This is a genomic window from Plantactinospora sp. DSM 117369 (assembly GCF_053764795.1).
Window position 1 is genome coordinate 5,547,486 of the sequence record NZ_CM132446.1, and the last position, 56,553, is coordinate 5,604,038.

A 56,553-nucleotide genomic window follows, 5' to 3' on the forward strand; every position below is an offset into this window, starting at 1 on the left:
ACGACCGTCGGATCCGCCCCTTCCGGCCCGCCGCGGTGCCGGCCCGGAGACGTCGATGCCGGTCAGGTAGTACCAGGAGTGGCTGGTGGCGCCGCCGAACGCCTCGGCGCCGGGCTCCGTTCGCCGGTCGCCAGTGGCCCGGTAGGTGGTGGTGAGGCCGCCCTGGTGGAACGTGGCCGGCCCGGACCCCTCGGCGAAGTAGAAGGTGACGGCCAGCCGGTCCAGCGCCGCGACCCCGAAGCGGACCGGGTCGGATACCACCTCGGCCCCGACCGGGACGGTCACCGACGACCGGTACTGGAAGGTGAGTGGTCGCAGCGTGCCGGGCCGGACCGCGGCGCCACCGCCGGAACTGCCGACGGTCGCACCGGCCAGCCGCAGCGGCTGCGTGCCGTACCGGTTGGAGAGCCGCACCCGTAGTCGGGTGCCGCCGACGCTGACCCGCACCACCTGCCGTACCGACTCGCCGGTGAAGCCGTCGACCGACCAGTTGGGCCCGTCCCAGTCGTTGCCGGGCACCGGGTGGTGCACGCCGGTCGCCCAGGCCGCCGACCAGTCCGCGGCCCCGGCCGCCCCGGCGGCGCCGACCGGTACGGCCAGCGCGGCCGCCGTCACGATCGCGGCCGCTGCGAGGCCGCGTGCCGTTGAAGATTTCACGGTACTGTTCCCTCCTCCGATGGTCCGTCGATCCGGCGTCCGGTGCCGCCGGCCTCGACGCCAGCTACTCTGCGGGGCGGGCCTTACGGTTCACTTACGCCCCGACGGTCACCCGATGGTCGGTCCCGGCCGACCGGCTGGCCGAGTTTTGTTTACCGTCCGCCGAACGCCGCCGCCGTCGCACTGGGTAATCCAGGCCGGCTCCAGAAATTGCGGTACGCCGGTTGCTACCGTTTACCGGCCCGCCGGGAAAAAGGGGGTGACCAGGCGCATTGTCTCCACTCGACCACACCGTCGACCCGCAATTCGCGCGGGTGTCGGTCATCGTTCCGAACTACAACAAGGAGAAGACTCTCCGGGCCTGTCTCGCGGCGATCTACGCGCAGACCCGGCCGGCGGCCGAGGTGATCGTCGTCGACGACGCGAGCACCGACCGGTCCCGGCAGATCGCGGCCGAGTTTCCCTGCACCGTGCTGGCGTTTCCGGTGAACCGGGGCGTCTCCGCGGCCCGGAACGCCGGAGCCGCCCGGGCCGGCGGGGACCTGCTGTTCTTCGTCGACTCGGACATCGCGCTGGCACCCGACGCGCTGGCCGGGGCGGTGGCCGAGTTGCGGGCGCATCCCGGCTGCGGCGTGGTGCAGGGGATCTACGATCTGACCCCCCTGTTCCCGGACGGGCCGGTCGAGTCCTACAAGACGCTCTTCGAGCACTTCTGGCGGCGCCGCGACGTCGGGGTCACCGCGATCACCATGTTCGCGCTCACCGCCGTTCCCCGGGTGGTCTTCGAACTGGTCGGCGGCTTCGACGAACGGCTACGTGACGCCGAGGACGTCGAGTTCGGCACCCGCCTGCCGGCGTCGTACGAGATCCGCACCAGCGACCGGGTGCTGGGTCGGCACGACGACGTGGACCGGCTGGGGCCGTACCTGTCAGAGCACTTCCGCCGAGCCCGGACGTACGCCGGGGCGGTCGTCGCGGCGCGTTGGGCGCCCGGACCGGCGGCGTCCACCGTGCAGTCCGCCGACCGGCGGGCACCGCACCGGATCGACCTCGGCTCGGTGGTCGGGCTGCTGGGCAGCGCCCTCGCGGTGGCCGGGCTGGCGCTGGCCGTCTGGTCGCCGTGGCTGCTGCTGGTGCCGCTGGGCGGGGTGGTCGCCTTCCTCGGCGCGGACCGGGCGCTGCTCGGATTCGCGCTCCGGCAGCGTGGGGCGGGCTTCCTGCTCTTCGCCACCGCGATGCGGTTCCTGACCCACCTGACCGAGTTCGCCGGTCTGGCGCTCGGGCTGGGTCGGGCGCTGCTCCGGCGCCCCCGCCCTGGCCGGGTCGCCCCACTGGCCCCGGAGTCGACCCGGTGACCAGCTCGACCGGGCCCGCCGGCCCGCTGGGCTCGACCGGGCACACCGGCCCGCTGGGCTCGACCGGGCACACCGGCCCGCTGGGCTCGACCGGGCACACCGGCCCGCTGGGCTCGACCGGGCACACCGGCCCGCTGGGCTCGACCGGGCACACCGGCCCGCTGGGCTCGACCGGGCACGCCGGCCCGCTGGGCTCGACCGGCCCCGCTGGTGCGTCCGCAGCTACCGCCCCCGCCCGGGCGACCGGGCCCACCGGCCCGACCGACCCGACCGACCCCGTCGGTGCGACCGGAGCTACCGATCCCGCCGGCTCGACCGGTTCGACCGGCTCCGTGGGCGTGCTGGTCGAGGCGGTGCGGCGCGCGGTCGAGCGGCGGTCCGGTTGGTGGCGGCGGGTCAACCAACTGCTGGTCGTGGTCTTCGTGCTGGCCCTGACGGTCGGGCTGGTGCTGTTCCTGCGGGACCAGGACTGGACGCCGGTGCGCGCACTGGCGCAGCGGCTCGATCCGGTCCAGGTCGGACTGGTGCTCGGCGGCGCGCTGCTGATCAACTCGGTCGGGCTGCTCCTCGGGTACCACTCCTGGCAGGCGCTCTTCGTCGACCTCGGCGCGGCGGTGGACCGGTGGACCGCCGCGCGGCTGTTCTTCGTCGGGTTCCTCGCCAAGTTCGTCCCGGGCCGGTTCGTCGCGCTGCCGGTGCTGCTCCGGCTCGGCAAGGAGATCAACGTCGGGGCGGTCCGGCTGGCCGGCGTCTTCCTGCTGAGCTGGGTGGTGGTGGCGCTGACCGGGATGACCGTCGGCCTCGCGGCCGGACCGGCGGTGCTCGACCGGGCGGCCGGGTGGATGCTGCTCGCCGTACTCCCGCTGGTGGCGCTCTTCGTCCGCCCGGACCTGCTCAACCGGGGGCTCGCCGGGGCGGCGCGGCTGCTGCGGCGGCCACCTCCGCAGGTCAGCGCGTCCCGGGCCGGGATCCGGCGGGCGATCACCACGCAGTCGCTCTCCTGGGTGATCTCCGGGCACCATCTCTGGCTGCTGGCGGTGACCGCCGGCGCCCCGCCGCTGCGCTCCTACCTGGTCTGTGTGGCCGGCTTCGCCGCCGCGACCGTGGCCGGGTTGCTGGTGATGGTCGTCCCGGACGGGCTCGGCGTCCGGGAGGCGGTGCTGATGGTGGGGCTGGCCACCGTGATGCCGGTCTCGGTCGCCGCCCCGGTGGTGTTGACCAGCCGGCTGGTCTGCGCGGTCAGCGAGGTGGCGGTCGGCGCGGGCGGGCTGCTGCTCGCCCAGTACGTCCACCGGCGCCGGCTCGGCCTCCGCCGGGCTGTCGACCCCGCGCTGACCGGCTGACCCGACCTCCCTTCCGGCCGGTAGGCCGGCCAGGAACATCGATAGCGTCATTCCCGGAGCTTCCGGGATCCGTCCCACATCGAGAAATGTCGGTGACACCATGTCGAATGCGTTGGTCCGTGCGGTGGCGCGGCTGATCCGAGTTCCGGTACGGGTGCTGATCCGATCCAATCCAAGAATGAACAGGGCGTGGTGGAACGCGCAGTACGCGTTGGGGTTCTGGCGCTATCTCGACGACATGTCCGACGGGAACATGCCGCTGTCGCTGATCGAGACCTGGGCGCCCCGGCCGACGATCCTGGACCTGGGCTGCGGCACCAGTGCGAACCTGCCGCTGGCGCCGGGTCGCTACCGGCACTACCACGGTGTGGACCTCAGTTCCCGGGCGATCGAGGCGGCTCGGGCGCTGGACCGGCCGGACACGTCGTTCGAGGTGGCCGACATCCGCACCTTCGACACCGCGCGGCGGTACGACGCGATCCTGCTCCGTGAGGTCGTCTACTACCTGACCGGGGCCGAAGCCGCCGACCTGCTACGCCGGCTGCCCGCGATGCTGACGCCCCGGGGCCGGATCGTCGTGCAGATCTACGACGAAGCCCCTGCCGAGGAGTTCGCCCGGGTCGTCCGGGCCTGCGGCCTCTCCGTCGCCGAGGAGGTCCCCGCGCGCCTCGGGGACAGTCCTGCCGGTGCCTTCTTCGTCCTCACCGGTCCGGAGGCGATCGGACGGGCCGGTGGCTTTTCCAGGCGCGGCGGATCCGCCGGGTTGGATCCCGCCGAGCCGGACATCGAGCCGGGTCACGCCGAGCCGGGCCAGGCCCAAGCGGGCCGTGCCGAGCCCGTCTCCGGGGCTAGACCGGGACCCGCCGCTCCCACCACGGCCGCACCGTGACCGGTTCGCTGCGCAGCAGCCGCCGGTGCAGGTCCTGGAGCCGGTGCCCCGGCTCCACCCCGAGCCGGTCGGCCAGGGTGACCCGGGCGTCCTCGAAGGCGGTCAGCGCCTCGGCCCGCCGCGAGGTCTGGCCGAGCACGACCAGCAGCAGTTCCCAGAGCCGCTCCCGCATCGGCTGCTCGGCGAGCATGCAGCGCAGCTCGGAGACGAGGTTCTCCACGTCGCCGAGGAGCAGGCGTACCCCGGTGGCCTCCTCCACCGCGTCCTGACGCAGCTCGGTGAGGCGGATCCGCTCCGCCTCGGCCAGCGGCCCGGTCGCCTCCTGGAGTGCCAGGCCGGACCAGCGGGCCAGCGCCTGCTGGAAACAGCCGAGCGCCCGGGACAACTCGCCCTGGGCCCGGGCCGCCCGGGCCACCCTGACATCGTGCTCGAACCGGGTGACGTCGACCGCGACCGCCGGGATGTCGAGGGTGTATCCCGGCCGGGTGGAGCGGAGCACCCGGGCCAGTGCCGGCGGCCGGCCGGGATGCTCCAGCACCCGGCGCAGCCGACCGATGTAGGTGTGCACCATGTTCTCCACCGAGTCGGGCCGGCGCCCGTTCCAGACCGCGTCGACGATCTGCGGCACCGACATCACCATCCCGCAGCGCAGCGCCAGTACGGCGAGCACCTCCCGCTGCCGGGGAGTGCCCAGGTAGAGGTTGGTACCGCCCCGTTCGGCCCGGATCGGGCCGAGCAGCAGGATCTTCAGGTCGTCTTCCGACATCTTCGTTTCCCCCTAGACAGGCATCGCTGCTTCCCCCCGCACGGCCGGGCGGCATTGCCCGGCGTCGTCGTACGACAGAACGGCACGTCGTCACCTACCGGTCGGCACCGGGTACGACGAACCGCAGTCCCCGGTCGATCAGCCGGGGCAGTACGGTCTCCAGGGCCGCGACGGTCTGCGACCGGTCCCCGCCGCCATCGTGGCAGAGCAGGACGTGCCCGGGTCGGCTCCGGGACAGCCGCCGGACGATCCGGTCCACTCCCGGGCTGCGCCAGTCGCTCGGGTTGACCGTCCAGTCCACCGGCACCAGGCCGAGGTCGGCGCTGGTCCGCAGTACCGTCGGCGACCAGTTGCCGCCGGGCGCGCGGAACAGCCGGGGCGTGATGCCGACGGCGTCCTCGATCCGCCGCTGCGCCGCCACGATCTCGGTACGCAGCCGCTGCGCCGGCAGCGCCGCGAACGGCTGCGGATGCGACATCGAGTGGTTGCCGACCAGGTGGCCGGCCTCGCGGATCCGGCGGGCCAGCTCGGGGTGTTCGGCGACCCGGGCGCCGATCAGGAAGAACGTGGCCCGGACCCGATGCCGGTCGAGCAGGTCCAGCATCCGGGGCGTCCACTCGGGATGTGGCCCGTCGTCGATGGTCAGCGCCACGCTGTGCCCGGCCACCCCGAAGACCGGCCGGTGCCGGTCGCCGAGCATCGGCCGGCGGCACCGGAACTGCTGGGCCCGGAGCGCGAACAACAGATAGTGCAGCGCCTGGGCCGAGAGGTACGGCCAGGAGATCCGCCCGGTGCCCGGCTCCGCGGTCATCGCCGCCCCGCCTCGTCCGGGCCGAGGTTCCGCCGGACCGGGAGCCGCGCCCGCCCGGTGATCGACGACCCGTTCATCGCGGCGATTTCGCGGCGGCCACCCGGGCTGGGCCGAAGTCCCGGTCCACCAGGTGCCGCAGCCCGCCGACGACGGCACCGGCGACGACGGCCAACTGGACGAGTAGGTGCACCGCGTAGAAGAAGGTCGCGAAGCCGGGGCCGCGCCGGCGTACCACGAAGCGCAGCAGTCCCGGGTCGGCGGCGACGAAGAGCCCCAGCAGGGCGAACGGGACCGCCAGCAGTACCGGGGTGTGGAGGCCGAGCGGCAGGGTCAGCGGCACGAGGGCGGCGCTGAGCAGCCCGGCCGGGGTGTTGGCCCGGATCCCGGCCGGCCCGCGCTCGGCCCGGGCGACCGGGACGAGGAGCTGGGAGCGGCCGAACTGCTTGCGCAGCAGCCGGCCCAGGTGGCTGTCGTCGTCGTGCCGGCAGACCACCGTGTCGGTCAGCACGATGCCGTACCGGTCGCCCATCCGGTCGCCGATCTCGACGTCCTCGGAGGCGCGCAGCCGCTCGTCGAATCCGCCGACGTCGGTGAAGACCGCCCGGCGGATCAGGCAGACCGCGAAGAGTGTGGTGCGGACCCGGCCGACGTGGCGCAGCCGCCAGTAGTGGCCGTGCAGCAGCCGGTACGCCTCGACCGGGCCGTCGTCGAAGAGCGGTCGCAGCGCGTAGATGCCGTGTACGCAGGCGACGTCGGGCTGCTCGGTGAGGATCGCCAGGGCGTTGCCGAGGGCGTCGGGCTCGGGCGCGCAGTCGGAGTCGACGAAGAACAGCAGCTCGCCGGTGCTGGCCCGGATGCCCCGGTTCCGGGCGGCCGCCGGTCCGGTGTTGTGGTCGATGACCAGCAGCCGGCACGGGAACTCGGCGGCGATCTCCCGGGTGTCGTCGGTACTGGCGTCGTCGACGACGATGACCTCGGTGACCGGGTGCCGTTGCGCGTAGACGGCCGCCAGGCACGCGCGGAGAGTCTTCGAGCCGTTGTGTACGGGGATGATGACCGACACCGTCGGCGACATGTTCGCCCACCTCAGCGCAGATTGCGGGACAACCGTCAGGGACATTGACATTCCGAGATCTACTCTGTCGCGACCAAGCTATCCAGTCGGTTGTCGACTGGCAAGCGTTGCCTTACGTAGTCAAGGTTGCGTACAGCACCGGTCCAGAGAAGATCCCGTACTAATCGATAGCGTCACGACATGCCCAATCTGGTCAGCCTGTCCGACTGCGATCGACTCACCGTTCGCGAGGTGCACGACCTCTATCGTCGTTACGTCAACGCGAGCCAGGTCAGCCTGATGACCTCGTTCGGGTTCGGCCGGGAATTGGTCGACCACGCCGAAGGCGCGCACCTGGTGCTCCGCGACGGCCGCCGCGTCCTCGACCTCACCGGAGGCGTGGGTGTCCTCAACCACGGTCACAACCATCCGCGCATCCTGGCGGCCCGGCAACGGTTCGCGTCTCAGCGGCGGATGGAGGTGCACAAGACGTACTTCTCGCCGTACCTGGCGGCGCTCGGCCACAACCTGGCCCAACTCCTCCCCGGTGACCTGCAGATGTCGTTCCTGCCCAACTCGGGCGCGGAGGCGGTCGAGGGGGCGGTGAAGCTGGCGTACAAGTACCACGGCGGCCGGCGCGGCACCATCCTGCGGGCCGACTGCGGGTTCCACGGAAAGCTGCTCGCTTCAGGTGGGCTGACCGGACAGCCGTCGTTCAGCTTTCCCACCATTCCCGGCATAGTTCCATTTACCTATGGGAATCTGGACTCCGTCCGGGAGGCGGTCGAGGCGCATCCGGGGGATGTCTACGCTCTCATCGTCGAGCCGTTCAGCGCCTCCACCGTGACATGGTGCGATGAAGATTTCCTCCGTGGCATTCGGGAGATGTGCGACCGGCACGACATCGTGCTCATCTTCGACGAGATCTACACCGGTTGGGGTAAGACCGGCAGCCTCTTCTACTTCATGCGGTATCCGGGGCTGGTGCCGGACGTCCTTACCACATCCAAGTCATTCGGCGGTGGAAAGTCATCGATTTCTGCATTCGTCGCGCGGGAAAGGGTGTTCCGGAAGGCGTACGACAACCTCACCGACGCGCTACTGCAGAGCACCAGCACCACCTACTACGGGATGGGCGAGGAGTGCGTCACCGCGCTGGAGGCGATCAACATCGTGGTGGAGGACGACTATCCGGCCCGGGCCCGCGAGCTGGAGCGGGTGCTGGAGCCGGCGCTGAAGCGGCTGGCCAAGGAGTTTCCCGACGCGGTCGGCCGGGTCGCCGGGGCGGGCGCGCTCTGGGGCGTACAGATCGACGGCGGCCCGAAGATCCTCGACCTGGTCGCCCGGCTCGCCCCCGCCGGGATGGCCCGGGACCCGAGGTTCAAGGCGAAGCTGGTCACCTGCGCGGTGATCAACGCGCTCTACCGGGACCACGACATCTTCACCTACTACACCCTCAACGGCCGCAACCCGCTGATCCTCGGGCCGTCCCTGGTCACCGACCCGGCCGACGTGCAGCGCGCCACCGACGCGCTCGGCGAGGTACTGGAGCAGGGCCTGGCCAAGCTGGTCACCCGGTTCGTCGCGCAGAAGGTGGGGTCCACGCTGAACCCTTTTCAACCTGAACCACGCGGCGCTCACGCACAGCATTCGACCCTGCGGTCCGACGGACCGCAGGGGGAGGTTGAGAAGGGTTCACTGTGGTGATCACCGTGACCGGCGCGGCCGGGATGCTCGGCTCCCGGCTGGTCGAGCGGCTGACCGCCGACGGGCACCAGGTGTGCGGGGTGGACCTGCGCGCGGAACCCGGCGTCACCGTGGTCGGCGACATCCGCGATCCCCGAGTGATGGACCGGGCCACCGACGGCGCGACGGCGGTGCTGCACTGCGCGGCGGCGCTGCCGAGCTATCCGGCCGCCGAGATCCGCTCGATCATCGTGGACGGCACCGGGAACGTGCTGCGGGCCGCCCGCAAGGCCCGGGTGGACCGGGTCCTGCACGTCTCGTCGACCGCCGTGTACGGGCTGCCCCGGCAGGTGCCGACGTCGGAGGAGCATCCCCGGGAGCCGGTCGACACGTACAGCGCGGCGAAGGTGGCCGCCGAGGAGATCGCCGAACGGTACCGGGCCGGTGGCCTGCCGGTCGCGATCCTGCGGCCGAAGACCTTTCTCGGGCCGGGCCGGATGGGGCTGTTCGCGATGCTCTTCGAGTGGGCCGAGGAGGGCCGGAACTTCCCGGTGCTCGGCCGGGGCGACGTGCGGATCCAGATGTTCGCCGTCGACGACCTGGTCGACGCGGTGCTCACCGTACTGGCCGCGCCGGACGAGGTGGCCGACGACACCTACAACCTCGCCGCGGAGCGGTTCCGCACCCTGCGCGAGGACTTCCAGGCGGTGCTGGACGCTGCCGGGCACGGCAAGCGGGTCATCGGGGTGCCCGCCCGGCCGGCGCTGTTCACCCTGGAGCTGCTGGAACGCAGCCGGCTCTCCCCGGTCTACGGGCGGCTGCTGCACAAGCTCCGGCACGACTCCTACGTGAGCATCGACAAGGCCGCGCAGCGGCTCGGCTTCGCCCCGAAACTGTCCAACGAGGACGCGATCCTGCGTACCTACGAGTGGTGGCGCGCCGAACGCCACCTGGCGCGCCCGTCGCGGGACGGGCGGACCAGCCGCGACCCGTGGCGGCAGGGCGCGCTCTCCCTCGCGAAGATCTTCTTCTGATCGGAGTCGCAGGTGTCTTCTGCTGATCGGGGTCGAGGGTGACCGCCGTCGAGACCGTCGTCGAGACCGCCGTACCGGCCAGCCCGGGGCGCAGCCTCCGGGTCCCCCGGCTTGCCCGGCAACTCCTGGTGCTGACCCGGCCCGGCCACGCGGTCAAGAACCTGCTGGCCGTACCGCTGGCGCTGCTCGACACGCCACTGTGGACCGGATCGGCGGTGCTGCGTACCGGCTGGGCCGTGCTGGTGTTCACGGTGGCCGCATCGACGATCTACGTCGTCAACGACATCGTCGACCGCCGGCTGGACCGTACCCATCCGGTCAAGCGGAACCGTCCGGTCGCCGCCGGCCTGGTCCCGGTCCCGCTGGCCTGGCTGCTCGCGGTCGGGCTGGCCGGGCTGCTGCTGGGACTGGTGCTGGTCGGACCCGAACTGCCGTGGTGGCCGATGGTCGGCTACCTCTGCCTCAGCATCGCCTACAGCCGGTGGCTCAAGCACCTGCCGATGCTGGACATCTGCGTGGTCGCCGCCGGCTTCGTGCTGCGGGTCCTCCAGGGGTACGCGGCCACCGGGGCGGCGCCGTCCGGGCTGCTGCTCACCGCCGTCTTCGCCGGCTGCCTGGTGCTGATCCTCGGCAAGCGGCGGCACGAGCTGGCCGCCGCCGGTTCGGCGCACCGGCCGGCGCTGGCCGGCTACAACGTGCTGCTCGCCGACCACCTGCTCGGGCTGAACACCGCGCTGGCCAGCATCACCTTCCTGCTCTACCTGAACACCGACGCGCCACTCGGGCACTGGCGCCCGGTCACCCTCGCCGTGGTGGTGCCGCTCGGTCTGCTCGCCGCGTTCCGTTACCTCCAGGCCGTACTGGTCCAGCAGTCCGGTGGCGACCCGATCCGGGCCGTGCTGCGGGACCGGATGATCGTGGCCAGCGCCGTCCTGATCGGCGCCACGCTGACCCTGGCGGAACTCGGTGCCCGCTATCCCCACCTGGTGCACTGGCTGGACCTCTAACGCCATCCACAGTCGCGCCAGGACGCAATCGGACGGGGTACCCCACCGTCTCGCCCACACCCGGCAGCATCTCAGGCCCATCTGACAGTTCCGCCCCACACCGAGGAGTCGACACCATGCCGACAACCAACACCACGCCCGACCGCCCTCTCCTCCCCATGGCTAACGCCAGCGGTTTCTCGGGCGGCTCTTGATGACCACATCGCTCGTCTCGGTCATCGTGCCGAACTACAACTACGCCAGGGCACTCGGGCTGTGCCTCGGCGCGCTGCGGGCCCAGACCTATCCGCGGCTGGAACTGATCGTGGTCGACGACTGCAGTACCGACGACTCGGTCGCGGTCGCCGAGTCGTACGGGGCGCGTGTGCTGCGTACCCCGACGAACTCCGGACCGGCGGCGGCCCGCAACCTCGGCGCGGCGAACGCACGCGGTGAGATCCTGTTCTTCGTCGACTCGGACGTGGCCGCCAAGCCGGACGCGGTCGCGAATGCGGTCGAACTGCTCACCGCCGACCCGCGGATCGGGGCGATCTGCGGCAACTACGACCCGGTGCCGCTGGTCCGGGACAGCCTGCTGGAGGAGTACCGCTGCCTCCAGCAGTCGTACTGGCTGATCGCCGACGAGGGGCGGATCATGACCCTCTACACGGCACTGCTGGCGATCCCGGCCCGCGTCTTCGCCGAGATCGGGCCGTTCAACCCGAGGCTGCGGGAGACCGAGAACGCGGACTACGGGATGCGGCTCGCCCAGCGGTACCAGATCTGGCTCTCGCCCCGGGTGCGCGGCGTGCACGACCACGACGCCGACCTGGGCGTGCTGGTCCGCAAGGTCTTCACCCGCACCGCGCTGCACATCCCGATGTACGCCCGCAAGCCGGAGTTCCCCGGCGGCCTGAGCAGCGGGCCACGCGCCTGGGTCAGTGTCGCCGCCCTGCTGACCGTGCTGACGTGCGCGCTGCCGGTGCTGTTCGGCCCGGTGTTCCTGGCGGTGCCGCTGGCGACCCTCGCCGCCTGCCTCGCCGGTGACCTGCCGATGTACCGGTTCGTCCGCCGGGAACGCGGCGTGCTGTTCCTCGGCTACTTCGTCGCGATGCACTTCTTCCTGAACCTGGTGATCGCGGTCGCCGCGATCTCCGGGGTGGCCGCCTGGCTCGCCTCGGGCCGGTTCCGTGGGCTCTACGACCGGCCGGAGGTGGCCACCCGATGACGGTGAACGGTGCGCGGCCGGGCGGCGGCCCGCTCGTCTCGGTGATCGTGCCGAACTACAACTACGCCGAGTCGCTGGACCTCTGCCTTCGATCGATCCTGGACCAGACGTATCCGAACGTCGAGATCCTGATGGTCGACGACTGCTCGACGGACCAGTCGGTGGCGGTGGCCGAGGCGCTCGGCGTACGGGTGGTGAGCACCGGACGCAACGGCGGCTGCGGCCGGGCCCGCAACATCGGCGCCGCGCACACCAGCGGCGAGCTGATCTGCTACGTCGACTCCGACCTGGTGCTGGCCCCGGACGCGGTGACGAACGCGGTAGGGCTGATCCTCGGCGACAGGCGGATCGGCGCGGTCTGCGGGATCGAGGACCCCGAGCCGCTGCTGCACGACACGGCGGTGGCCCGGTACCGTGGCCTGCAGTATCACTACTGGTCGATCAGTTCGGAAGGTGACGTGTCGTTCCTCTTTCCGGCCGTCTGCATGCTGCGCCGGCACGTCTTCGAGGAGATCGGCCCGTTCAATCCGGGGCTGCGGCACACCGAGGAGGTCGACTACGGCTACCGGCTGAGCCGCCGCTACCGGCTAGTGCTCACCTCGCTGGTCAGGGGCCGGCACGACCACGACCACGAGCTGCGCGGGCTGCTGCGCAAGCTGTTTCACCGGGGGCGGCTGCGGATCCCGCTGTACGCCCGGGCCCGCCGGTTCGGGCAGGGCTTCGAGACCGCCGCCCGGGCCTGGGGCAGCCTGGCCGCGTTCGGCGTACTGCCCGCGCTGGTGGTGCCGCTGCTGCTCGGCCCGTGGGGGCTGGTCGTCCCGGCCGGGTTGCTCGCCGCCTCGCTGGCCTGCGACGCCGGCATGTACGGCTTCGTCCGCCGCCGGCACGGCGTGCCCTTCCTGGTCTTCTTCGCCGGGCTGCACTTCCTGGTCAACGTCACCATCACCGCCGGGGTCGCCACCGGCGCGGTGCAGTGGCTCGCCTCCGGCACGTTCCGCCGGCTCTACGACGCCTCGTTCCCGGTCGACCCGACCCCGCTGCGGGGTCCGGCGTGACGGTCGCCGTCCCGGGCAGCGACGGGCTACTGCCCGGGGGGCCGGCCACCGCCGGCACTCCGGGCACCGTCGACACACCGGAGTCCGGCATCACCCCAGCGGACAGCGGCACGGCCCCGCTCAGCGGCCCAGCATCGACCAGCGGGCCAGCATCGACCAGCGGCGCAGCATCGGCCGGTGCGGAACCGGCGGCCGGCGCGGAACCGGCGGCCGCCGGGGCACGGCCGGGCCGGGGCCGGCGCGGCTGGCGGTGGTGGCTCTACACCGGACTGGTCGCCGCCGGGGCGCTCTGGCTGGCCTTCACCGTCGCACACCTGGTGCTCAGCGGTCGGTGGTGGCTGTGGCTGGCGGTCGACGCGGTGCCGCCGCTGGCCTTCCTCGGCGTACCGCTGCTGTTGGCCGGGACCGCCGCGCCGTGCCGCCGGTCACGCCGGCCGGTGGCGCTGCTGGCCACCGCCGCGCTGCTGCTCGGCGGACCGCTGTCCGGGCTGAACCTGCGTGGGCTCGCCGGCGGTGACGGGCCGGCCCCGGCGGGCGCGGTCCGGGTCTTCAGTTGGAATACCGGGTACTGGGACGAGGGCGGCCAGACCGACGGGATGTACGCACTGCTCCGGGCCGCCGACGCCGACGTCTACCTGCTCCAGGAGTACTGGTACGAGCACTCCGCCGGACCGGGCGAGGTGGAGTTGGCCCGGCTGCGTGCCGAGTTCCCGGGCTTCCACGTCGCCGTCGCCGGCGAGTTGGTGACGCTGTCCCGCCATCCGATCCTGCGCCGGCTGCCGCTGGACGCCCCGGACATGCCGCCGCCGCTGTGGGGCACTACCGAGCAGTGGCGGTACAAGGTGCTGCGTACCGATCTCGACCTCGGGGCGGGGCGGGTGCTGTCGGTCTACAACCTGCACATGCCGGTGCAGTTGGTTCCGGACCACAGCCCGCTCGGCGGGGAGTTCTACCGGGTGATCCGGCAGCAACACGCGCAGCGCGAGCCGCAGTGGCGGGCGCTGGCCCGGGACGTGGCGGTCAATCCGCATCCGGTGCTGGTCGCCGGTGACCTCAACACCAGTCCGGCAATGGGAGACCTGGCCAAGCTGCCCGACCGGCTGCGGGACGCCAGCTACGCGTCCTCGGCGCGTTACCCGGCGACCTGGTCGGACGGGTCCGGCTGGCCGCGCTGGTGGCGGCTGGACTGGGCCTTCGTCTCGGCGGCGGTCCGGGTGCACTCGTACCGCTTCGGCGGGTCGACGAACGGCGCCTCCGACCACCGCGCGCAGCAACTGGTGGTCTCGCTGCGGTAGCGCACCGACCCCGGCTCGATCGTCGGCCGGGATCGGGCCCGCTGGGTGATGGTTCTACTGTTTGCCGACGGGGTCGCGCCAGGGGGTGACGAGTCGTTTCGCGGTGGTGGCCGCGAGATACCACACCGAACCCAGGACGGCGAGGGACACGATCAGCGCGAACAGGGTCGGCGCGTCCACCGAGTTCAGCCGGGCCAGGCATTCTCCTCCTCGTTCCCGGCGATGCAGCAGGTGTACTCCGCCGGGGTCCCCTGGGTGGCCTGGTCGGGGACGTGCGGGCGGAGCCGGACGCATTGATCTCGGTCAGCCGGATGGCCCGGCCGAGCGTCGCGTTCACCCGGAAGCCGGAACCGAAGATGTTGCCCCGGCTGTTGATGTCTCGAACCCTCTCCTGTACCTGGCTTGGTGTCGAGGACCACCTCGCGCACGCCGTATCCGCGCTTGAGTTGTTCGCCGACTTCCGGTAGCAGGACCGCCGCATTCGGCTTGGTATTGTTCAACAGACTGAGAGTACGGTCGCGCAATGCGCTCGGCCGGGGCCAGAGTGGTGTTCGAGGTGAGATCGCCGTTACCGGTCGGATCGGTCAGTGGTTCGAATGCCAGCGTGGTGACGATCCTCCCGGATTCCGTGATGCCGCCAGCCGCCCTGTCCTGTCAGGTAGAGAAAGCCGCCCTGTCCCGTCAGGTCGGGAAACCTGTCAGGTAGAAAATAGGGACGCCAGCGGGGCAGGTCGGAACGCACATGACGGGCCAGCCTGACCGGCCGGGACGGGTCCGGCTACGTCATTTGACGCATCCGGCCGCACCGACCCGACCCGAGGACCCGAATTCCCGGGTACGCCCCGGCGGACCGGCGGCTATCCGGCCGTGCCGGAGCGCAAGGTCCGGCCCGGGCCGGACCTTGCGCTCCGGCCGGATGCCAGGAACTCCATTCGGCGGTGACCTCCTCGGTGCGGCTCGGCCGCCCGTCCGGCCGGCCGCGGGAGTCCGCGGCCAGCCAGGCGGGGCGACCATGGGCTGGTCGGGGCGTGCGGTCCCGGACCGGTCAGGCCGGGCCGGTGGATCCGGCGCCGGTCGCGGCCGGGCCGGCACCGGTGGTCGGCGGGTCGCCCTGGTCGGTGGCGTCGACGTACCGGACGCCCAGCCGGTCCAGCAGCGGGCGGAGGTGGTACATGTCCAGCCCCAGCACGCCGTCGGCGAGCTGCCGGCGTTTCTCCTCCTCCTTGGCTTCGCGCTCGGCCCCGGCCGCGGCGACCTCCCCGGCCCGTTCGCGCGGCACCACCACCACTCCGTCGTCGTCGGCCACGATCACGTCGCCGGGGCGCACGTAGGCGCCGCCGAGCACGATCGGGACGTTCACCGAGCCCGGGCTCGCCTTCACGGTGCCCTGCGCGGAGACCGCCCGGGACCACACCGGGAAACCCAGCTCGGTGAGCGCGGCGACGTCGCGGCAGCCGGCATCGATGACGAGGCCGAGGACGCCCCGGGCCCGTAACGAGGTGGCCAGCAGTTCGCCGAAGGCACCGTCCGTGCTGGGCGAGGTGAAGCCGACCACGAGTACGTCGCCGGGCCGGGTCTGCTCGACCGCCGCGTGGATCATCAGATTGTCGCCCGGCTGGGCCGAGACGGTGACCGCCCGGCCGGCAATCCGGGCACCAGGGTAAATCGGCCGGAGCAGGTGCCCGAGCAGCCCGGTCCGGCCCTGGGCCTCGTGCACCGTCGACACGCCCTGCCGGGCGAGCTGGGCGACGGCGTCGGCCGGCGGTGCGGCGTCGGTACGGACGATGACGTGGCCCGTCACAGCAGCTCCCCTCCGACCACCGGGAAGACCCGCTGGTACGCCTCGGCGTGCGTGATCGACCGGTCGCCGCCGTTGCGGACCGCCTGCACCCCGCGCCGTACGCCGAGATCGGTGTAGTACGCGACCAGGTGCCCCTGAGCGCCCATGATTCGCATCGCCTCGACCTTGCGCTCGAAGACCGGGCTGATGTCCAGCAGCAGGTTCGGCACGAAGCCGCACTGCTCGGGCTGGTGCGGCTCGAACTGCATCACGTTCGGTGCGCCGATCGGCTGGCTGTCCCGGTCATGCCCGGCGGCCTGGGCCACCATCCGGGCTCGGAGCACGATCTCGTGGGTCAGCGCGTGGTCCAGGTTGTACGGGTCCTTGGCCGGATGGGTGATGATCACGGCCGGGTTGACCCGACGGATGGTCGCGACCACGCTGTCGTAGAGGTCGTCCGTGGCCCGCAGCGGGTAGTCCCCGGCGTCGAGGAACTCGATCTCGGCGCCGAGCACCTTCGCCGCCCGGCCCGCCTCGTCGCGTCTCGCCTCCTTGACCCGCTCCAGGGTCATCCCGGGCTGCTTCCACAACCCCTGCGACTCGCCCTTCTCACCGAAGGTGAGGCACAGCACGTGCACCTGCTGGCCCCGGGAGGCGCCGAGTGCGATGGCGCCACCCGCGCGCCAGACAAAGTCGGCGGCGTGTGCGCTTACCACGAGGATCGGACCCCGCCCGATCGGAGACGCTGTCATCGACAATCCTTTCCGAGCGGTTCCGCGAGTACGTCGGTACGTCCCCGAGCGGAAGCCGCAACGCTTGTCGGAGGCAGACCGATCATAGGTGCGGGCAACACTATTGCCAATAATATTGTCAACAATCTCGGCCGGCGGGGCGTACCCAAAGTCGCCGGAGTGCCGGCGGAGCCGGGCGCTGCCCGGATAGGCGACGGAACGGTTTTCCGAAATGGCGACGCGGGCGTCGGGAACGTCACGGCCGCTATCCGGCTACCACCCGGCACCCTCCCCCGGCACAGCACGACGAGCGGAAACGCGGCTGCCGCCGACCCCGGCCGCTCACCGGCCGGACGGCGTGCGCGCCCGGAGGTGTCCGCCCAGGATGTCTTCCCCGGCTGGCTGGGCGCGACAGACACAGCCGACCCGCTCATCCACCGGCATGCGCCGCCGCCTCGTGTCCGGCCACCGTCGCCGGGCACGAGGCGGTCAGCCGGACAGCGGCCCGATCACCGATCGCTCACCGGCCGGCACCGTTCGGGGTGCCGGCGGTGCCGTTCGACGTCGAGGCCGCGAACGGCACCTCGGCAACCGGTGCCGACGCGCCACCGGCCGGGTGTTGCCACAGCCCCCGCCGACGCAGGATCGGCAGCACACCCTCGCCGACCCAGTACGCCTCCTCCAGGTGCGGATGTCCGGAGAGGATGAACTCGGTGATGCCGAGGGCGTGGTACTCGGCGATCCGCTCGGCCACCTCGGTGTGGCTGCCGACCAGTGCCGTACCCGCACCGCCGCGCACCAGCCCGAACCCGGCCCAGAGGTTGGGCGACACCTCCAGCCGGTCCCGGGAACCGCCGTGCAGCGCGAGCATCCGGCGCTGCCCCTCGGACTCGCTGCGGCCCAGTCCGGCCTGGACGGCCGTGACGTCGGAGTCGGCGATGCCGTCGAGCAGCCGCTGCGCCTGCGCCCAAGCCGCCTCGGCGGTGTCCCGCGCGATGACGTGCAGCCGGATACCGAACCGGAGTTCCCGACCCGCCTCGGCGGCCAGCCCCCGGATCCAGGCCAGCTTCCCGGCCACCTGCGCGGGCGGCTCGCCCCAGGTCAGGTACACGTCGCTGTGCCGCACCGCCACCGGGCCGGCGGCCTTGGAGGATCCGCCGAAGTAGATCGGCGGGGTGGGGTCGGGCAGCCGGTTCAACCGGGCCTCCTCCACCCGCAGATGCTCCCCGGTGTGGCTGACCGTCTCCCCCCGCCACAGCGCCCGTACGACGCACAGGAACTCGTCGGTACGCGCGTACCGGGCGTCCTTGTCGAGAAAGTCGCCGTAGCCGCGCTGCTCGTGCGACTCCCCGCCGGTGACCACGTTGAGCAGCAGTCGCCCCTGGGACAGCCGCTGGAAGGTCGAGGCCATCTGGGCGGCCAGGGTCGGCGAGGTCAGTCCGGGGCGGAACGCCACCAGGAACTTCAGCCGCTCGGTGACCTCGGTGAGCATCGCGGTGGCCAGCCAGGCGTCCTCGCACCAGGCGCCGGTGGGGGTGAGCGCACCGACGAAGCCGAGTTGTTCGGCGGTCCGGGCGATCTGCCCGAGGTACGCCACGGTGGCCGGCCGGGCGCCTCCGGCGGTGCCTGCCGGCAGGCCGTGTCCGCCGCCGACGATGTCCCGGCTGTCGCCGTAGGTCGGCAGGAACCAGTGAAAGGTGAGCGTCATGGTGTCTCTCCGGTGAGGCTGCGCCCGGGTCGCGGGCGGGACAGGTAGGCGTCGGGCGGACAGCGGCGGTTGCGCACCGGCCGGTGCCGCCGTTCCGATCTCTGGCCCCGACACCCTATCCATAAATCCTATCGGTTTAGTAGGCTAACTCGGGCGGTCAGGCACAGCGACGTGCGCCCGGTCGCGTCCGGCGGCCCCGGCCCGGCACCGACGCCCCCTCCACCCGCGCCCCGCCGCGCTCGCCCCGACCGCCTCCACGATGCGCTGCCGGCCAGCCGAACCGCACCAGCCCGAACACCCCGTCCGCCACACCCGAACCGACCTATCCCGAGCATCCCGTCGGCCAGCCGGACCGACCCATCCCGAACACTCCGTCGGCCAACCGAACCGACCATCGTTCCCGACCCGGCCGTACCCGACCAGGCGACCGACCCGCCCCGTGGTGAAGCCGCCCCGCCCGCGACCAAGTCACCCAGCCGCACCGGAGCCATCCGGCCGGGCTGCCCCGATCACACCTCTCCAGGAGCATCCCGATGTCCCACCGCACCCTCAACCCTCCCCACCCCCGTCTTCGATCCGACGACGCCGCCGCTCGCCGGTGGCAGGACGGCGGTCGCCGATCCGAGTACGGCGCTCGGCGGTCCACAGACGATGGTCGCCGACCCGCCACCACCCAGCGGTCCGACGACGCTGATCGCCCCCGGCCGACCGGTCCGATCCTCCGCTCCGGCCGGCCACCGCGTACCCTCCTCGCCGGCCTGCTCGCCCTGACGCTGGCGGCGACCGGAGCGATCGCCGGATGCGGCGACGAGAGCGCCGGCGCCGACTCCGGCGAGTTACTCGTCGGCTATCAGCGGTTCGGCGGCCTGAGCCTGGTGAAGGCCCGTGGCGAGGCTCCGGACGCGAAGTGGTCGCTGTTCGAGAGCGGACCGGCGCTGACCGAGGCGCTCAAGGCCGGCGCGATCGACATCGGCCAGGTCGGCGAGGCGCCGCCGGTCTTCGCCGCGGCCGGAAAAATCAAGTTCCGGATCATCGGTACGTCGGAACCGGTGCCGCAGGGCGAGGCGGTGCTGGTCAAGGAGGCCAAGGGATTCCGCGGCTTCGCCGACCTGAAGGGAAAGACGGTGGCGCTGAACAAGGGGTCGAACGTCAACTGGCTGCTGGTCAAGCTACTGGAAGCGCACCACATGACACTCGCGGACATCAACGTCAAGTACCTCAAGCCGGCCGAGGCGCGTCCGGCGTTCGACAACGACCAGGTCGACGCCTGGATCATCTGGGACCCGTACTTCGCGCTGACCGAGCGGCCCGGGGTGAAGATCCTGGCCGACGCCACCGGGCTGGCCAGCAACCGCGAGTACATTCTCGTCTCGCCGGAGGCGCTGGAGCGCAAGCCCGACCAGATCCGAAGGTTCCTCGAGACGTACCGCGGCGTCACCGACTGGGGCATCGCCAACCCGGAGCAGCGGACGAAAATCCTGGCACCCGAGTTGAAGATCGACGAACCGACCACCGCCCGTGCGCTGGCCCGCAGCGCCAAGCCGCTCGCCCCGGTGACCCCGGAGATCGGCGCCGAACTCCAGGCGATCGCGGACGGTTTCACCACACTGGAGCTGATCCCCGAGCGAGTCGACATGGTGTCCCTGGTGGACGACCGGTTCGGCGAGGTGTTCCGGTGACGGACACCCTGGTCGAGCAGCCCACCCGGTCGCCGGCCGTCCCGGCGGGCACCCGGCGGTCCGACCGCAAACCGCGACCGGGCCGACGCTGGCGGCGCGCCCTCACCCCGGTCGCGCTCCTGCTGGGCTGGCAGGCGGCGTCCCAGACCGGGCTACTGCCGCCGGAGAAGCTCTCCGCGCCGAGCGCCGTGGCCGAGACCGGCTGGCGGCTCGCCCGGGACGGCACCCTCGGCGTGCACCTGCTCGACTCGCTGACCCGGGCCGGGATCGGGCTGGCGATCGGCGGCACGCTGGCATTGGTGCTGGGCGCCACGGCCGGCCTGCTCCGGCTCGGCGACGACCTCGTCGACCCGCCGGTGCAGATGGCCCGGATGTTGCCGCACCTCGGGCTGGTGCCGTTGCTGATCATCTGGGTCGGGATCGGCGAGTCGCTGAAGATCACGCTGGTGGCGCTCGGCGCTTTCTTCCCGATCTACTTCAACACGTACGCCGGGATCAGGGACATCGACGAACGCCTGGTCGAGGCGGCCCGTACCTGTGGACTCGGCCAACTGGCCCGGATCCGGCACGTCGTACTCCCGGGCGCGCTGCCGTCGCTCTTCCTCGGCCTGCGGCTGGCCCTCGGCGCCGCCTGGCTGAGTCTGGTGGTCGGTGAGCAGGTGAACGCGCAGACCGGGATCGGCTTCCTGATGATGGAGGCCCGCGAGTTCAGCCAGACCGACGTGGTCCTGCTCGGCCTGCTCGTCTACGCGCTGCTCGGCCTGCTCTCCGATCTGGCGCTGCGGATGGCGGAAAGGAGGGCCCTGACATGGCGACGCGGACTCCAGGCGGTCTGAGCACCGCTACCCGGCCGGCCGTCACCGCGCACGGGGTGCGCCGGGCGTTCGGCGAGACGGTCGTCCTCGACGGCGTCGACCTCGCCATCGCGCCGGGCGAGGTGGTGGCGCTGCTCGGCGGCAGCGGCTCCGGCAAGAGCACCCTGCTGCGCATCCTGGCCGGGCTCGACCCCGAGGCGACCGGTGAGATCACCCGGGCGGGTAGCCAGGCGGTGGTCTTCCAGGAGCACCGGTTGCTGCCCTGGAAACGGGTGGCCGACAACGTCTCACTCGGCGTGCCGGGTCCCGGGGTACGGCAGCGGGTCGCCGCCGCGCTCGCCGAGGTCGGGCTCGCCGACCGCGGCCGGGCGTGGCCGGCCGAGCTTTCCGGCGGCCAGGCCCAGCGGGTCGCCTTCGCGAGGGCACTGGTCCGGGAGCCGGTACTGATGTTGCTCGACGAGCCGTTCGGCGCGCTCGACGCGCTCACCCGGCTGAAGATGCAGACTCTGTTCGGTCGGTTGCACACCGAGCACCGCTTCGCCGCGTTGCTGGTCACGCACGACGTGGACGAGGCACTGCTGCTGGCCGACCGCACCCTCGTACTCGACGACGGATGCATCGTGGAGGACGCACCAGTACCGCTAAGCCACCCTCGTGCCCCCGACCATCCCGGCTTCGGTCCGCTGCGCCGGCACCTGCTCGACCGGCTCGGCGTACGTCCGGGCCAGGACGGCGACGCCGGGACCTGACCAACCGGTAACCGCCCCTGCCGGCCGGCGATCCTACCTAGGGCAGGGGCGCGGTCCGGCATGCCGGACCGGCGACGGCGACCGGCGCGTCCACCCGCATGCCCGGACCAGTGACGGCGACCGGCGCGTCCGGACCAGTGAGGCTGCGGTCGGCGTGCCCGGCCCAATGAGGCGATGACCGGCGTGCCCGGCCCAGGAAGGCGATGACCGGGCGGCCTCGTAGACGTCGGACCGGAGCCAGCCCGGCGGCGAACCCGTGTGTCAGGCTCGGACGGGCAGCGTGGCGGCGTAGCCGGCGGCCAGGTCCGGGTCGCCGAGACTGGACTCCGGCACCGCCAGGCCGGGCCGCACCTCGGCACCGAGTTCGGCGAGCAGGCCACGCAGGTGCCGCTCCGACTGGGCGGCCTGGGCCGGGGTGGCGCCGACGGTGACCGGCGCCGCGACTACTCCGGCCAGCCCCTGGTGCGGCAGGTGGTCGAGGAAGACCTTCAGCACTCCGGTATAGCTGCCCTTGTAGGTCGGGGTCGCCACCACCAGGACCCGGGCCGCCCGCGCTGTGGCCACGCCGTCCGCGACCCCGGGATCGTCGGGTACCAGCAGGGCCGGGCCGTACCCCGCCACGTCGAGAACCACCGGCGGCGCGGCGCTCTCCCGCCGGGCTACCTCCTCGGCCACCGAGACGGCGAGCCCGCGGGTACGCGATTGAGGCCGCGGGTTACCGGAGATGACAACGATCTCGCTCACGTACTCCTCCGTCCGGCGCCGTAGTCCAGCGCCTCGTCCGGTGGCCGGTGTCGCCGGCCGTCCACGGTGGTGACCTCTGGTGCCGGCTACGGCCACTCCGGGTCGGGGTCGGCGGTGCTGTCGCGCAGGTGTTCAGTAAATCCTATCTACTCGATAGGTTAAAGGGGTGCTCTGCGCATGCCCGGCCCACTGGACCACGGGCATGACAGGAAGCTGCCACCGATCTCCTCCCGGCCAGGCCGGTGGTTGTCGAGCTGCCGACGGTCGAAGCAGCCGAGCACGTCGCCGCATCTCGGCGAGCCGGAGGCCAGCAGACGCCCGAGACATTCCCATGATCCGTCACTGCCGGCACATCCCTCGGCACGGATGGTTACCGTCACCGACATGGCCGCGTCGCCGCCCGGGCAGTCACACCGACAGCACGGCGGTGACGCCACGTTCGACCGGCTGGCCGGAATAGCCGAGTTGGGCCACCCCGACCAGAACACCTCTGGCGCACAGCGGCCAATGCCCCGCCAGATAGGCCGTACGCCCCACCGAGACAATCGTGACGTGACGGTAACCCGGAGTCACATGCAGGCCGTCAGGACTGCCGCAGGAGATCGTCGTGGTGGGCGATTCCGCGGGCAGAGCGTCCCCGGATGGCCAGGGGTATGCCGCCGTGCGTGATCCACCGACGCCGTGTACAGTTGTCCCCCGTGCGGCGCCGCGAGCGGCCGACGGGCGAGATTCTCGCCCCGGCCGTCTTTGGGCGACGCAGTGCAGGTCCGGGTGGCGGAATGGCAGACGCGCTAGCTTGAGGTGCTAGTGCCCGTATAGGGCGTGGGGGTTCAAGTCCCCCCTCGGACACGTTAACCCCCACCAAAGCCGTTCATGTTTCAGAGCGGTTCGGGTGGGGGTCGCTGCTTCTGGCGTGGAATTCGTGCCGGCGATGGCTGCCGACCGAGTGTGATGGTGTCGGCGTCGCAGGTGATGGTGACCTGGTTCGCCCGCAGGTACGCGGCGGTAGCTCGCGCGTCGTCACGCGCTTCGGTCGTGCGGCCGTCGAGTTGCCGTGCGATGCGGGCGAGGAGCACGTCTTCGCGTAGGTACAGCGGCTTGGGCCGGCCGGGTAGGGGCGGGCTGGCGCTGGTGCGGCCATGTCGGCACCGGTATCCGGGCCGTCCGTGTACCCAGTGCGCGTCGGCTCGTCGGCCACAGGTTCGGCAGACGATCAGTCCGGTGAGCAGGTACCGGCGCGGCTGCCGTCCTCCGGCGTGCCGACGGCGCTCACCGTTTGGGCTTGGACGAAGTCCGTCTCGCTGACCAGCGGCGGGTGCACCAACCGGGCGGACAGCACCCACTGGTCTCGTGGATTCCAGCGCCGTACCGAGCCTCGGCTGGTGCGCCGGTCCCCCGGCTCGGTTTCCTGGTGGTCGGTGTACTGCCGGTTCCACACCTGCCGCCCGGTGTAGCGGGGGTTGGCGAGGATCTCCGCGACCGTCCGTACCGTCCACCCTTCTGCTGTCTGATGCCGGTTGCGGGCGCGGTCGTACTGCGATGGTGACGGCACGCCCAGGTGGTTGAGGGTGGGTGGGGTTGTTCAGGTCGACGGGGCCGCGGGTCTCGGGAAGCCATAGTTGGACCCCGTGAGCGGCCAGCACGGCGGCGACGCCGGCGAGCTGATCGCCGTGGAAGGCGCGCTCGTACTCGCCAACGATCACCGCGTCGAACCCCCGGCACTGCTCGTTGACGGCGGCCAGCAGTGCAGCGGCTTGCGGGCGGGCATGCCACGGCAGACGACGCGAGCAGCCAATGTCGAAGTACTCGCTGACGATCTCACCCTGCTCGGCCACGGTCCGGTCTGCCAAGTCGAGTTGCCAAGCCCGTGACGAGACGGCGTCCTGGTACTCGGCAGTGGAGAGCCGCCCGCAGAACGCAAACCGCAGGAGACCGACAGAAGGTGATGGCCGGCGCCCTCGGACTCTGGGCTGGGCTTGCATGGAGTGCAGCCACCCGGCCAGGAGATCGGACTGATTGACGCTCGGTGTACCGCCCATGGAGATCACCTCGCTGCGACACCTCACCCTGACCAACGAGCCACTCACGTATCGATGACGTGGCTGGACCAACCAGCCCGGGGAACATCAACCGCTCTCGCGGCAACGCGTGAAAACTGGCCTTGGCGTAAGACGTCGCACTCCTCTCCACCTGGGACGCAACGCCACGTTTTCTGTCTCCACGGAGCCGGCCCGCAGGCGAGGCCGCGACCGGCCGCTCCTGCTCGACGTCGCAGCTGGTGAGGCAAGACCCACCACAAGTCGAGCAGCCGGTCACACAGCCGCAGCGCAGTAGCCCGGTCGGTGGGTAGGAGCAGGTCTCGTCGACGAACCACCGATCCCCATGCGAGTGGCGGGCGAACCGGACGGCGTCGGCGAGCAGCGGGGGTGAAGCGCTGCACCCAACCGAACACGGTGACGTGGTCGACCTCGACACCACGCTCCACCAGGAGCTCTTCTATCGTTTCGATAGGAAAGGTTGTAGCGCAGGTACCAGCGGACCGCGACGACGATCACCTCGGCCGGGAACCGGAACCCGGTGAACGCCGACTTCGGCGGCGACCAAGGACGACCACTCGCTAGCCTCACCCGTCAAGCCTGCCTCAGCTCACGACCACCGGCAACGCAACAGCGCCGGCTCTGTTATCCACGGGTGCACCATAGCCGGCCCGGCCAGGCGGCTGGGCCGGCGTGCTAACGGTGGGTTGGACCGGCTCGTCGTTCGTCGAGCCGGTCACGGTCGTCAGGCGAGGGGGACGAGGTTGAACCGCTGGTTGGTGTTCCCGTGGCAGTCGTACAACTGAATCTGCGCACCGTTGGCCGTGCTCCACACGTCCAGGCACCGCCCGGACTGCACACCACTGATCGTGCCGTTGGAGTTCACGTTCCACTGCTGGTTCGACTGACCATGACAGCTGTAGATCTGCACGGCAGTACCGTTACCCGAACCAGCCGCGTCCAGACACATGTTGCCGTACACCTGCAGCTGCTTGTTTGACGTGTACGTCCACTGCTGCTGCACCTGCCCGTTGCAGTCATACAACTGCACCCGAGTCCCGTTGGTACGCGACCCGTTCGGCACATCGACACACCGATTCGACTGCACCCCGACAATCCGCGACGCCGAACCAGCCGGCGGCGTCGTCGGGTTCACCGGCGGGGTGGTCGGGTTGCCGGGTGGGGTGGTGGGGTTGGTGGGTGGGGTGGTGGGGTTGGTGGAGCCGAGTGAGGTGAAGAATCTCCAGATTTCTCCGGAGGTCCAGGTGCGGGAGTCGTTGGGGCTGGAGGATCCGTCGACGGGGCTGGGGGTGTGGTCTCCGTCGAAGGCGGCCCATTGCACGGGGTAGCCGGCGCGGCAGCCGGAGTAGACGGTGGTGATGTGGGTGAGGCTGCCGCGGGTTGGTTCGCGAGGGCTCTGGGCGGTGCAGCCGTTGTTGCGGACGAAGGTGTCGCGTAGTTGTCGGCCCATGGAGATGTTCAGGACGCTGTCGTAGATGCCGTGGATGCCGAAGTAGGGCACGGGTGTGGTGCCGCCGTTGCATCCGCTGAGTTGGGCGCCGGACAGGACGGCTACGGCGCGGATGATGGTGGGTCGGGCGCAGGCGACGGCGTAGCTCATGGCTCCGCCGTAGCTCCAGCCGAGGGCGAAGCGTTGGGTGGTGTCGACGCAGAGGTCGTTTTCGACCTGTTGGCGGATGTCGTCGAAGAGGGTGAGGTCGCGGTTGTTGGTGTTGGCCCAGCCGGCGTCGAGGCCTTGGGGGGCGACGAAGATCGTGCTGTTGTTCGACAGCGGTTGGAGGCCGTAGTAGCCGGCGGAGGAGACGTTCTGGGCTGAGCCGTTGAGCCAGTGGAAGCCGAAGATGAGCCGGTACTGGCGGTTGCGGTCGTATCCGTCTGGGATTCGCAGGATGTAGCTGCGGTTCTGTCCGCCGCTGGAGATCGTGCGGGTGCCGTTGGTCAGGGTGGGGGCTTTGCCGCAGCCGGCGGTCGCCGCGAGGGTGCCGTTCGTGGCGGCTGACGCCGCTCCGCCGAAGCCGCCGCTGAGCGCGCCGCCAGCCGCAACCACGACAAGGGCTGCCGCGGCCGCGATGGACGGGAGGAGGTACCTGTGTTTCGGCATTGCCTGGCTCCTTGCACTGGTCGTCGTGGTCGGAGATCTGGGGACGGCCCGAGGCGGATGCTCTCGCTCGGACCGCAGGGTGATCCGGTGCTGCGGGGGCCAGGCGGGCTCGGCGTGTTGCCGAACCCGCCCGGGTTGGTTCACTCAGGTTGGGTCTGGCGTCAGCGCTGCAGCGTCAGCAGACCCGGCCGGTACGGCAGCAGGCCGTAGTCGCCACCGGACGTCGGCGACCGGCCCTGGTACAGCAACTGCAGGTTGCAGGGGTCGACCGTCATGGTCTGGTCGGCGTTGGTGCGGATCAGCTCGCCGTGGCTGATGTCGTTGGTCCAGGTGGCGCCGCTGTTGGCCTTGCCGGCGAAGGGGCTGCTCTCACTCGTGGCGTTCGGCGTCCACGAGCCACCCAGGCTGGTCGCCGTGAACGACCGGAAGTAGCGACCCTGGGAACCGATCGCCTCGACGATCATCAGGTACCGCTGCTGGCCCTGGAGCTTGTAGACCTGGACCGCCTCGAACAGATTGTTCGTCGAGTCGGTCATGATCGTCGTGTAGGTCGAGCCGAAGCTGCCCGGGAAGTTCCCGATCGGCATGCTCTGCCGGTAGATCCGGCCGTTGTCACCGGCGAAGAACAGGTACATGTTCTGGTCGTCACCGATGAGCGCCTGGTCGATCGGGCCGGTGCTGGAGTTGGAGATGCTGGCGGTGGAGAGCGTCTGCTGCGCACCCCAGCCGTTGGCGTTGGTGGGGTTGGTCGAGGTGCGGTAGGAGAACGCGGTCCCACCCCACTGGTAGGCCAGCACCCAGATGTTGCGCGGGGCGAAGTAGAACAGGCTGGGCGCGACGGTGGCCGACGACATCGCGTTCTGGCTGGCCGAGCCCATCTGGTTCCAGTTGGAGAAGAGGCCGAAGTTCATCGAACCCCACGTCGTCCCGGTGTCGTGCGTGGTGGCGTACACCAGGTGCTGACCGTTGTACGGGGCATAGGTAAAGTCCTTCAGCGAGACCCACCCGGACCGGGGCTGCGCCAGCGCGCCCGTCGAGGTCCAGCGGTACGACGTCGGCAGGTTGCAGGTGGTACCCGGCGGCGTGGTCGGGGCGGCGGTCGTCGGCACGGTGGTCGGTCCGCCGAGGGACCTGAGGCTGAACCGCTGGTTGGTGTTCCCATGGCAGTCGTACAACTGCACCTGAGCGCCGTTGGCCGTGCTCCACACGTCCAGGCACCGCCCGGACTGCACACCACTGATCGTGCCGTTGGAGTTCACGTTCCACTGCTGGTTGGTCCCGGTGTGGCAGCTGTAGATCTGCACCGCCGCACCGTTACCGGAACCAGCCGCGTCCAGACACATGTTGCCGTACACCTGCAGCTGCTTGCTCGACGTGTACGTCCAGGACTGATTCGACCCCCGGTTGCAGTCGTACAACTGCACCCGCGTGCCATTGGTAGTGGACGAGTTGGGCACATCGATACACCGGCCCGACTGCTCGCCGACGATCTCAGCGGCGGAGCCGGGTGGGGCGGTGGGTCCCGGCGTGGTCGGGTTCGGTCCCGGCGTGGTCGGGTTCGGGGTCGCGCTGTTCAGCGCGGCGAGCACCGCGTCGTACGCCGGCTTCTTCTGGCCGCTGCTGTTGAAGAGCAGCGGGCTCTCGCCGGAGCGCCACGAGTCCGAGTCGCGGATACCCCACACCGTGATGCCGGTGCAGCGGGCCACCGCCAGGCAGTCGTTGACGGTGTTGCGGTACTGGTTCACGTCGGCGTTGGTGATGTCCAGCTCGGTGACCTGCACGTCCACGCCGAGGGCGGCGAAGCTGGACAGCGTGGTGCGGTAGTTGCTCGGGTAGCTGGAGCCACCGGTGAAGTGCGTCTGGAAGCCCACGCAGTCGATCGGCACGCCGCGCTGCTTGAAGTCGCGGACCATGTTGTAGACGCCCTGGGTCTTGGCCGCCGACCAGTTGTCGATGTTGTAGTCGTTGTAGCAGAGCTTGACGTTCGGGTCGGCCGCGTCAGCGGTGCGGAACGCCACCTCGATCCAGTCGTTGCCGGTGCGCTGCAGGTTCGAGTCACGACGGCCACCGCCGTTGCCGTCGGCGTACGCCTCGTTCACCACGTCCCAGGAGTCCAGCTTACCCCGGTAGTGGGTCACCACACCGGTGATGTGGTCGATCATCGCCTGCCGCAGGGCACTGCCGGACAGCGACTGCATCCAGCCCGGCTGCTGAGCGTGCCAGGCCAAGGTATGCCCCTTGACCTTCATGCCGTGCGACTGGGCGTGGCTTACCAGCCGGTCACCGTTGGTGAAGTTGAACTGACCCCGATTTGGCTGAGTCGCGTCGGGCTTCATCTCGTTCTCGGCCGTGACCTGGTTGAACTCACGGTTCAGGATCGTGCTGTAAGCGCTGTCGCCGAGCCGGCCCACGGCAACGGCCGTACCGAAGTACCGGCCGGACTGGGCTGCGGCGGCACCGAGCGTGCTCGCGGCGGCCTCCGCGAGGGTGGGCAACAGGGACACGACGAGAGCCGCGACGATCGCGGCCGTTCCGGGTATGGCGAGCGTTCTGAATCGACGCCGGGCGGGACGGGTCCGGGGAATCACTGGTCCTCCTGCGATGGATGGGGCGGCCTGCTACCAGCGGACGAGATGATCGGTAGGTGAGCTGGCGGTCACCGATCGATGTGAGCGCTAACAGGCCGATCGATGGAGCTAGATTTCCAAAAACTTTCAGCCATGGCAAGCGGTAGTTTCAGCGCCTTCTTGGAAGTTTCGGAGACAGAGCAGCCGACCAGACCTCGCCGAGTGCATCGGCCAGGGACTCTCCAGGGTCGGCGGTGCCCGTCGCTTCCGGTCAGGCGGCTGGTGGTGCGGTACTCCCCCGGACAGTGAGAGCCGTCGCCAGCTCGAGCCCGATCTGTGCGGTCCGCTCTCCCCGCGCCAGAGCGAGCGCCAACTCGGTGGCGGTGGCGGCCATCTCGGCGAGCGGCTGGTGGACGGTGGTCAGCGGAGGGTCGACCAGGGTGGCCAACGGCAGATCGTCGAAGCCCACCACGCTCAGGCCCGGAATCCGCAGTCCCATCCGCCGGGCGGCCTGGTAGACGCCGAGCGCCTGCAGGTCGTTGCAGGCAAAGATCGCGGTAGGTCGATCGGTACAGGGGCGCTCGCCCCGGTCTGGGGCCAGCAGGTCGAGTGCGGCGGCCTCACCCTCCTCGATATTCAACCCGGCGTCGACCGACGGATCGGACGCCGCGCCCAGCCCGGCGGTCTCCAGGGTCGGCCGGAACCCGTCCATTCGGGCCCGGCAGCACAGGATCTGTCCCGGCCCGCCGATCATCGCGATCCGTCGGTGGCCCAACTCGACCAGGTGACGGGCGGCGGATCGACCGCCGGCCCAGCTGGTGGCGCCGACGAAGGGCACATCGGCTGGCAGTTCGACGGTGGGGTCGAAGACGACGAACGGGATACCTCGGGCCCGCAACTGGTCGCGCTGCTCGCCGTCGAGCTGAGCCGTCACCAGGCAGTCCGGGCGGTGGGAGATCGTGTCGTCGATCCAGTACCGGATCGCGTTGCGTTGCGGGCCGAAATCAATCAATTCCGGTCCAGGAAGTTCGTCCGCGCCCTCAACCAGCATCACCTGATCGGGTCGATGGGCAGAGTAGGCGCCGCCGGTGACAACGCCGCCATGGAATCCTTCTTCGGCCTCCTGCAGAACAACGTCCTCAACCGCCGATCCTGGACTACCCGCCAGCAGTTGAGGACGGCGATCGTGACCTGGATCGAACGGACCTACCACCGCCGCAGACGCCAACGATCCCTGTCCCGGTTGACCCCTATCGAGTACGAGACCATCATGACCCCACCGGCCAGTCAGGCCGCGTGACTTGAACTGTCACCTGCCGGTGCAGCAGGCTGCACCCGGCACGCCGGCCACCGCCGGCGATCACCTACCCACCGCCAGGCCACGCAGGTACCGGTCGGACACCAGCGACGCCGAGTGGGCTGTGCTGGCCCCGCACGTACCGGCCGGGACCGGACGTGGCCGGCCCGTCGTGTATCCCCGCCGGGACGTGGTGGACGCGATCCGCTACCTGGACCGCACCGGCTGCCAGTGGGACGCCCTACCGGCCGACTTCCCGCACCACAAGCTGGTCTACCACTACTTCAAAGACCTGGACCGCCGACGGCACCTTGAACCGGATGCACAACAGCCTGCGCGAACAGGTCCGCACCCAGATCGAGGGCCGTAACCGGCAGCCCACCGCCGCGGTGGTGGACTCCCAGACCGTCCGCGGCGCGGAGACCGTGGGCCGCCCCGGCCGTGGCTATGACGCCGGCAAGAAGATCAACGGCCGTAACGGCACATCGCCGTGGACACCCGCGGACTGCTGCTGGCCATCCTGGTCACTGCCGGCAACGTCCAGGACCGCGACGCCGCCCGACCGCTGCTGCGGGCGCTGCGCGCATGCTTCCCCACCATCGCCCTGGCCTGGGCCGATGACGGCTACGCCGGCAAGCTCGTCGACTGGGCCGCCACCCGACTGGCCCTGACCGTGCAGATCGTGGCCAAGCTCGCCGGACAGACGACTTTCGTGGTCCTGCCGCGCAGGTGGTGCGTGGAACGCACCTTCTCCTGGATCAACCGCTGCAGACGGACCGTACGCGACTACGAACGATTGCCCGACCACCACGCCGCGATGGTCCAATGGGCCATGATCATCCTCATGGCCCGACGCCTCGCCCGCCACCAACCTACGTGAAACCCTTATTTACCAGGCTCTTACGGGCGAGGACGAGCTTGAGGTCGCCGGCGGCAATGATGGCCACGAGTGCGGCATCGGCGGGGTCGATGCTGCCGATGGGTTTGTGTAGGGCGGTGTTGACCCGGTCGAGGAGTTCCTTGCGGACGCGGGGGTCGCGGATGGTCACCTTGGTGGTGGCGAACAGCCCGAGGATTTGTGGGGTTGGAGGTGGACCCAGCCGCCATCGCTGAGCTGCTGGCGTACCGCTCGGACGGCGGCGCGCTGCCTGTGGCCGATCCAGGACTGCCATGTGTGTGGCTTGGAGCCGGCGATCTCTTCGAGGAGCGCGTCGAGGACGGGATCGTGGCAGGGGTGCCGGACGTCGATGGCGGCGCGGCCGCGTTCGTCGGTGAGGTGGCCGCCCCGGTAGAGGTCGGCGAGGGCCGCGGCGCGGAGCATGGCGCCCAGGTTGGTGCCCAGGCCGACCCTGCCTTTGTCCGGGTTGTAGGCCAGCACGAAGATGCGCTGGGAAAGGCTGTCGGGTACGGCCATGTCATGCCTCTTTCGGGTCCGCTGTGGCGGGGGATACCGCGATGCCCTTGGTCAGCGCCGCTTGGACGATGCGAATGGCCTCGTTGGTGTCGATGCCGACGCTGGCGATGACGGCGGCGTACTCGGCGGCGGCGCGGCTGGCCCGTTCGCGTCCCTTCTCGCCGGCCGCGGACACGAACGAGCCGGCCGATCCGCGGGTCTCGATCAGCCCTGCCTCTTCCAGCTCCCGGTAGGCCCGGCCGACGGTGTTGACGGCCAAGCCAAGGTCTGCGGCCAGACGACGGATGGTCGGCAGCCGGGTACCCACGGCCAGCGTGTGGTCCTGGATCTGCCGGGCGAGCTGAGCACGCAGCTGCTCGAACGGCGGGACGGGCGAGGCCGAGTCGATGACGATCATTCGGTTCACGGGGCGCTCATGACGTGCCGCGCCACCATGGCGCTGCGCTCGGTCCGCGCCTCGATCAGGGCTAGCGCGATGACGCTCAGGACGATGAAGGCGAGCCAGGCAGCGTTCCACCACCCGAAGGCGGTACTGAACACCGACACGACCGGCAGCGACCACACCGACCACACCGCGGTCGGCGCGGCGCCGACTCGGGCGTCCTCGACCCGCATGATGACATCGGCGGTCAGCGAGACCTCGTCGTCGGCTACGACCGGGTGCGTCAGAATATGGCGCAGCTGGACGACGATGCCGACCGCGAGCCCGCACAGCCCGATGAGCAGGATGACCGCCGCGTACCTCGCGGTGGAGTTGTGCAGTGTCAGGGTGCCGATCGCCAGCGCCGTCGCGCCCGCGAACGTGGCAGCCGCGAACGCGGCACGCGGCCAGCCGAGCACGGTACGCCAGCCGAGCCGGACCGAGTAGGTCGCCCGTCGCGGCAACGTCGTACCGGCGCGCCGGTCGACCCGCCGCACCCACCAGTCCAGCAACGACTGGGCCAGCACCAACCCGACCACCAGCGCCGTCAACACCAGCAGCGACCAGCGCCGGTGCCCGGACCCGTCAACCATGCCGCCGGTGTAGGTGAGGGCAACCGCGATGATGAACGCGGCCAGCAGGACGGAAGCGGCCAGCCGGGTACGTCGCCGGACCGCCAGCCGCGTCGCCAGCAACGGTGTCGGCCGGACGTCGGCCAGGCCGTGCCCGGCCAACCACACGCCGGCCCGCTCAAGGTCCGCCGGACGCACCGGCCGGCCAACATTCGGCAAGGTTCCATTCGGCATGACGCCTCCGATGTCTCAGTTCTTGTCTCAACATGGTGCGTCAAGCATTGCGACAAGTCAATCCGGGTACGGAGCGCTGGCGCCGGTCCTGCGCCGGGCTCCATGCGTCAGTGACCACCTGGTACGGCGCACCCGTCGTCGGCGGCGTCGTGCTCAGGGTCGCGCCGCCGATGCGCCCGCGGGCACGGTCGCACGGAAGTGGACAAGGCGTCGACCTCGATCGTGGTGTGGTGAAGGTGAGCGGTCCGATGACGGCCAGCTCGGCGGCCATGGCCTGGATCCCGGCGGCGCCAACCAGGCCCTGACAGGTGCAGTACCGTGCCGGCGTCGCCGACGTTGTAAGCGCCGCAGCGGCTCGTACACCGGATGCGCCTCCACGTAACCCCGCCCATCGTCCCAGGATCATCCGACGCGGCCCGGCCTAAAGGCTGACGAACCTGTTCAAGTCGCCGTCACATCCAGGGCTTGACCTTGAGGCCACCGTTGGCCTTCGATCCGGGCGGGGCGGTGCGCACGGTGGCGTCGGGGAGGATCGTCTGGACCCGCGGCGTCGCCAGGCCGTGTAGATCGCCGAACCCGCCTGGTACACGGTCCCGACATGCCCCGCAGTGATCAGCACCGGCCCGGACGGTGTGCGCCGCGCCCTGGGCACCGGGTCGGCGAAGACCACGGCCCCTCTCAGACCGTGGTCTGTGGCAGCCAGCCGCAACGCCGCGGTGAACCACGACTCCTGGTGGAGTGTACGGATTCGCGGGTGATGAATTCGAGCCCGTGCTCGCCTTCCCAGGCCATCGCGCTCGCGGCCCGCGTCTAGCGGACGGTGGGAGCTGTCTGGTCCGGTCTGCTGGCGCCGCGCCGCGTGTGGCTCACGTCTTCGAGGGCTTGGCGTTGCGTCGGGCTGAGGCGGTCCGGTCTGGTGGTGATGGTGTAGGTCTGGGGCTCGATTGTCCGCAGGACGAGCGGATCGGCGATGGCTGGGTGAAGTTGGATCGCCTCCAGGGCCGCGGTGAGGCGGTCCTGGGGCCAGTCGAGCGCGGTGGCCAGTGTGGTGAGGGCGAGCGGTCGACCGGCGTGCACGAGTGCGGCGAGCACGGTCAGCGCGTCATACACGACGGGCTCGGCGAGCATGCTGCCGCTCATCTGCTGGCTGAGTCGGGCGAAGAACTGGCCCATCTTGCCCAGCCGGACTCCGGCGGTTGTGTCGGCTCCGAAGATCTCGATGCCCTGCTGCGCGGCCATGGCGATCTCGCCGTGTGCGCTGGTGTCGGACTGCCATGCCCGGAGCCAGACGTCGTCGTCGATGACGTACCGCTCCCGGCGCCCACCGGCGTCCGGTCGGCGCACCACCAGGTCCATGGCTTCCAGGTAACCGATGGATTTGGACACCGACGCCGGACTGACCTGTAACCGGTGCACCAGCTCGGCTGCCGTCAGGCCGCTGGAGTCGGCGGTGAGCAGGCAGACGAACACCCGGGCAGTCATCCGGGGTAGTCCGGTGGCGGCCAGGAGGGTTGCGAAGTGGTCCACGAAGCCGCGCACCACCTCGGTCGACTGCCCGTTGGTCGTCGCCTCGGACGGTCGGGGCTTGCGCCGGCGAGCGCGGTGGCCGGCGGCCTGCTGGGCGTGTTCGGGCAGGTAGGCGCCGGGCGCGCCGTTGCGTGCGACCTCGCGGCTGATCGTGGACGTCGGCCGGCCGAGCCGGCGGCCGATCTCGGCGTACCCCAGCCCGTCGGCCAGCCACGCCGCGATCCGCCCGCGATCCTCCTGGGTCAGCCTGGCTCCTGGCATCGACATCTCCTCCTTGCGTTCATCCACAGTACATTGCAACGGCCTAGCTGGAGTAGGTGCATTCATTTGCAATGCTGTTGCAACTATCGGTAAGTAGCTCGGGCCTTGCGGACTCTTTCTGTTGACGGTTCCTGAAATGCAACGTAGCTTTTCTGTGTGTTGAAAGGGAGGACGACGATGGTGCACGTGCTGGCCGTATCGACGGTGTCGGACAACAGCAGGTTCTGGAGTGGCCTGAAGAAGGCGCACGCCGCGCTCCCCAAGGGCGCCAAGTGGAAGGTGGCGGTGGCGAGCAGGGACGGGGCCAAGGCGGTCAACATCATCACTCACGAGTCCATCGACGGCGTGCGGGCATTCTTCGAGACACACGCGGGCGCCTACGCCACGACGGAGTACTTCGAAGCGGATGCCGCGAACGCGGTCGGTCTCCCGCGATGACGCTCGACGTGCCGCGGATCCAGACTCGGGTCGCCGAACTCCTGGCGGAGTACGGCATCCCGAGCGCCGCAATCGGTGTGCTCCACGACGGGAAGGTCGTCGAGTTCGCGGTCGGAGTCAAAGACGTGGAAACCGGGGAAGCCGCGACGATCGACACCGTCTACCAGTGCGGCTCCATGACCAAGACGTGGACCGCGCTGGCCTTCATGCAACTGGTCGACGAGGGAAAGGTCGGCCTGGACGAGCCGGTGCGGACCTACCTGCCCGGCTTCAGGGTGGGCGATCCCGAGGCGAGCGCCAAGGTCACCCCGCGTCACCTGCTCTACCACACGAATGGCATCGAAGAGGCGTACGGCGATCCCGGCGAGGACGACGACGTCTACGAGCGCATGGCCGAGAACATCGCCGACGCGCCCCAGGTCTTCGCGCTCGGCCACACCCACGGCTACAGCGCGGCCCTGGGATACGCGATCCTCGCCCGGATCCTGGAGGTACTCGACGGCAAACGCTGGGACGACATCATGCAAGATCGTCTCTTCGATCCCATGGGCCTGACCAGCACGGGCAGCTGGCGCGAGCAGGTGGACGAAACCCGCGCCGCGACCGGGCACCTGATCCGCTCCCTGGACGAGGGTCCGATCGTCACCCCGGTGGACTACCTGCCGCGCGCCTTCGGCCCCGGCGGCAACATCACCTCGACGGTCCGGGACGTGCTCGCGATGGCGCACGTCCTGCTCCACGAAGGCATAGCACCGAACGGGAAGCGCATCGTCTCGGCCGAAAGCATCCGGGAGATGATGCGTTCGCGAGTCCCCGTACCGGATCCGTACATGTTCGGGCCGGCATGGGCACTCGGTCTCATCGTGTGTGACTGGCACGGCGAAACGGTCTACGCCACCGACGGCAGCACGATCGGCCAGAGCGCCCGGCTCCGGATCCTGCCCGACTCGAACACCGCCATCGTGATGCTGACCAACGGCGGACCGCGGGAACGCTTCTACCGCGAGGTGTTCAACGAGATCCTGGTCGACCTCGGCACGGTCACCATCCCGGGCCTGCCCGTACCGGACCCGACGCTGCACCTCGACCTGTCCAGGTACGAAGGCGTCTACGAGCGCCCCGGCACCCGGTTCGAAGTGTCCGCCGACAGCGGAACGCTCCGTCTCACCCTGGTCCTCGACCCGATGCAGGCAGAGTTCCTCCAGAAACCGGACCGCATCAGCTACGAGCTCCTCCCGGTTAGCGAGACGCACTTCCTGATGCCGCCGGCAGAGCCGTTGGAGGACACCCAGACGGTCGCGATCTACGACTTCACCGACGGCGCTGCCCGATACCTTCACACCAACTGCCGGGTACACCCACGTTCAGGTTGACGCGTCAACGACGATGCGGACATCAACGCCGAGGGCGCATGGTCAAGTTTGACCGACCACGCTTACCACAGCAGATGGCGGGCTCGTGCGTGGCGCCGCGATGACGCCGACCTCACCCTCGGCACCCCACCAAAGAGCGACACTCAGCAGCAGGCTCGACGCCGCCGGTCGGACATGGGAAGGATTCGTGCGGGTTACCGCACCGTCAGCGCCCAGCTGCGTGTCGCAGGCCCACGTACTCGCTGCGCGGCGATCCGGTGGCCTTGTACCAGTTCGAGGCTCCGGATAGCGACAGCCCGATCTGGTCGGCAAGCAGCGCGGGTGGTACCTGCGACGCGAGCGCGGCGAGTGCGCCGTTACGTGCCTCCAGCACGCGTTTCAGCCCGACTCGACTGATCCGGTCACGCAACCGCTCGGCGGACAAGGGCCGGTGCCCTCGGCTGCTGGGGAACAGCCACGGCGAACCGCGGCCACGCGCCACGTCCGCGACCTGCAGCACCAAGCCGGCGAGGGGCTCGCGCAGCCGCACCAGCGTATCCGACAGTGCCAACGCGACACGGCCGTCGTCGTCGACGCTGACCGCGCCGACTTCGAGCACCGCCGAAGGTAGCGGTCCAGGTTCGGCCTCTGTGGTGGCACCAGTCCAGCGACGACGAGTGCGGTGCGCAGCTCCTCGACCGGATGCTCGTCGCGCTGCTCAGGCGTGACAACCTCGGACGCGCCGCTCGACCTGCACACGGGTTGCGTCGTCTCCGGCGCCGGACCGTCCCAGCGGCGGGTTGCCCGGCCCAGGGCATGGTGGGAGGTCGAAACACCGCCGAGGATGTCGCGCAGCACGCCGGCGGCGCCGGGCGCCCGGATCACGCGAAGCCCGCGCGCCGGGTTGGCCAGCAGGACCTCCTCGACGAACGCGGTCAGCTCCGGCGGCACGCCGGCGGGCGCAGCGGCCCGGATCTCCGCCACCAGCCGACAGCGCAGGCACTTGCCACGGCGCAGCGGGCGGGTGAACCGTCCACAGTCGGCGCACTGATAGTCGAAACGCAGCTCCGCGCACGAGGGGCACTTGGCCGGTTCGCCGGCTACGGCGACAGTGCATGCACTTGCCGCCGGTGAGGATGAACCCGTCGACGTGGCTCGCGCGCAGCTGCGCCGGCGTCTTCGGCGGGCGGCGCAGGCCGGCCAGGTACCTGGTGGCGGTGAGGGTGTGAGGCTTGTTCTGGCCGTTGCCGTTGTAGGTGTAGGTGGTGGTGTCGTTGCCGCCGGTGAGGTTGCGGTCGGTCTGCTTGGTGCGGTTACCAATCGCGTCGATTTCCCAGCTGGTCCAGTAGGCGCTGCCTGAGCCGATGCTGTTGCCGACCATGCCTCGGGTTGCCGGGTGTGGGGGCGACCGCGCAGTCCCGAGGTCGGCCTGCCGTTCTTGAGACCACGCGTCGAGACCCCCCGAGGGGGAGTGATCAGAGTAGTGGCAGTGATCAGCGTGATCGGCCCATGCAGGGACAGCCCACCGTGGCGGGGGTATCGGCGGGGACCTCACTCGCCGCGCCTCGACCTCGACCTCGACCTCGACCTCGACCTCGACCTCGACCTCGACCTCGACCTCGACCTCGACCTCGACCTCGACCTCGACCTCGACCTCGACCTCGACCTCGACCTCGACCTCGACCTCGACCTCGACCTCGACCTCGACCTCGACCTCGACGAGCATGCGCTCCCGCTCCTTGGCGGAGATGAATCGGCCCCGCACCACCACCGCCCGGATCCGCTGGGTGTTGCGGATGTCGTCGAGCGGGTTGGCGTCCAGCAGTACCAGGTTGGCTAGGTTGCCGCGGCGGATCGTCCCCTCGTGGTCCTGCCGGCTGAGGAACCGGGCTGGCTCGAGGGTCGCCGCTTGGAGCGCTTGCATGGGGGTGAGACCCGCCTGCACGAGTAGCGCCAGCTCATCGTGCAAGGCGAACCCGGGGAAGCACCCCGGCGTGGCGCTGTCGGTGCCCGCCAGCATCGGCACCCCGGCCCGGCGCATCTCGTCGACCAGCCGGAGCTGGCGGTCGAAAAGCTCCCGGTGCTGGGCAACTTCGGTCGGACCGCGGCCGGCCGCGAACAACTCCTCCAGCGCCCACGACCATTCCTCGGCCGTGGCGGCCGGCAGATATTTCAGCCGCTCGTCGGTTCGCGACACCTCGTCGGGCATGGCGATTGCCCGCATCGCGATGAGGGTCGGGACCTGCCTGGACTGGTTGGCAACGAATCCGGCGAAGACCGCTGCCGCCTTGCCGGGATGGTAGCTGTGCGCGGCCAGCCAGTTCAGCGGATGCACCTGGTTGAACCAGCTATTGTAGTCACCAGGCTCGATCCTGATCTCGGCGATCGCCCGGCGTATCTCCGCTTCCCGGCTGGAGGTCGAGTACCAGGTCCCCCACATGTGCTCGAGGCTGCGCTGCCCGGCCTGACTGGCCTCGGTGATCGGCACGTTGTCGGGGCAGTGTCCGGCGAACGGGACTTGTTGCCGTCGGGCCTCGTCAACGACGGCGAAGTACGCCTCGGGGGACAGTCGTGAGTAGACCTTGACGAAGTCCGCGCCGTCCCGCACGACCCGGCGGACCGCCGCTCGCGCCTCCGGTTCGTTGGTCACCTCGATGTACGAGACCGCGTTCAGGCCTGCCCAAAGACCCGGAGCGCCGTCGATCAAAGGGCTCGCGATGATCGAGCGTGGGCCCAGCAGGCTGCCGGCCTCGACCCGATCCCGCCACCGGTGGAGATGGTCGGCTCCCGACATCTCGCGCACCGTTGTGATCCCGTTCGCGATGTACAGCGGTGGGATGATCGCCTCATGCACGTCACTGTGGACGTGCATATCACACAGACCCGGGATCAGGAACCTTCCCGTGCCGTCGACGACGGTCGCACCACGGGGGACGTGGATATCGCGCCGTCCACCCAGCCCGGTGATCCGATCCCCTTCGACGACCACGGTTTGGTCTGGCATTGGCGACCCACCGGTGGTGTCGATCACCGTGACCCCGACGAACGCGATCACGCTTCGCCTCGCCGCACCCGCGGGCGCCGATTGAGCCAGTCCTATCACTGCGCCAGCGCCCGCGGCCAACCCGGCCCTGAAGACATTCCGACGAGAGATGCTGTGCAGCACTAACTCCTCCAGGGTCGGGCGTAGGGCTGTCAAGACCATCCCAGGGCTGAGAGCCGGTGAAGGGCGGCCCCGGCATCGGGTCGGCCCGCGCCGTCCGCCTCGATCCACGGCGACCAGTTCTGCGTATAGGAGAGGTCCAGGCGCCCTCCTTCGTGGTGGATACGTAGCGGCGGGTTCGCTCGTCAGCCCTTCGGCGATCGTGCGCCAGAACAAGCGCTCGACTTCAAACCGTGGCGCCGGCCCCGGCGACTCTATTACGTCCAAGGCCACCACTTGGCCCTCTTCGGCCGTCCCGCCTTCAGCGAAACCATCATCGCCGGTCCCGATGGGCCCGAGGTCGACGCCTTCCACGACCAACACCTCGACCACGTCCGCGGCGTCTCCTCGACCAGCCGCTGTTGAACACAGTGCTGGTCGTCGCCAGCCGGTACGGGCGGCTCACCAGCGGCGACCTCGACCGGCTTACCCGGGCCGAAACGCCCTGGCAATCGACGGCACCGAAGCAGCCGATCACTCACGGCCTGCTCGACGGGTTCTTCTCCACCGACGGCGCTTTCGAGTCATTCGACGACCCGGAAGCCGACGACCCCAATCGGATGCGACGAGTCGCCGAGGAGGTGACACGCATTCAGACTGCCCCACCGGCCGAGCCGGACGACATCGATAAACTGATGGCCAAGGTCGCCGGCCGTGACACTCGATAGCAGGTGGAGGCTGGTCGGGTTCGATACCCGGGTTGATGGCCTTGGTGACCTTCCTCGGCCAGTGTGGGCAGCGCTGCATGGGCTGCTGGCGGCGTTGACGCGGGATCCGGCCGGAGTGCCGAGAAGCCGTATGGTCACCGGTCGGCACCTTGGGCAGCCAGCCGACGGGCGTGAGGCGCCCTTCCCGCCGTACTACAGTTCGCGGGTTTCGGCCGGACCCGCCGGTTCACTCGCCTGCGAGTACTTTGTTGATCCGGACGCGCGCACGGTGACGTGTGTCGAACTGCACTTCCACCCGAGCGGGTGACAGGCGCTCAATCCTATCGACAACGTCGCGCCAGCAACTCGGATCGGGGGCTCGCGTGGTCGGCTGGGCGCTCATGCCCGGCACGACTGGGTGATCTACCGTCACCGGTAAGACGGAATTCGGCGCTAACCTGCGGTCCCGGGCTCTCGCGTCCGGACCTACTCGCATCCGACGCCGTCACCGTCCCGGTCCAGATGGCGGCCGTAGCCGGGTAGCCCCCGCCGGATGGGATCCGCGCCTGCGGCCCGTACGGCTGCACAGTTGGCGTAGTGCACGTCACCTTCGGAGCCGGCACGCACCTCCCCGGTCAGCCGCTCACAAGCGGACCAACCGCCGGCCCGTCCGCCGTGAATCTGTTCAACGAGTACGAACACGCGGCGTAAAAGACCAGGCCAGCGCACATGACTGAGTTTTGGAACGCCACAGGCTGGGCGGCACACAGAGCCACCGTCACGGCACCTGAGCCGACCTTACGAGCGCCGCAGGTCACCGGTGACTCCGGAGGCTATGTGTTCACCGCGATACGGCAGTTGCTGGCCGCACACCGGGTATGGGACCGGTCCCCCAGCGGTCGCCTGATGCACCCGCTCGCCCTCGGGCCGGCCCCACCACCCGACATCGCCACTCATGCCCTGGCTGCCACCTCGCTGATCTGGACGTTCCTGGTCGGACGAACCGGATCCCAGGTGTCGGTGATGCGCAGCCGCAGGTACCGGGCAGTGATCGCGGCAAACGAAACGGTGCCGCCAGCGGAAGGATGGCCGGGCACGGTGGCAACCATCCGCCACGATCTGCTGTCGTTCGACGCCTCGATGGTGAAGGTACGGACGCCGAAATCCGACTGTCCGCCGACCGTGACCGAGCTGACCGAGACTGGCGCGCCGAAGTCGAACCCGAACATCGCGGGGTTGTCTGCGGTCGGGCCCTGTCCGGCGGACTTGCCCCACGACGAGTAGTACGTGCCCGGTTGACCGTCCACGGCCAGCTCTGCGGGGAAACGATCCTGGCCGGTTTCCGCGATGAGCCGTGGGTACCGCGCTCCCTCAGTGTTGAGAGCGAGGTTGTTCGAGTGGCTGAGCCACTGTTGCGTGGTAGCGGTCAGGCCGTTGCTGGCCCGGGCGGTTACGGTCAGTACGCTGGTGCCCGAGTCGGGACCGGAGTTGCGCACTGCGGCAGGGATGATCGCCGAGCCGCCGGCTGGGACGACGATGGCCGGTGGCCCTGTCGCGGTGATTCCGATCGGGCCGGTGGCATCGACGTTCACCCGTACCGGCTGGTTCGAGGCGTTGGTAACCAGCATTCCCGCCTCGGTGTACCCCCCGGACGCCAGCGGAAGCATCCGTTGCGTCGGCTCCACCGTGAGCACTGCGGCGGTGGCGGCGTATGGGCGAATCGATACCGGGCCGAGCAGACCATAATCCATTCGGGGCTGGGACGCGGCACCGGTGCCCGGAGCGACCCGGACGGCATTGCGCAAGGTGGAGGCGACCCGCACCGTGATGGTGTTGTCGCCGGGGCGCAGATGGGCGCTGACGTCGACGCGGCCGAGGTCCATCGGGTTGACCGGTGGCAGGTCGCGGCCGTTGACGTTGACCCTGACCGTGTCGACGACCGTGCCGAGATCGAGGTGTGCACCACGCACTCGGGTCCAGTCCGGACCGAGCCGGACCCGCGTGGTGTAGGTACCGACCCCGGAGACGTCGGCGAAATCGTCATTGAGCTGCGACCACGCGGGCAGCGTACGGTCCGGGTTGGCGGACACGGCCACCGGCCCGATCGTGGTGCGCGCGGTGTCGCCGGGCAGGCCGGACGGTCCGGGCGTCCAGCTGTCCACGGTCAGCGACCAGTCGGTCAGCCGCACCGGTTGCGGTGCCAGGCCGCCGGGCCCGGTCCCGGTCCCGGAGGCTACGGAATCACGGATGGCGGGGCCGGGGAACGTCGTGTCGCGGCGGGCGGTGACGGCGATGACCATCGCGTCGTGCCCGGCCAGCCGCACCGGCAGGGTGACTGTCCCCCGACCCTTGCGGTAACCGGGGATCGGTGTGATCCCACCGGTCCACGTGTCCAGACGATAGGGCACGCCGTCGCCGGTCAGGGTCAGATTCTGGTAGGTGGTGGACGCGCTCTGGTTGAACAGGTAGTAGTAGTCGACCCCGGCACCGTGCCGGCGTACGTCGAGGATCGCGTCGGACGGCGTCACGTGAGCGGCGGCGGCGCGGATCCCGGCGCGCTGCAGCGCACCTGGGACAGCGGCCTCGCTGTCGACCCGCACCACCCCACGTTGGCGCAGCAGCTCGGCGATGACCGCGCGCAGCTGGGGGTCCTGGTCCGGCTGGTAACCCGGGGTGCTGCTGGGCAACTCGCCGAGAATCACCACGGGCAGGCCCTGCCGGGCCATCCGCAGGATGGTGCGCGCGGTGTCCAGGGGCAGGGTCGTCTGGTTGTTCAACAGCAACGCGCGGTACGCGGACGCGTCGGGAAAGAGCGCGCCGTGGCGTACCGTCGCGTCTGGATCACGCAGGTGGGCCGGGCTGACGTACTCGTAGGTGTACCCGGCGGAAGCCATCGCCGACGAGTCGGGAATCAGCTTGTTCGCCGACGTGCCGGTCAGGCCGATGCCGAAATCCTGCCAGTACACGGCCAGGTCGAAGCGCGGCTTGCCTTGGCGCAGTACCAGCTGCATCCGGGCCAGGTGGTCATTGACCTGTCGGTAGTCGGCCCAGTTCGGTCCGCCCTTGGCGCCGAAGGCCTCGGAGTACGAGGCGTTGCCGCCGTAGCTCATTCCGGGCCAGATCGACTGCGCGGCGGAGCCGGCCGGACCGCGGCTCAGGTACGGAAAGCCGTGCCAGACGAGTTGGTTGACGCCACCGGCGTAACCCCGGTAAACCGCCTGCAGGTTGGAGGTGTCGGAGGCGTCGCCCACCGTGGACCCCCAGACGTTGCCCCGAAACGCGCAGCATTCGTCGGAGACGACCGGGGCGCCGGAGAGGTGGGCACCGGCGGCCACGACTTTGTAGTTCTGCACGTTGCTGTGCGCACTGTCGTTACGGCCGAACGCCAGCGACTCACCCTCGGGGACGTCGATGTGGCTGGCCGCCTCGGCAGCGTCGATCGCCTCTCCGTACGGCTGCGCACGGGTCTTCATGTGGTGCTCGCGGGTCCATTCGCGCAGCACGTCGAGTCGGTACGCGATGTACAGGTCGCTGAGCGTCTGCCGGTAGTCGGTACGGACCCGGTCACCAACACCGTCGGCGAAGTCGAAGTACGGCTGGCCGGGGAACCGACCCGGCAGTCCGCCCTGGGCGCCGGCGCCGGCCAGTGCCGGCAGCAGGCTGACCGGGGAATAGCCCCGCCGTCGCGTCCACTCGGCGACGAAGTTCGACGTCCACTTCTGAGCACCCAGCTCCAGCGAATCCTCGAACAACTCGGTGGTGGTCAACTGCTCCAGAAGTGCCTGGACGTCCGGGGTGAGAATGTTGTCTTCGTAGAAGTCGATCACCGCTTGGGCGCCGGCCGGGCTCAACGTGTCGAGCGCGTAGTTCGTGACGGTCGCGGTGTAGCCGTTGAGGTTGCCACCGTTCGGGGTCTGGTAGAAGGCGATCAGCGCGTAGGTGCTCTCCGCGTCGCCCGGGAACACCATGTCCAGCGTGCCGTCGGCGGCTACCTGGGCGGTGACGTCGGTGACGCTGGTTTGGTCCAGCAGCCGGGGCGATGACTGGCTGGCGCACTGCGGGTCGACACACTTCGCGACCAGCGCGGCGATGAGGGTCCGGTTGGCCCCGGCCGGCGGCGCGGTGTCGAAGTTGGTGGGTAGTGCTCCGGTGCGCCTCGTGCCACCGGCGCCGAACTCGTGCGAGAAGACGATCTTCTGGGCTGCGGCCGGGTGGTTCACGTCGGCCACCGTCGGCACGGTCGCCGGCCACCGCGGGCCAATGGTGAAGTCGAGATTCAGACCGGTGTCCCGGGCCGCCGAGAGCATGGTCTCAACCTTTTCCGTCCACAGCGGCGTGCCCCAGCCGTAGGTGGACAGGAACGGGTTGGTGCGGTGGCCGGGTCCCTCGGACAGAAACGGGGCGACTTCGGCGCCGCCCGCACCGGCCTGTTTCATCTGGGCCAGCTCGGCGGCCAACTGTTGGTCGTCGGTGTACGCCAGCGGCATCCACCAGCGATACTTCGGCCGCACCGAGGTCGGCGGGTCGGCGAAACTGTCCCGGGTGAGCAGCGGCACGGCGACCGGACGGGTGCTGGATGCGACGTCGGGGTGGGCGGTCGCCGTCGAGCCGGTCACGACCAGTGAGGTGGCCGCGACGGTGACGGCCAGCAGGTAGACGACGGCGCGGTGGCGGCGTGAACGAACGAGTCTCATCGGATCACCCCCGCCGACCCGGGTCGAGCCGGAAGAGGTAGGTCTCGTGCTCGCCGCACTCGATGGTGAAGCTGTCGGTGTCGCGCGCCAACGGTGTGCGGCTCGGGTCGAAAGCGTCGGTGACGGCCGCCACCGTCCGGGGCAGGCGAATCGTACGCGGCCCGTCCTGCGTCGCGTGGAGGGCGATGAACTCGTGGTTGGCGTAGAAGACGTCGTCCACGTCGTTGTAGATGTGCACCCCCGCTTCCCTGGCGGCATTCTGTAGGAATCGCGGTGGAATGCGCGGCCCGACCGTGTACGTCGAGTAGCCGCCCCGACGGTGCGGGACGCGGACGACGCCGGGAAGCGTGGTGCCGTTCACGTTGGCCAGCACCTCAACGTCGACACCGGTCGGGTGGATCAGCGGGTTCCCCTTCACGCTCGTGGTGCCGAACAGGGTGCCCGTCGCGACGCCGGCCAGCGCCGGGGAGTCACTGGCCACCGTCTGCACTCGAAGGTCCACCGTGGGCAGCTCGGGCGCCGCCACCTCGATTCCGGTCAGGTCGCGAACCCCGGCCACACCGGGAGCGCCGTGGCCGAACCAACCCGCGCCGTGGCCCCACAGGAAGCTCCTGCCCTGGTCGCGCAGTCCTTTGACGACCTGACGGAGGTGGCGGTCGACCTTGATGCTGTTCAGGAAGATGAACAGCTTGTGGTGGTGCGTCCGACGGTCGTGCAGGTCCTGGGCGTGCAGAATGTCGTAAGGCGTGCCCATGCGCCCCAGTTCGAGTCGCTGCCCGTAAAGGAACTGCTGGTTGTGGTTGCGGCTGTGGCTGAAGTAGGCATAGCTCTCCTCGTCCACGACCACCGCGACCTGGGCGGCGGAGCGGCGGTCCGCCCGCATCGACTCGGCCACCAGGCCGCGCGCGTTCGCCATGAAGGCCATCATTTCGGGGTCGTCGTACCAGCCGCCCCACATGTCGAACCACCACAGCCCGGCGCCGGTCGCCAATGCCCGGGCGAGGTTGTTCTTCAGCAGCGCCAACGTGATCGTCGGGTCCTCAGGGCCCAGCCACAGGCTGCTGTCATACTGCCCGGGCACGCTGCCGGTCGGGTTGACCTCCGGCGCGACGACCGACAAACCCTGGCTGAGGTGGGTGCGCGTGTCGGACTCGCTCATCCACAACTTGCCGTGCAGCTTGACCGAGTCGGTGAGGCTGAAGTAGGCCCAGTCGTTGCCGGGCTGGCGACGGGCGTAGCTGTTCGGGCTGGCGAGGAACTCGACCTGCGGCGACGCGAGGACCTGGCGTAGGGCGTTCTGTCCCACGTCCACCTGGGTGGTTTCCATGTTGTAGCCGTAGAACGCGCCGGCCAGGGCGCTGTCACCGACCTCCTGCTTGACCACCCGGCAGAAGTGGATGACCGCATCGGCCACCGCGTGCGAGTGGAACTGGTAGTAGTCGATGGATGGTTGCTCTGTGGCCGGGTCGCGCAGGACCCGGCTCTCGTCGCCGAGGCGCGCGGTCGCGTCCGGGATGGTCGCCGTGTGCAGCGAGACCGTGTCGTCCTGCCAGGCTGCCCGTAGTGCCCGGTCGGTCCGGTAGGTACGACGTAGCCAAACGCGGAAGGCCTGCTGGTGTGACCGGCTGTATTCCGGGAAACGGTCGCGGTTGCCGTGGTACATCCACTCTTCGGTCTGGCCGGCCCCGAGGTGGTACGCGATAACCGACCGCCCCAGGGGCGACCGCGAGTTGTGCCGGATGAGTGCCCGCAGCACGTCGCCCGCCTGCCGCTTCCACACGGTCGAGCTGAACGACTGGCGCAGGGTGCCGCCGTCCGAGGCGACGCTGAGCTCGTCCGGATGGAGCGCCTCCCACCACTCGGGCACGTCGAGGTTGACCCGTAGGAGCACGAGCGCGTCCGGACGTGCGTCGAGCACCCGCGCCAGGTCTTCGTCGACGGGAGTGAAGTCGTACTCGTTGGGCCCTTTCCAGATGCCAGGGCGGAACGGTCTGATCCCGCTCGTGGAGTTGATGCCCCGGTCGCCGAGGAACGAGGCCACGCTGAACAGGCGGTAGCCGGCATCGGCGAAGTCACCGAACTGGCCCCGGTGCGGGAGATAGGTCATGTAGGCGACCGCCGGCAGTGGCTGGCCGTTGAGCAGGATCGCCGGGGCACCGTTGTGGTCGCCGACGGTGACTCGGCGGCGCGACGGGTGTTGGCCGGTGGCGAATGCGGGCTCGGCTTGGCCGAGGACGGCGGCCGTCGCGGTCAGCGCCGTCGTCGTAATGAGACCTCGTCGGGTCAGGTTCGGATTGGACATCTCGGCGTGCCGTCCTTCCTCGAAGGCGGGAACTGCACCTGATCTATGTCGGAAAGCTACTGACACCAGGCTTACACTGTCAATAAGTTTCGTGCCGGATGGCCCATCATCCGCCCTGGTCACACGGGACGCCGATCCAATATGGACGGCCTCGGTCAGCCCATCCCCGGGGGCGGAGACAGGCTGATCGAGGACCGCGGCCGTACGCTAGCCGGACTCCCGCATCACCACACCACGGCAGCGGTTTCCCGCCAGCGTTCGGCGGACCCGGCGGTGTCGGTCGACCGGTAGGCGACCGTGTGGTAGCCCGGCGCGAGGATCAACCGGCCGTCTACTAGGCTGGCGGGCCGGCCGTCGACGAGCACTTCGGTGCCCGCCACCGGGTTTGCACCGCCGCTGACCGCGGTGAACGTGGCCGTCTCGCCAGCGATGTGGATAGTTGTCGACGGACCGTACGGGAACGCCTCCCTGGCCCGGAACCAGTCGTTCGGCAGCGACAGGTGACCGGTCCCGCCGAAGCTCCCCGGAGCCGCGTAGTAGACGAGGTGGATGCGGTCCCGTGCGTAGAGCATCGCCGGATAGTGGACCCGGGCGTTGCTCCGGTACTCGATCTGTCGGTAGTTGGTCCAGGTGACGCCGCCGTCCAGACTGATCCTCGACGCCAGCACCCGTCGGCTGCCCTCCGGGGCGTCCGCCGTGGTGATGAGCACGATCCCGGGGCCGTTCGGCATCCGGGTCAGCAACGGTGGCGCGGCCGGGTGAGTGACGTCGCTGCGTTCCGGCGTGGTCCAACTCGCGCCAAAGTCCCGGGATCGCGACTGCCACAGGAATCCCTGCGTGGTGCGCATGAGCATCAGCAACTGGCCCGGACCGTACTCGGCGATGGCCGGCTCGATGAGACCGAGCCGGATGTCGGCTCGCAACCCGCCCGGGGTCTGGTTGGTCCAGGTCCGGCCGTGGTCGTCGGAGGTAAAAATGATGACGGCGCGGCTGTCCGGATCCGACAGCTTGATGTTGATCGCTTGCAACAGCCGCCCGGTGGACAGCACGTACAGGCGCGCGTTGCTACCCGTCATGTAGCCGAACGAGCCGTCCGTGATGGTCGTCGGACTGCTCCAGGTGACGCCCTCGTCATAGCTGCGGCTGAAGACCTTCCAAGCGGAGTCCGTCGCCTCGGCGACGGTGTAGCTGAGGCCCAGGCCACCGTCGGCCATCCGGACGACCGACGGCTGGATGAAGCTCTGCGTACCGCCGAGCTGTCCGAACAGGATCGACTCGGTGGACCAGGTGGCACCGCCATCGCCCGAGGTACGCGCGGCAATGGTGGACGCGGAAAGGTCGCCCAGCCCTTCGTAGCGACCGTAGGTGTACATCAGCCGGCCGTCGCGCAGCTCCACCAGCGAACCTTCGCCGTTGCGGGGATTGCCGGGCATCGTGGGCGCCACCACGGTCGCACGGGTCAGTGAGTTGATGGCCGCCGTGGTCACCGGGGACGAGACGGCCCAGTCGGTGTCACCCTCCGCGGTCCGTGCCCGGATCCGGAACACGTACGTGGTGCTGGCGGCAAGACCGCCGGCGGTGAAGGCATGGGCGGTACCGGGGGTCGAGCCCTGGGCGGTCCAGGTGGCGGGTGTGGGTTCGCCGGCGCCGTCGGCGACTGTGCCGGCCTCGATCTCGAACCGTTGCGGGCGTGGTATGCCGTACGTCCATCGCCAGGCCAGTGCGACGCTGGAGGCGGTCGTGGCGTGCGCGAAAACGACCTGCGGCACGGGTCGTGGATTCGGCGAGGCTGCGACGGGGGTGGCGGCGAAAACCTGCGCGACGGCGACGCCGACGGCAGCGGTTGCGAGCAGCTGTCTTCGCGGTTTCAAGGTCGGTCCTTTCGATCAGTAGCCACGGACCTCGGGCCACCGCAGCTCGATGCCGTGACTGGTGAGGATGCTCTGAAAGGTGCCCAGGTGCCGGGGATCTTCCCGCACCTGGTGAGGTTCGGTGCCGTGGCCCAGGCAGTAGGCGGCAAGGTGTCCGGCGGCCTCGCCGATGTTCCATTCGACGGGGTGGACGCGGTAGCAGCCGTTGGTGATGTGCGTGGTACCGATGTTCTTGGCGGCTGGGAGCAGGTTGCGCATGCGCACCGGCAGGAGGGCACCGAGGGGGATCTCAAAGGGGTGGGCGGCGGCGTACATTCGCGCGCCGCCGTGGGTTCCGGGGTGGAGGTCGATCTTGTAGCTGCCGATGCCGACGCTGTCGGCGTGCCGGACGGCGCCGTGCTCACCACGGTCGGCGACGGCGATGTCGTGTTCCCGGATGGTGGTGACCGCCCGGATGCGCCGGCTCTCCCGGATGTACGGGGCCATGGCCAGGCCGTCGGGTGTGCCAGTGACGTCAGGACGCAGTCGCAGACCGGGGAATCCGGTGCCGCCGTCGGCCCGAGGCGCCTCGGTCTGCAGCCAGTAGAACAGACTGAGGCTGAGCTGCCGCGCCGCACGCAGGTTGGCCTCCGCCAACGTCGCCGGCACGTCCACGATCGACCCGCCGTGGTAGTCGTTGGCCGACCAGTTGACCAGGGTGATGTCGCTGGGCGGGGACGGCGTGAGGTTGTGTCGGCACAGCAGCCGCCGGAAGCGCCACAGGTCGGCGATCGGGCTCCAGCCGGCCGGCGGGGCAAACCGGCCGGTGTGGGAGGCGGAGACGATGACCTTTTCGTCCGACGCCGCATCCGGGTTCGGTCGCAGGACTCCGTGGCCGGGTTCCGGGTTCGGCCAGCCGATCTGCTGTGCGGGGCGGACCGGGGCATCGGCCGCCCGCCAGCGGTCGTAGTCGGCGGGCCGGTCGATGGTGTGGTCCTCCCCGGTCCGGTGGTCCATCGCGAAGCAGACGGTGAATCCCTGCATGCGCTGCGGCTCGGCGTCTGCGGCGGCGTGCGGCTCACCGGTCTCGCCGGCCGGCTCGGCTCCGGTGACGTACTCGACCCCGGCCAGGGGCAGCAGGTCACCCGTTTCCGTGGCATCCAGGACGTAGTCGGCGTGGATGTCGACCTCGTGACCGGTCGCCTCGTCGACGAATCGGACGGAGGTGACCCGGTCGGCGTCTGCGGTGGCCGCGATCGGGCGGTGTGCGTGGAGCACCTGGACGGTGCCGGCCGCGCGGTGTGGCGCCATCATCGCCTCGATGACGGCCAGGGCGACGGTGGGCTCGTGACACAGGACGGACACGGAACCGCGTCCCGGGTTGAGGTGGCGGGCCGCCCGCGCCTGGGCGGACAGTGGATACCACCGCCGGTAGTACTCGCGTATGCCGTCGCGCAGCGAGCGGTAGCTGGCCGTCGCGCCGAACTGCTCGATCCATGGATGTTCGTCCGGTGGCACCGCCTGGGAGGTGAGCTGACCGCCGAGCCACCGGGTCGGCTCGGTGAGAATCGCGCGATGCCCGCAGCGTGCCACGGCGAGCGCGGCGGCGACCCCGCCGAGCCCGCCGCCGACGATGAGGATCCCGGTGCGCAGCTCACTCATCGGCCGCGTCCAGGACGGGCACGCCCGCTCGACGCAGGACGGCGCGGATACGCTCCACCCCGCCCGGGTCGAGGCGGGGCAGCGGTGCGGTCAGCTCGGGGCCGCACAGCCGACGCAGGCTCGCGGCCGTCTTCAGCGCGCTGAGCCAGAACCCCGCCTCGTACAACCCGAACAACGTGTCGATGCGCGCCTGGGCCCGGGCCAGGGCCGCCCGGTCCCCTGCGGCGGCGGCCCCGATCGCGGCGGTCACCACGTCCGGGTCGATGTTGGCGATGCCGGCCACGGCCCCGTCCGCGCCATGGTCGAGGCTGCGGGCGATGAGCCGCTCGGCGCCCTGGAACACCGCGAGACCGTGCTGTCGGGCCGCGTCCGACAGTTGGGTGTACGCGTCCCAGTCCGCGCTGGAGTCCTTGAGCGCCACCACGTTCGGCAGGACCGCCACGGCGTCGACCACCTCGGGCGTGATCGGGTTCTGCGTCGCCGAGGGCAGGTTGTACAGGACGATCGGGGCCGGGGTGCTGGCGGCCACGGCGTGCAGATGCTCCGCGACGGGCTCATGCCCGTCGAACACGAAGTACTGCGGAGCCATCACGACCACGGCGTCGGCCCCGGCGCCCATGGCCTGTTCGGCGGCCTCGATCACCCGCCGGGTTCCTGCCTCGGGTACGCCGGCCAGTACCGGCACCCGCCCCGCCGCCTCCGCCTGGAACGCCTTGACGACTTCGGTGCGGACGGCGGTGGTGAGGGTCGGGCCCTCACCGCAGGATCCCAGAACGAACAGCCCCGACACTCCACCGTGGACGAGGTGTTCGGTCAGCCGGGCCACCGCCGGCAGGTCCACCGTGCCGTCCGGACGCAGTGGGGTGATGACCGGTGGGATGTTGCCCCGCAGTTCGATCACGTGGTTCCTTCCATGGATGGGGTCTGCCTCAGCGCACGGCACCCTGGGTGATGCCGGCGATGAAGTGCCGCTGCATGGCGAGCAGGCAGACCACCAACGGCAGGATCGACAGCACGGTCCCGGCGGTGATCGCCGACCAGGGTGAGATGGCGGTGTCGCCGAGCTGGATCTGGCTGTGCAGGAAGGCCAGGCCCATCGGCAGGGTGAACTGGTCCGAACTCTGCAGCATGATGAGTGGGAGGAGATAGGCGTTCCAGCTGCTCAGGAACAGCATCAGGCCGGCCGCGCCGAGCCCCGGCCGGATGAGCGGGAACGCCACCTTGAGGAAGGTCGACCACTCGCTGGCGCCGTCGAGGCGGGCGGCGTCGAACAGCTCGTCCGGTAGCTGCCGGAAGTACTGGCGGAGCAGGAACAGGGTCAGCGCGTGCGCCGCCAGCGGGAGCACCACCGCTGCGTACGTGTTGAGCAGGCCGAGTTCCCGCATGATCGTGTACTGGGGAATGACCGTGACGTACTCCGGGATCGCGAGGCTGGCGATCACCATCCCGAACAGGATGGAACGCCCGGCGAAGACGTGCCGCGCGAAGCTGAATGCGGCCAGCGCGCTGACCGCCAGTCCCAGCGCGGTGGTCGCAATGGCGATCAGCAGCGTGTTACCCAACCACCGCGGAATCTCGGTGTCGGTCAACGCGATGAGGTAGTTGTCCAGGGTCAGCCGGGCGGGAACCGGCGATGGGTCGGACAGGTCCTCGACCGGCTTGATGGAGGACAGCACGAGCCAGTACAGCGGAATGGCGGCGAACAGCGCGATGACCGCGAACATCACGTAGTAGGGCAGCCGCCGGGCCAGAGTGCGTTCACGCATCGGTCTTGCTCCTCAGCAACCGGGTGATCACCAAGGTGGTGGTGATGATCAGAAGGGCGAGCAGGACGGACGACGCCGCGCCCTTGCCCAGGTCGAACTCGAGGAAGGATGTCTGGTAGATGTACATCACCGCGGTGAGTGTCGACCGGGCCGGGCCGCCCTCGGTGAGAACCTGCGGTTCGGCGAACAGCTCCCACGCGGCGATCGACGCCGCGACGAGGACGAACATGGTGACCGGGCGCAGCAGTGGCAGCGTGATGTTCCAGAACCGGCGCCACGGCCCGGCGCCGTCGATCTGTGCGGCCTCGTAGAGATCGACCGGGATGGCCTGCAGGCCGGCGAAGAGGATGATGGCGTAGTACCCGACGACCCGCCAGACCCGCAGCACGACGATCGACCACGGAGCCAGGGCCGGGTCACTGAGGAACCCGATCGGCTCCACGCCCAGCCTGGCCAGGCTCTGGTTGATGAACCCGAGGTTCTCGTTGTACAGCAGGTCGAAGACCATCGACACGGCGATCAGCGACATGGTCACCGGGATGAAGACGAGGATCTGTACGGCGTTGCGGGTCCGCGCGCGGAGCTGGCCGAGCCCGACTGCCACGACCAGGCACACGGGTAGCAGGAGCGCCAGGTAGGACAGCAGCATCGTGGTGGTGTTCCCCAGCGCGGTCCCGAAGATGGGATCGTCGATCGCCCGCTTGTAGTTGTCGATGCCACTGAACGTGGGACTCGCGCCTATCGGCCAGTCGGCGAAGCTCATCCCCGCGGCCAGTAGGACCGAACCGGCACCGAAGGGGAGGAACAGGGCGAAGAACGGGGCGATGAACAGGTACGGCACGTACGGCCGGTACGGGCGCTGGTCGCGCCTGGCGCGACGACGGCGAATGCCCGGTGTCTCTGGCGGGGGCGGCACCACCTCGGCGGTTTCCTGGACAGACCTGGTAGCGATCGGTGTCCGGCCCTCGGACCGGCTACCGGGACGAATCGCTCGCACGGCTAGCGACGCCGCAGCTCGGCGAGGGACTCGCTCGCAGCCTGCTGCGGTGTCCACTTGCCGAGCAGGGTCTGGTCCAGCGCGTACTGGACGGTCTTGGTGACCGCAGCCCAGTCGGCATAGCTGAACGGCGGCAGGGTGACTGCGGCCAGTTCACTGCCGATCTTCTGGCCGAAGTACGGGTTCGGCTGCTCCGGCTCCAACAACTGCGCGGTCGGCTTGTAGCCGATCAGGCCGAGTGCCTGCTGCTGCGCCCTGAGCCCTTCCGGGGTCAGCCACCACTTGACGAACTGGCGTACACCGTCGGGGTTACGGGTACGGGCCAGGCCCGCGTACAGGCTGCCGCCGAAGCCACCGGTCTGGACCGGTGCGTCAGCGGCCCACTTGGGCCAGGTCAGCAGGCGCCACTTGCCCGCCTGGTCCGGCACGTTCTTCGGCAGGGTGAGCGATCCTACCGAGAAGTTGGCGCCGAACCCGACCACCGTCTCGGCCTTGACCGCGTCGAAGAACGACGGTTCCGCCCAGTAGCCGCGGTAGGCGATCTCCTCCTTTCGGCGCTGCGCGAAGTAGTCAAGGGTGTCGGCGACCAGCGCCGCATCGGCGACGACCGTGCCGTCCTCGGCGATCCACCGCCCGCCTCTGGAGTGGTAGAAGCCGTTGAAGTAGTTGAACCCGTCGACGCCACCCGGCTGCAGGAACAGGTATTTCTTGCCGCCGGTGGCCTGTTTGAGCGCACGACCGGCCTCCGCCATCGCGCTCCAGGTGTCCAGGGCGTCGACGTCGATGCCGTGCCTGGCGAGGGCCTCGCGGTTGACCCAGAGCCCCATGTTGCCCGGACCCATGAGAAACGCGTGGATCTTGCCGTTGAAGCCGAGTAAATAGCCGGGCGGAAAGTCCTTCTCGAGCGGGCCGAGGGTGTCGGTGAGGTCGAGAAACTGCCGGGTCCGGAAGAACTCGTCGGATCGGCGCAGAACGAGTTGGGTCACATCGGGCAGGCCCGTACCGCCGGTCAGCGCTACGAGCAGCCGCTCGTGCAGGTCGTCGAGCGAGTAACTGACGATGTCGACGTCGAGGTCGGGATGCGCCGCAGCGAACGCCTCGAGATGTTGCTTCTGGTTGGTGGAGAAGGTCCAGATCGTCAACTTGTTCGAGGACTCTGTGCCGGAATCGTCGTCGCCGCACGCGGGCAGCAGCGATACACCGGCGAGGCTGGCGACTCCGCCGAGCAGGCGTCGTCTGGTGATGGTGGTCATGTGTCATCTCCCGATGGAACGGCCGTTGGCGTACCAGCGTCTGAGGTGGACGGGCGAGCGTTGCTCGCGAGGCGCTCGCGGGCTCCCGTGAGCAGTCGTTCGGCGTCGCGACGGGCAAGCCAGTCCCGGAGGTCGGCGAAATGGTCGCTCATCGCGGCAGCGGCACTTGCGTCGTCGCCGGTCCGCAGCGCGTCGACGATCGCCTGGTGCCGGGCGGCGCGGGCGTCGGCCGCCGGAGGGGTCCGGTCCAGTCCGTGGCGCATCCGGTGGAACACCTCCCAGAACAGGTCGATCATCTGGAGGACGAGACGGTTGTCGAGCGGTTCGAACAGCCGCCGGTGGAACTGGCGGTCGAGTTCAGCGGCGATCGGCTCCGCCTCGGCCTGCTGCATCGATTGCGCCAGCGCGTCGAGTTCCCGCAGGTCGGACGGTCTGATCGCCTGGCGCACCTTCGGCATCAGTCCCTCCTCCAACGACTCACGCAGCTCCAGCAACTCACGAAGGTTGCGTTCACTGAGCTGAAACCCGTACGGCAGGTTCTCCAGGATCGGCGCGAACGAGAACTCCGCGACGTAGACACCGCCACCATGGCGCGCATGCAGCACGCCGACCGACTCCAGGGACTTGATCGCCTCGCGGAGCGACAGGCGACTGACGCTGAACGCGGAAGCCAGTTCGGCCTCCGATGGCAGTGCGTCCCCTGGGCGCAAGCCATGCTCGTCGATGTACCGGCGCAGATCCTCCTGGATCCGCCGGTAGAGCGGAATTCTCCCGGTAGTCATCAGATCACTTTAGAGGATTCATCTGCTAACCTGCCGACTCATCTGATGTGTTGCAACCGTAGGGGCCGTGCGGGCGACAGTCAAGAGCCCGACACGGCACCGACCCGGTACGTCAGCTGCCGGGCAGAGGCACCAGAGGAGTGAAGGTGACGAAGGCTTCTGGTAACCGTGGCGTCGTGGTCGTCGGCGGTGGCGCCGCCGGCATCGCAGCCGCCGTGTGTGCCGCCCGCGCTGGCGCGGCGACCACCCTGATCGAGGCACAGGGCTTCGTCGGCGGCAACTCCGCGATCCTGCCCTGGTTGGGATTCCACTCCCGGGACTACCGTCAGGTCGTGCGCGGTATCGCCGCCGAGCTCGTCACCGACCTCCACCGTCAGGGCCACGCATCCGGGTTCGTCCTCGACCCGGTCTGCGGCTCCGCGGTCTCGCTGGACAACCACCACTACCGGATCCGGGTCATGCAACTCCTCCACGACGCCGGGGTACGACTGCTGTTGCACAGTCCAGTCGTCGGTGTCGACCGCCGCGACGACCGCGTCACCGCCGTGCACGTTGAGAACAAGTCCGGGCGGCAGTCCATCCCCGGCGACATCTTCATCGATGCCAGCGGCGACGGAGACGTCGGATACCACGCGGGCGCGACGTGGTCCAAGGGCCGCACGGCCGATGGACGCGTTCAGGCCCCGACCCTGGTCTTCCGCGTGGGCGGCGTCGACCGTACCGCCATGGTCGAAGGATTGCGCCGCGACCACGGCCTCTTCCGCGACCTGCTGGCCGACCACCCGACCGTCC

52 protein-coding genes, 1 tRNA gene and 2 pseudogenes (2 of these 55 running past the window's edge) are annotated in these 56,553 nt (G+C 69.8%); 21 read left to right on the forward strand and 34 right to left on the reverse strand.

Translation table 11 applies throughout. From position 1 onward, the window contains the following. Positions 1 to 657, reverse strand: the 5' portion of a protein-coding gene (locus ACSMXO_RS24175; protein WP_455413877.1) for an SGNH/GDSL hydrolase family protein. Its footprint begins 648 nt before the window's first position; only the first 657 of its 1,305 coding nucleotides appear in the window; its start codon is at positions 655 to 657; its stop codon lies beyond the left edge, outside the window. Between the two features lie 314 nt (positions 658 to 971). Here ACSMXO_RS24175 and ACSMXO_RS24180 point away from each other — a divergent pair, with 314 nt between their 5' ends. The 3 genes from ACSMXO_RS24180 to ACSMXO_RS24190 all read left to right on the forward strand — a co-directional run bounded on the left by ACSMXO_RS24180 (position 972) and on the right by ACSMXO_RS24190 (position 4,244). Further along, positions 972 to 2,012 (forward strand): glycosyltransferase family 2 protein, encoded by a 1,041-nt coding sequence (locus ACSMXO_RS24180; RefSeq protein WP_455413878.1) that lies wholly within the window; start codon positions 972 to 974, stop codon positions 2,010 to 2,012. Further along, positions 2,009 to 3,355: a lysylphosphatidylglycerol synthase domain-containing protein gene (locus tag ACSMXO_RS24185; protein WP_455413879.1), complete on the forward strand. Its 1,347-nt coding sequence runs from the start codon at positions 2,009 to 2,011 to the stop codon at positions 3,353 to 3,355. Before ACSMXO_RS24180 ends, ACSMXO_RS24185 begins: the two co-directional genes overlap by 4 nt. A 178-nt stretch (positions 3,356 to 3,533) precedes the next feature. Beyond that, complete coding sequence (locus tag ACSMXO_RS24190) at positions 3,534 to 4,244, forward strand: class I SAM-dependent methyltransferase (protein ID WP_455413880.1); 711 nt, start codon at positions 3,534 to 3,536, stop codon at positions 4,242 to 4,244. On the opposite strand, the gene ACSMXO_RS24195 is transcribed toward ACSMXO_RS24190, so the two are convergent. The 3 genes from ACSMXO_RS24195 to ACSMXO_RS24205 form a co-directional block, all read right to left on the reverse strand. Further along, positions 4,204 to 5,010: an AfsR/SARP family transcriptional regulator gene (locus ACSMXO_RS24195; RefSeq protein ID WP_346256333.1), complete on the reverse strand. Its 807-nt coding sequence runs from the start codon at positions 5,008 to 5,010 to the stop codon at positions 4,204 to 4,206. The two genes, ACSMXO_RS24190 and ACSMXO_RS24195, sit on opposite strands and share 41 nt — an antisense overlap. A 94-nt stretch (positions 5,011 to 5,104) precedes the next feature. Then, positions 5,105 to 5,821: a polysaccharide deacetylase family protein gene (locus tag ACSMXO_RS24200; protein WP_455413881.1), complete on the reverse strand. Its 717-nt coding sequence runs from the start codon at positions 5,819 to 5,821 to the stop codon at positions 5,105 to 5,107. Between the two features lie 73 nt (positions 5,822 to 5,894). Next, on the reverse strand, positions 5,895 to 6,896 hold the full coding sequence (locus ACSMXO_RS24205) for a glycosyltransferase (protein ID WP_455413882.1): 1,002 nt from the start codon (positions 6,894 to 6,896) through the stop codon (positions 5,895 to 5,897). A gap of 279 nt (positions 6,897 to 7,175) precedes the next feature. Between ACSMXO_RS24205 and ACSMXO_RS24210 the strand changes: the two genes are divergently transcribed. The 6 genes from ACSMXO_RS24210 (at position 7,176) to ACSMXO_RS24235 (ending at position 14,159) form a co-directional block, all read left to right on the forward strand. Next, the gene (locus tag ACSMXO_RS24210; protein WP_346256574.1) at positions 7,176 to 8,582 is read left to right on the forward strand and encodes an aspartate aminotransferase family protein; all 1,407 of its coding nucleotides are present in this window, start codon (positions 7,176 to 7,178) and stop codon (positions 8,580 to 8,582) included. Next, on the forward strand, positions 8,576 to 9,595 hold the full coding sequence (locus tag ACSMXO_RS24215; protein ID WP_455413883.1) for an NAD-dependent epimerase/dehydratase family protein: 1,020 nt from the start codon (positions 8,576 to 8,578) through the stop codon (positions 9,593 to 9,595). Before ACSMXO_RS24210 ends, ACSMXO_RS24215 begins: the two co-directional genes overlap by 7 nt. A gap of 38 nt (positions 9,596 to 9,633) precedes the next feature. Beyond that, positions 9,634 to 10,602: a UbiA prenyltransferase family protein gene (locus ACSMXO_RS24220; RefSeq protein ID WP_455413884.1), complete on the forward strand. Its 969-nt coding sequence runs from the start codon at positions 9,634 to 9,636 to the stop codon at positions 10,600 to 10,602. Between the two features lie 193 nt (positions 10,603 to 10,795). Further along, positions 10,796 to 11,809, forward strand: a complete 1,014-nt coding sequence (locus ACSMXO_RS24225) for a glycosyltransferase family 2 protein (RefSeq protein WP_455413885.1) — start codon at positions 10,796 to 10,798, stop codon at positions 11,807 to 11,809. Next, entirely contained in the window at positions 11,806 to 12,864 is a 1,059-nt protein-coding gene (locus ACSMXO_RS24230) for a glycosyltransferase family 2 protein (RefSeq protein WP_346256327.1), read from the forward strand. The genes ACSMXO_RS24225 and ACSMXO_RS24230 overlap by 4 nt, the downstream gene beginning before the upstream one ends. Further along, positions 12,861 to 14,159: an endonuclease/exonuclease/phosphatase family protein gene (locus tag ACSMXO_RS24235; protein WP_455413886.1), complete on the forward strand. Its 1,299-nt coding sequence runs from the start codon at positions 12,861 to 12,863 to the stop codon at positions 14,157 to 14,159. The genes ACSMXO_RS24230 and ACSMXO_RS24235 overlap by 4 nt, the downstream gene beginning before the upstream one ends. Positions 14,160 to 14,213: 54 nt before the next feature. Here the strand turns inward: ACSMXO_RS24235 and ACSMXO_RS24240 are convergent, their stop codons facing one another. From ACSMXO_RS24240 to ACSMXO_RS24260, 5 genes are all read right to left on the reverse strand, one after another. After that, positions 14,214 to 14,339 (reverse strand): hypothetical protein, encoded by a 126-nt coding sequence (locus tag ACSMXO_RS24240; RefSeq protein WP_455413887.1) that lies wholly within the window; start codon positions 14,337 to 14,339, stop codon positions 14,214 to 14,216. 5 nt (positions 14,340 to 14,344) lie between these two features. Further along, positions 14,345 to 14,659 carry a hypothetical protein gene (locus tag ACSMXO_RS24245; protein ID WP_455413888.1) on the reverse strand — a complete coding sequence of 105 codons (315 nt, stop codon included), beginning with the start codon at positions 14,657 to 14,659 and terminating at the stop codon, positions 14,345 to 14,347. A gap of 545 nt (positions 14,660 to 15,204) precedes the next feature. Further along, positions 15,205 to 15,960, reverse strand: a complete 756-nt coding sequence (locus tag ACSMXO_RS24250) for a 4-carboxy-4-hydroxy-2-oxoadipate aldolase/oxaloacetate decarboxylase (protein WP_455413889.1) — start codon at positions 15,958 to 15,960, stop codon at positions 15,205 to 15,207. Further along, a complete protein-coding gene (locus tag ACSMXO_RS24255) occupies positions 15,957 to 16,691 on the reverse strand; it encodes a PIG-L deacetylase family protein (RefSeq protein ID WP_346256322.1) in 735 nt (244 codons plus the stop codon). Before ACSMXO_RS24255 ends, ACSMXO_RS24250 begins: the two co-directional genes overlap by 4 nt. A 499-nt stretch (positions 16,692 to 17,190) precedes the next feature. After that, positions 17,191 to 18,378 (reverse strand): LLM class flavin-dependent oxidoreductase, encoded by a 1,188-nt coding sequence (locus tag ACSMXO_RS24260; protein WP_455413890.1) that lies wholly within the window; start codon positions 18,376 to 18,378, stop codon positions 17,191 to 17,193. A 533-nt stretch (positions 18,379 to 18,911) separates the two neighbouring features. Here ACSMXO_RS24260 and ACSMXO_RS24265 point away from each other — a divergent pair. From ACSMXO_RS24265 to ACSMXO_RS24275, 3 genes are read left to right on the forward strand one after another with little or no spacing between them, the layout of a single operon-like run. Continuing rightward, the gene (locus ACSMXO_RS24265) at positions 18,912 to 20,057 is read left to right on the forward strand and encodes an aliphatic sulfonate ABC transporter substrate-binding protein (RefSeq protein ID WP_455413891.1); all 1,146 of its coding nucleotides are present in this window, start codon (positions 18,912 to 18,914) and stop codon (positions 20,055 to 20,057) included. Next, complete coding sequence (locus ACSMXO_RS24270) at positions 20,054 to 20,893, forward strand: ABC transporter permease (protein WP_455413892.1); 840 nt, start codon at positions 20,054 to 20,056, stop codon at positions 20,891 to 20,893. The genes ACSMXO_RS24265 and ACSMXO_RS24270 overlap by 4 nt, the downstream gene beginning before the upstream one ends. Then, positions 20,866 to 21,621, forward strand: a complete 756-nt coding sequence (locus ACSMXO_RS24275; protein ID WP_455413893.1) for an ABC transporter ATP-binding protein — start codon at positions 20,866 to 20,868, stop codon at positions 21,619 to 21,621. The genes ACSMXO_RS24270 and ACSMXO_RS24275 overlap by 28 nt, the downstream gene beginning before the upstream one ends. Before the next feature lie 261 nt (positions 21,622 to 21,882). On the opposite strand, the gene ACSMXO_RS24280 is transcribed toward ACSMXO_RS24275, so the two are convergent. After that, positions 21,883 to 22,365 (reverse strand): NADPH-dependent FMN reductase, encoded by a 483-nt coding sequence (locus tag ACSMXO_RS24280; RefSeq protein WP_455413894.1) that lies wholly within the window; start codon positions 22,363 to 22,365, stop codon positions 21,883 to 21,885. 408 nt (positions 22,366 to 22,773) lie between these two features. Then, positions 22,774 to 22,902, reverse strand: coding sequence for a hypothetical protein (locus ACSMXO_RS24285; RefSeq protein WP_455413895.1), 129 nt, complete (start codon positions 22,900 to 22,902; stop codon positions 22,774 to 22,776). A gap of 228 nt (positions 22,903 to 23,130) precedes the next feature. On the opposite strand from ACSMXO_RS24285, the gene ACSMXO_RS24290 reads away from it, so the two are divergent. Next, positions 23,131 to 23,214: transfer RNA gene (locus tag ACSMXO_RS24290), tRNA-Leu, on the forward strand. 29 nt (positions 23,215 to 23,243) lie between these two features. Here ACSMXO_RS24290 and ACSMXO_RS24295 read toward each other — a convergent pair. Both ACSMXO_RS24295 and ACSMXO_RS24300 read right to left on the reverse strand, forming a co-directional pair. Then, positions 23,244 to 23,594 (reverse strand): zinc ribbon domain-containing protein, encoded by a 351-nt coding sequence (locus ACSMXO_RS24295; protein ID WP_455419300.1) that lies wholly within the window; start codon positions 23,592 to 23,594, stop codon positions 23,244 to 23,246. Next, positions 23,579 to 23,917 carry a recombinase family protein gene (locus tag ACSMXO_RS24300; RefSeq protein ID WP_455413896.1) on the reverse strand — a complete coding sequence of 113 codons (339 nt, stop codon included), beginning with the start codon at positions 23,915 to 23,917 and terminating at the stop codon, positions 23,579 to 23,581. The genes ACSMXO_RS24295 and ACSMXO_RS24300 overlap by 16 nt, the downstream gene beginning before the upstream one ends. 76 nt (positions 23,918 to 23,993) lie before the next feature. On the opposite strand from ACSMXO_RS24300, the gene ACSMXO_RS24305 reads away from it, so the two are divergent. Then, positions 23,994 to 24,236, forward strand: coding sequence for a hypothetical protein (locus tag ACSMXO_RS24305; RefSeq protein WP_455413897.1), 243 nt, complete (start codon positions 23,994 to 23,996; stop codon positions 24,234 to 24,236). Positions 24,237 to 24,720: 484 nt separating this feature from the next. On the opposite strand, the pseudogene ACSMXO_RS24310 reads toward ACSMXO_RS24305, so the two are convergent. From ACSMXO_RS24310 to ACSMXO_RS24325, 4 genes and pseudogenes are all read right to left on the reverse strand, one after another. Further along, a pseudogene (locus tag ACSMXO_RS24310) lies at positions 24,721 to 24,992 on the reverse strand (hypothetical protein); the annotation flags it as partial. A 154-nt stretch (positions 24,993 to 25,146) separates the two neighbouring features. Next, positions 25,147 to 26,523, reverse strand: a complete 1,377-nt coding sequence (locus ACSMXO_RS24315; RefSeq protein WP_455413898.1) for a ricin-type beta-trefoil lectin domain protein — start codon at positions 26,521 to 26,523, stop codon at positions 25,147 to 25,149. 161 nt (positions 26,524 to 26,684) lie between these two features. Then, on the reverse strand, positions 26,685 to 29,021 hold the full coding sequence (locus tag ACSMXO_RS24320) for a non-reducing end alpha-L-arabinofuranosidase family hydrolase (RefSeq protein WP_455419301.1): 2,337 nt from the start codon (positions 29,019 to 29,021) through the stop codon (positions 26,685 to 26,687). Between the two features lie 340 nt (positions 29,022 to 29,361). Continuing rightward, positions 29,362 to 30,141 (reverse strand): substrate-binding domain-containing protein, encoded by a 780-nt coding sequence (locus tag ACSMXO_RS24325; protein ID WP_455413899.1) that lies wholly within the window; start codon positions 30,139 to 30,141, stop codon positions 29,362 to 29,364. Here ACSMXO_RS24325 and ACSMXO_RS24330 point away from each other — a divergent pair. The 3 genes and pseudogenes from ACSMXO_RS24330 to ACSMXO_RS24340 form a co-directional block, all read left to right on the forward strand. Next, positions 30,097 to 30,390 (forward strand): annotated as a pseudogene (locus tag ACSMXO_RS24330) (integrase core domain-containing protein); the annotation flags it as partial. The gene ACSMXO_RS24325 and the pseudogene ACSMXO_RS24330 overlap by 45 nt on opposite strands. A 19-nt stretch (positions 30,391 to 30,409) precedes the next feature. After that, positions 30,410 to 30,757 (forward strand): transposase, encoded by a 348-nt coding sequence (locus ACSMXO_RS24335; RefSeq protein WP_455413900.1) that lies wholly within the window; start codon positions 30,410 to 30,412, stop codon positions 30,755 to 30,757. Positions 30,758 to 30,877: 120 nt separating this feature from the next. Next, the gene (locus ACSMXO_RS24340; protein ID WP_455413901.1) at positions 30,878 to 31,267 is read left to right on the forward strand and encodes a transposase; all 390 of its coding nucleotides are present in this window, start codon (positions 30,878 to 30,880) and stop codon (positions 31,265 to 31,267) included. On the opposite strand, the gene ACSMXO_RS24345 is transcribed toward ACSMXO_RS24340, so the two are convergent. The 5 genes from ACSMXO_RS24345 to ACSMXO_RS24365 all read right to left on the reverse strand — a co-directional run bounded on the left by ACSMXO_RS24345 (position 31,260) and on the right by ACSMXO_RS24365 (position 34,816). Next, positions 31,260 to 31,436: a hypothetical protein gene (locus ACSMXO_RS24345; RefSeq protein WP_455413902.1), complete on the reverse strand. Its 177-nt coding sequence runs from the start codon at positions 31,434 to 31,436 to the stop codon at positions 31,260 to 31,262. The genes ACSMXO_RS24340 and ACSMXO_RS24345 overlap by 8 nt on opposite strands. Beyond that, positions 31,433 to 31,801 carry a GOLPH3/VPS74 family protein gene (locus ACSMXO_RS24350; RefSeq protein ID WP_455413903.1) on the reverse strand — a complete coding sequence of 123 codons (369 nt, stop codon included), beginning with the start codon at positions 31,799 to 31,801 and terminating at the stop codon, positions 31,433 to 31,435. Before ACSMXO_RS24350 ends, ACSMXO_RS24345 begins: the two co-directional genes overlap by 4 nt. A 1-nt stretch (position 31,802) precedes the next feature. Beyond that, positions 31,803 to 32,198 (reverse strand): GntR family transcriptional regulator, encoded by a 396-nt coding sequence (locus tag ACSMXO_RS24355; protein ID WP_455413904.1) that lies wholly within the window; start codon positions 32,196 to 32,198, stop codon positions 31,803 to 31,805. A 5-nt stretch (positions 32,199 to 32,203) separates the two neighbouring features. After that, the gene (locus tag ACSMXO_RS24360) at positions 32,204 to 33,028 is read right to left on the reverse strand and encodes a hypothetical protein (protein WP_455413905.1); all 825 of its coding nucleotides are present in this window, start codon (positions 33,026 to 33,028) and stop codon (positions 32,204 to 32,206) included. An 810-nt stretch (positions 33,029 to 33,838) separates the two neighbouring features. Continuing rightward, complete coding sequence (locus tag ACSMXO_RS24365; protein ID WP_455413906.1) at positions 33,839 to 34,816, reverse strand: helix-turn-helix domain-containing protein; 978 nt, start codon at positions 34,814 to 34,816, stop codon at positions 33,839 to 33,841. 177 nt (positions 34,817 to 34,993) lie between these two features. Here ACSMXO_RS24365 and ACSMXO_RS24370 point away from each other — a divergent pair, with 177 nt between their 5' ends. Together ACSMXO_RS24370 and ACSMXO_RS24375 are read left to right on the forward strand one after the other, a co-directional pair. After that, positions 34,994 to 35,254, forward strand: coding sequence for a hypothetical protein (locus ACSMXO_RS24370; RefSeq protein WP_455413907.1), 261 nt, complete (start codon positions 34,994 to 34,996; stop codon positions 35,252 to 35,254). Further along, entirely contained in the window at positions 35,251 to 36,627 is a 1,377-nt protein-coding gene (locus ACSMXO_RS24375; protein ID WP_455413908.1) for a serine hydrolase domain-containing protein, read from the forward strand. Before ACSMXO_RS24370 ends, ACSMXO_RS24375 begins: the two co-directional genes overlap by 4 nt. 205 nt (positions 36,628 to 36,832) lie before the next feature. Here the strand turns inward: ACSMXO_RS24375 and ACSMXO_RS24380 are convergent, their stop codons facing one another. Together ACSMXO_RS24380 and ACSMXO_RS24385 are read right to left on the reverse strand one after the other, a co-directional pair. Then, positions 36,833 to 37,225, reverse strand: coding sequence for a hypothetical protein (locus ACSMXO_RS24380; protein ID WP_455413909.1), 393 nt, complete (start codon positions 37,223 to 37,225; stop codon positions 36,833 to 36,835). Positions 37,226 to 37,324: 99 nt separating this feature from the next. Further along, complete coding sequence (locus tag ACSMXO_RS24385; protein ID WP_455413910.1) at positions 37,325 to 39,661, reverse strand: amidohydrolase family protein; 2,337 nt, start codon at positions 39,659 to 39,661, stop codon at positions 37,325 to 37,327. Positions 39,662 to 40,170: 509 nt separating this feature from the next. Between ACSMXO_RS24385 and ACSMXO_RS24390 the strand changes: the two genes are divergently transcribed. Then, positions 40,171 to 40,476 (forward strand): hypothetical protein, encoded by a 306-nt coding sequence (locus ACSMXO_RS24390; protein ID WP_455413911.1) that lies wholly within the window; start codon positions 40,171 to 40,173, stop codon positions 40,474 to 40,476. A gap of 465 nt (positions 40,477 to 40,941) precedes the next feature. Here the strand turns inward: ACSMXO_RS24390 and ACSMXO_RS24395 are convergent, their stop codons facing one another. From ACSMXO_RS24395 to ACSMXO_RS24440, 10 genes are all read right to left on the reverse strand, one after another. Further along, positions 40,942 to 41,223 carry an excalibur calcium-binding domain-containing protein gene (locus ACSMXO_RS24395; RefSeq protein ID WP_455413912.1) on the reverse strand — a complete coding sequence of 94 codons (282 nt, stop codon included), beginning with the start codon at positions 41,221 to 41,223 and terminating at the stop codon, positions 40,942 to 40,944. A gap of 185 nt (positions 41,224 to 41,408) precedes the next feature. Beyond that, entirely contained in the window at positions 41,409 to 45,149 is a 3,741-nt protein-coding gene (locus ACSMXO_RS24400) for a glycosyl hydrolase (RefSeq protein ID WP_455419302.1), read from the reverse strand. 4 nt (positions 45,150 to 45,153) lie between these two features. Next, a complete protein-coding gene (locus tag ACSMXO_RS24405; protein WP_455413913.1) occupies positions 45,154 to 47,451 on the reverse strand; it encodes a beta-galactosidase in 2,298 nt (765 codons plus the stop codon). A gap of 224 nt (positions 47,452 to 47,675) precedes the next feature. Beyond that, a complete protein-coding gene (locus tag ACSMXO_RS24410) occupies positions 47,676 to 49,220 on the reverse strand; it encodes an exo-alpha-sialidase (protein ID WP_455413914.1) in 1,545 nt (514 codons plus the stop codon). A gap of 117 nt (positions 49,221 to 49,337) precedes the next feature. Then, complete coding sequence (locus ACSMXO_RS24415) at positions 49,338 to 50,963, reverse strand: FAD-dependent oxidoreductase (protein WP_455413915.1); 1,626 nt, start codon at positions 50,961 to 50,963, stop codon at positions 49,338 to 49,340. After that, positions 50,956 to 51,864: a dihydrodipicolinate synthase family protein gene (locus tag ACSMXO_RS24420; RefSeq protein WP_455413916.1), complete on the reverse strand. Its 909-nt coding sequence runs from the start codon at positions 51,862 to 51,864 to the stop codon at positions 50,956 to 50,958. Before ACSMXO_RS24420 ends, ACSMXO_RS24415 begins: the two co-directional genes overlap by 8 nt. Before the next feature lie 28 nt (positions 51,865 to 51,892). Continuing rightward, a complete protein-coding gene (locus ACSMXO_RS24425; RefSeq protein ID WP_455413917.1) occupies positions 51,893 to 52,729 on the reverse strand; it encodes a carbohydrate ABC transporter permease in 837 nt (278 codons plus the stop codon). Then, on the reverse strand, positions 52,722 to 53,570 hold the full coding sequence (locus tag ACSMXO_RS24430) for a carbohydrate ABC transporter permease (RefSeq protein WP_455413918.1): 849 nt from the start codon (positions 53,568 to 53,570) through the stop codon (positions 52,722 to 52,724). The genes ACSMXO_RS24425 and ACSMXO_RS24430 overlap by 8 nt, the downstream gene beginning before the upstream one ends. A 158-nt stretch (positions 53,571 to 53,728) precedes the next feature. Next, positions 53,729 to 54,979: an ABC transporter substrate-binding protein gene (locus ACSMXO_RS24435; protein ID WP_455413919.1), complete on the reverse strand. Its 1,251-nt coding sequence runs from the start codon at positions 54,977 to 54,979 to the stop codon at positions 53,729 to 53,731. After that, complete coding sequence (locus ACSMXO_RS24440) at positions 54,976 to 55,761, reverse strand: FadR/GntR family transcriptional regulator (RefSeq protein ID WP_455413920.1); 786 nt, start codon at positions 55,759 to 55,761, stop codon at positions 54,976 to 54,978. The genes ACSMXO_RS24435 and ACSMXO_RS24440 overlap by 4 nt, the downstream gene beginning before the upstream one ends. Before the next feature lie 146 nt (positions 55,762 to 55,907). Here ACSMXO_RS24440 and ACSMXO_RS24445 point away from each other — a divergent pair, with 146 nt between their 5' ends. Beyond that, a protein-coding gene (locus ACSMXO_RS24445) for an FAD-dependent oxidoreductase (protein WP_455413921.1) crosses the window boundary here: on the forward strand, positions 55,908 to 56,553 show its 5' portion. The gene runs 773 nt beyond the window's last position; the window shows 646 of its 1,419 coding nt (coding positions 1-646); its start codon is at positions 55,908 to 55,910; the stop codon falls past the right edge of the window.

Bases quoted from the DNA above. Each gene is read 5' to 3' on its own strand.
- ACSMXO_RS24355 (WP_455413904.1), bottom strand. From the start codon at position 32,198: ATGATCGTCATCGACTCGGCCTCGCCCGTCCCGCCGTTCGAGCAGCTG.
- ACSMXO_RS24405 (WP_455413913.1), bottom strand. From the start codon at position 47,451: ATGTCCAATCCGAACCTGACCCGACGAGGTCTCATTACGACGACGGCG.
- ACSMXO_RS24200 (WP_455413881.1), bottom strand. From the start codon at position 5,821: ATGACCGCGGAGCCGGGCACCGGGCGGATCTCCTGGCCGTACCTCTCG.
- ACSMXO_RS24190 (WP_455413880.1), top strand. From the start codon at position 3,534: ATGAACAGGGCGTGGTGGAACGCGCAGTACGCGTTGGGGTTCTGGCGC.
- ACSMXO_RS24375 (WP_455413908.1), top strand. From the start codon at position 35,251: ATGACGCTCGACGTGCCGCGGATCCAGACTCGGGTCGCCGAACTCCTG.
- ACSMXO_RS24195 (WP_346256333.1), bottom strand. From the start codon at position 5,010: ATGTCGGAAGACGACCTGAAGATCCTGCTGCTCGGCCCGATCCGGGCC.
- ACSMXO_RS24360 (WP_455413905.1), bottom strand. From the start codon at position 33,028: ATGCCGAATGGAACCTTGCCGAATGTTGGCCGGCCGGTGCGTCCGGCG.
- ACSMXO_RS24205 (WP_455413882.1), bottom strand. From the start codon at position 6,896: ATGTCGCCGACGGTGTCGGTCATCATCCCCGTACACAACGGCTCGAAG.
- ACSMXO_RS24425 (WP_455413917.1), bottom strand. From the start codon at position 52,729: ATGCGTGAACGCACTCTGGCCCGGCGGCTGCCCTACTACGTGATGTTC.
- ACSMXO_RS24275 (WP_455413893.1), top strand. From the start codon at position 20,866: ATGGCGACGCGGACTCCAGGCGGTCTGAGCACCGCTACCCGGCCGGCC.
- ACSMXO_RS24225 (WP_455413885.1), top strand. From the start codon at position 10,796: ATGACCACATCGCTCGTCTCGGTCATCGTGCCGAACTACAACTACGCC.
- ACSMXO_RS24400 (WP_455419302.1), bottom strand. From the start codon at position 45,149: ATGAGACTCGTTCGTTCACGCCGCCACCGCGCCGTCGTCTACCTGCTG.
- ACSMXO_RS24210 (WP_346256574.1), top strand. From the start codon at position 7,176: ATGACCTCGTTCGGGTTCGGCCGGGAATTGGTCGACCACGCCGAAGGC.
- ACSMXO_RS24370 (WP_455413907.1), top strand. From the start codon at position 34,994: ATGGTGCACGTGCTGGCCGTATCGACGGTGTCGGACAACAGCAGGTTC.
- ACSMXO_RS24440 (WP_455413920.1), bottom strand. From the start codon at position 55,761: ATGACTACCGGGAGAATTCCGCTCTACCGGCGGATCCAGGAGGATCTG.
- ACSMXO_RS24350 (WP_455413903.1), bottom strand. From the start codon at position 31,801: ATGGCCGTACCCGACAGCCTTTCCCAGCGCATCTTCGTGCTGGCCTAC.
- ACSMXO_RS24365 (WP_455413906.1), bottom strand. From the start codon at position 34,816: ATGCCAGGAGCCAGGCTGACCCAGGAGGATCGCGGGCGGATCGCGGCG.
- ACSMXO_RS24325 (WP_455413899.1), bottom strand. From the start codon at position 30,141: ATGCTGGTTGAGGGCGCGGACGAACTTCCTGGACCGGAATTGATTGAT.
- ACSMXO_RS24230 (WP_346256327.1), top strand. From the start codon at position 11,806: ATGACGGTGAACGGTGCGCGGCCGGGCGGCGGCCCGCTCGTCTCGGTG.
- ACSMXO_RS24255 (WP_346256322.1), bottom strand. From the start codon at position 16,691: ATGACAGCGTCTCCGATCGGGCGGGGTCCGATCCTCGTGGTAAGCGCA.
- ACSMXO_RS24260 (WP_455413890.1), bottom strand. From the start codon at position 18,378: ATGACGCTCACCTTTCACTGGTTCCTGCCGACCTACGGCGACAGCCGG.
- ACSMXO_RS24315 (WP_455413898.1), bottom strand. From the start codon at position 26,523: ATGCCGAAACACAGGTACCTCCTCCCGTCCATCGCGGCCGCGGCAGCC.
- ACSMXO_RS24415 (WP_455413915.1), bottom strand. From the start codon at position 50,963: ATGAGTGAGCTGCGCACCGGGATCCTCATCGTCGGCGGCGGGCTCGGC.
- ACSMXO_RS24435 (WP_455413919.1), bottom strand. From the start codon at position 54,979: ATGACCACCATCACCAGACGACGCCTGCTCGGCGGAGTCGCCAGCCTC.
- ACSMXO_RS24265 (WP_455413891.1), top strand. From the start codon at position 18,912: ATGTCCCACCGCACCCTCAACCCTCCCCACCCCCGTCTTCGATCCGAC.